The organism is Pseudomonas orientalis, assembly GCF_002934065.1.
GTDB classification, from domain to species: Bacteria; Pseudomonadota; Gammaproteobacteria; order Pseudomonadales; family Pseudomonadaceae; genus Aquipseudomonas; species Aquipseudomonas orientalis_A.
Genome location: NZ_CP018049.1, coordinates 180,172 through 237,842, shown reverse-complemented (window position 1 = coordinate 237,842; position 57,671 = coordinate 180,172). Strand labels below are relative to the sequence as shown.

General features: G+C 57.7%; 40 protein-coding genes and 1 tRNA gene (1 of these 41 running past the window's edge). 5 read left to right on the top strand and 36 right to left on the bottom strand.

Translation table 11 applies throughout. From position 1 onward, the window contains the following. Nucleotides 1–1,269 carry the 5' portion of an NADP-dependent succinate-semialdehyde dehydrogenase gene (gabD, locus tag BOP93_RS00945; RefSeq protein WP_104501238.1) on the bottom strand. Its footprint begins 174 nt before the window's first position, so 1,269 of the gene's 1,443 nt are visible here — the first part of the coding sequence; its start codon is at nt 1,267–1,269; the stop codon falls past the left edge of the window. A gap of 370 nt (nt 1,270–1,639) precedes the next feature. Here gabD and BOP93_RS00940 point away from each other — a divergent pair. Together BOP93_RS00940 and BOP93_RS00935 are read left to right on the top strand one after the other, a co-directional pair. Then, nucleotides 1,640–1,716 (top strand) — tRNA-Arg (locus tag BOP93_RS00940). A gap of 361 nt (nt 1,717–2,077) precedes the next feature. Continuing rightward, nucleotides 2,078–3,364: a colicin-like pore-forming protein gene (locus BOP93_RS00935; RefSeq protein ID WP_237140389.1), complete on the top strand. Its 1,287-nt coding sequence runs from the start codon at nt 2,078–2,080 to the stop codon at nt 3,362–3,364. A gap of 18 nt (nt 3,365–3,382) precedes the next feature. Here BOP93_RS00935 and BOP93_RS00930 read toward each other — a convergent pair whose 3' ends face one another. From BOP93_RS00930 to BOP93_RS00890, 9 genes are all read right to left on the bottom strand, one after another. After that, the gene (locus BOP93_RS00930; protein ID WP_106427355.1) at nt 3,383–3,721 is read right to left on the bottom strand and encodes a colicin E1 family microcin immunity protein; all 339 of its coding nucleotides are present in this window, start codon (nt 3,719–3,721) and stop codon (nt 3,383–3,385) included. Nucleotides 3,722–3,877: 156 nt separating this feature from the next. Then, nucleotides 3,878–4,429 carry a hypothetical protein gene (locus BOP93_RS00925; RefSeq protein WP_104501237.1) on the bottom strand — a complete coding sequence of 184 codons (552 nt, stop codon included), beginning with the start codon at nt 4,427–4,429 and terminating at the stop codon, nt 3,878–3,880. After that, nucleotides 4,426–4,998, bottom strand: coding sequence for an RNA polymerase sigma factor (locus tag BOP93_RS00920; RefSeq protein ID WP_065893850.1), 573 nt, complete (start codon nt 4,996–4,998; stop codon nt 4,426–4,428). The genes BOP93_RS00925 and BOP93_RS00920 overlap by 4 nt, the downstream gene beginning before the upstream one ends. A 154-nt stretch (nt 4,999–5,152) precedes the next feature. Continuing rightward, the gene (locus tag BOP93_RS00915; RefSeq protein WP_104501236.1) at nt 5,153–6,772 is read right to left on the bottom strand and encodes a vWA domain-containing protein; all 1,620 of its coding nucleotides are present in this window, start codon (nt 6,770–6,772) and stop codon (nt 5,153–5,155) included. Nucleotides 6,773–6,983: 211 nt separating this feature from the next. Continuing rightward, on the bottom strand, nt 6,984–7,634 hold the full coding sequence (locus BOP93_RS00910; RefSeq protein ID WP_065949945.1) for a DUF799 domain-containing protein: 651 nt from the start codon (nt 7,632–7,634) through the stop codon (nt 6,984–6,986). After that, entirely contained in the window at nt 7,631–7,993 is a 363-nt protein-coding gene (locus BOP93_RS00905; RefSeq protein WP_057010471.1) for a DUF4810 domain-containing protein, read from the bottom strand. The genes BOP93_RS00910 and BOP93_RS00905 overlap by 4 nt, the downstream gene beginning before the upstream one ends. Before the next feature lie 29 nt (nt 7,994–8,022). Continuing rightward, nucleotides 8,023–8,703: a CsgG/HfaB family protein gene (locus tag BOP93_RS00900; protein WP_005783620.1), complete on the bottom strand. Its 681-nt coding sequence runs from the start codon at nt 8,701–8,703 to the stop codon at nt 8,023–8,025. Nucleotides 8,704–9,161: 458 nt separating this feature from the next. Beyond that, the gene (locus tag BOP93_RS00895) at nt 9,162–11,750 is read right to left on the bottom strand and encodes an autotransporter outer membrane beta-barrel domain-containing protein (RefSeq protein ID WP_104501235.1); all 2,589 of its coding nucleotides are present in this window, start codon (nt 11,748–11,750) and stop codon (nt 9,162–9,164) included. Nucleotides 11,751–12,166: 416 nt separating this feature from the next. Further along, nucleotides 12,167–12,859, bottom strand: coding sequence for a hypothetical protein (locus BOP93_RS00890; RefSeq protein ID WP_104501234.1), 693 nt, complete (start codon nt 12,857–12,859; stop codon nt 12,167–12,169). A gap of 256 nt (nt 12,860–13,115) precedes the next feature. Here BOP93_RS00890 and BOP93_RS00885 point away from each other — a divergent pair, with 256 nt between their 5' ends. Then, complete coding sequence (locus tag BOP93_RS00885) at nt 13,116–13,373, top strand: hypothetical protein (protein WP_057725484.1); 258 nt, start codon at nt 13,116–13,118, stop codon at nt 13,371–13,373. A 77-nt stretch (nt 13,374–13,450) separates the two neighbouring features. Here BOP93_RS00885 and BOP93_RS00880 read toward each other — a convergent pair whose 3' ends face one another. The 15 genes from BOP93_RS00880 to BOP93_RS27665 form a co-directional block, all read right to left on the bottom strand. Continuing rightward, nucleotides 13,451–13,894, bottom strand: coding sequence for a hypothetical protein (locus BOP93_RS00880; protein WP_104501233.1), 444 nt, complete (start codon nt 13,892–13,894; stop codon nt 13,451–13,453). A 239-nt stretch (nt 13,895–14,133) separates the two neighbouring features. Next, entirely contained in the window at nt 14,134–14,613 is a 480-nt protein-coding gene (locus BOP93_RS00875) for an SMI1/KNR4 family protein (RefSeq protein WP_104501232.1), read from the bottom strand. A gap of 154 nt (nt 14,614–14,767) precedes the next feature. Continuing rightward, complete coding sequence (locus tag BOP93_RS00870) at nt 14,768–15,391, bottom strand: hypothetical protein (RefSeq protein ID WP_104501231.1); 624 nt, start codon at nt 15,389–15,391, stop codon at nt 14,768–14,770. Between the two features lie 191 nt (nt 15,392–15,582). Then, nucleotides 15,583–15,888: a hypothetical protein gene (locus tag BOP93_RS00865; RefSeq protein WP_104501230.1), complete on the bottom strand. Its 306-nt coding sequence runs from the start codon at nt 15,886–15,888 to the stop codon at nt 15,583–15,585. Then, nucleotides 15,885–16,355, bottom strand: a complete 471-nt coding sequence (locus BOP93_RS27240; RefSeq protein ID WP_128876260.1) for a DNA/RNA non-specific endonuclease — start codon at nt 16,353–16,355, stop codon at nt 15,885–15,887. Before BOP93_RS27240 ends, BOP93_RS00865 begins: the two co-directional genes overlap by 4 nt. A 171-nt stretch (nt 16,356–16,526) precedes the next feature. Further along, complete coding sequence (locus tag BOP93_RS27235) at nt 16,527–16,928, bottom strand: DUF6911 family protein (RefSeq protein ID WP_157943438.1); 402 nt, start codon at nt 16,926–16,928, stop codon at nt 16,527–16,529. 35 nt (nt 16,929–16,963) lie between these two features. Then, entirely contained in the window at nt 16,964–17,170 is a 207-nt protein-coding gene (locus tag BOP93_RS27560) for a cytidine deaminase-like fold-containing protein (RefSeq protein ID WP_164665295.1), read from the bottom strand. Between the two features lie 35 nt (nt 17,171–17,205). Continuing rightward, nucleotides 17,206–17,895 carry a transposase gene (locus BOP93_RS00860; RefSeq protein ID WP_104501229.1) on the bottom strand — a complete coding sequence of 230 codons (690 nt, stop codon included), beginning with the start codon at nt 17,893–17,895 and terminating at the stop codon, nt 17,206–17,208. Between the two features lie 155 nt (nt 17,896–18,050). After that, on the bottom strand, nt 18,051–18,443 hold the full coding sequence (locus BOP93_RS00855) for an SMI1/KNR4 family protein (protein ID WP_205885783.1): 393 nt from the start codon (nt 18,441–18,443) through the stop codon (nt 18,051–18,053). A 9-nt stretch (nt 18,444–18,452) separates the two neighbouring features. Continuing rightward, nucleotides 18,453–26,774, bottom strand: a complete 8,322-nt coding sequence (locus BOP93_RS00850) for a DUF637 domain-containing protein (RefSeq protein WP_237140388.1) — start codon at nt 26,772–26,774, stop codon at nt 18,453–18,455. 356 nt (nt 26,775–27,130) lie between these two features. Continuing rightward, nucleotides 27,131–27,676, bottom strand: coding sequence for a hypothetical protein (locus tag BOP93_RS27230; protein WP_157943437.1), 546 nt, complete (start codon nt 27,674–27,676; stop codon nt 27,131–27,133). 214 nt (nt 27,677–27,890) lie between these two features. Beyond that, nucleotides 27,891–28,094 (bottom strand): hypothetical protein, encoded by a 204-nt coding sequence (locus BOP93_RS00845; protein ID WP_104501227.1) that lies wholly within the window; start codon nt 28,092–28,094, stop codon nt 27,891–27,893. Between the two features lie 190 nt (nt 28,095–28,284). Beyond that, nucleotides 28,285–28,560 carry a hypothetical protein gene (locus tag BOP93_RS00840; protein ID WP_104501226.1) on the bottom strand — a complete coding sequence of 92 codons (276 nt, stop codon included), beginning with the start codon at nt 28,558–28,560 and terminating at the stop codon, nt 28,285–28,287. A 137-nt stretch (nt 28,561–28,697) separates the two neighbouring features. Continuing rightward, nucleotides 28,698–29,087, bottom strand: coding sequence for a hypothetical protein (locus BOP93_RS00835; protein WP_104501225.1), 390 nt, complete (start codon nt 29,085–29,087; stop codon nt 28,698–28,700). Between the two features lie 2 nt (nt 29,088–29,089). Continuing rightward, nucleotides 29,090–31,354: a VENN motif pre-toxin domain-containing protein gene (locus tag BOP93_RS27665; RefSeq protein ID WP_346330226.1), complete on the bottom strand. Its 2,265-nt coding sequence runs from the start codon at nt 31,352–31,354 to the stop codon at nt 29,090–29,092. Nucleotides 31,355–31,480: 126 nt separating this feature from the next. On the opposite strand from BOP93_RS27665, the gene BOP93_RS00825 reads away from it, so the two are divergent. Then, nucleotides 31,481–32,674, top strand: coding sequence for an IS4 family transposase (locus BOP93_RS00825; RefSeq protein ID WP_104501223.1), 1,194 nt, complete (start codon nt 31,481–31,483; stop codon nt 32,672–32,674). 151 nt (nt 32,675–32,825) lie between these two features. Here BOP93_RS00825 and BOP93_RS00820 read toward each other — a convergent pair whose 3' ends face one another. The 4 genes from BOP93_RS00820 to BOP93_RS00805 form a co-directional block, all read right to left on the bottom strand. Continuing rightward, nucleotides 32,826–33,356 (bottom strand): SMI1/KNR4 family protein, encoded by a 531-nt coding sequence (locus tag BOP93_RS00820; RefSeq protein ID WP_083227316.1) that lies wholly within the window; start codon nt 33,354–33,356, stop codon nt 32,826–32,828. 110 nt (nt 33,357–33,466) lie between these two features. Then, entirely contained in the window at nt 33,467–33,745 is a 279-nt protein-coding gene (locus BOP93_RS00815; protein WP_157943436.1) for a hypothetical protein, read from the bottom strand. A 72-nt stretch (nt 33,746–33,817) separates the two neighbouring features. Beyond that, nucleotides 33,818–34,684, bottom strand: coding sequence for a hypothetical protein (locus BOP93_RS00810; protein WP_237140387.1), 867 nt, complete (start codon nt 34,682–34,684; stop codon nt 33,818–33,820). Nucleotides 34,685–34,702: 18 nt separating this feature from the next. After that, nucleotides 34,703–36,466 (bottom strand): VENN motif pre-toxin domain-containing protein, encoded by a 1,764-nt coding sequence (locus BOP93_RS00805; protein ID WP_104501220.1) that lies wholly within the window; start codon nt 36,464–36,466, stop codon nt 34,703–34,705. A gap of 332 nt (nt 36,467–36,798) precedes the next feature. On the opposite strand from BOP93_RS00805, the gene BOP93_RS00800 reads away from it, so the two are divergent. After that, nucleotides 36,799–37,347: an RNA 2'-phosphotransferase gene (locus tag BOP93_RS00800; protein WP_104505229.1), complete on the top strand. Its 549-nt coding sequence runs from the start codon at nt 36,799–36,801 to the stop codon at nt 37,345–37,347. Here the strand turns inward: BOP93_RS00800 and BOP93_RS00795 are convergent. The 7 genes from BOP93_RS00795 to pgaA all read right to left on the bottom strand — a co-directional run bounded on the left by BOP93_RS00795 (nt 37,338) and on the right by pgaA (nt 56,785). Next, entirely contained in the window at nt 37,338–37,766 is a 429-nt protein-coding gene (locus tag BOP93_RS00795; protein WP_104501219.1) for a hypothetical protein, read from the bottom strand. The genes BOP93_RS00800 and BOP93_RS00795 overlap by 10 nt on opposite strands. Continuing rightward, nucleotides 37,766–48,244, bottom strand: a complete 10,479-nt coding sequence (locus BOP93_RS27725) for a hemagglutinin repeat-containing protein (protein ID WP_237140386.1) — start codon at nt 48,242–48,244, stop codon at nt 37,766–37,768. Before BOP93_RS27725 ends, BOP93_RS00795 begins: the two co-directional genes overlap by 1 nt. A gap of 31 nt (nt 48,245–48,275) precedes the next feature. Continuing rightward, nucleotides 48,276–49,985 carry a ShlB/FhaC/HecB family hemolysin secretion/activation protein gene (locus tag BOP93_RS00765; protein ID WP_104501218.1) on the bottom strand — a complete coding sequence of 570 codons (1,710 nt, stop codon included), beginning with the start codon at nt 49,983–49,985 and terminating at the stop codon, nt 48,276–48,278. Nucleotides 49,986–50,466: 481 nt separating this feature from the next. Then, entirely contained in the window at nt 50,467–50,949 is a 483-nt protein-coding gene (gene pgaD / locus BOP93_RS00760; protein WP_104501217.1) for a poly-beta-1,6-N-acetyl-D-glucosamine biosynthesis protein PgaD, read from the bottom strand. A gap of 2 nt (nt 50,950–50,951) precedes the next feature. Further along, nucleotides 50,952–52,292, bottom strand: coding sequence for a poly-beta-1,6-N-acetyl-D-glucosamine synthase (pgaC, locus tag BOP93_RS00755; protein WP_065936161.1), 1,341 nt, complete (start codon nt 52,290–52,292; stop codon nt 50,952–50,954). A gap of 2 nt (nt 52,293–52,294) precedes the next feature. Then, nucleotides 52,295–54,292, bottom strand: a complete 1,998-nt coding sequence (gene pgaB / locus BOP93_RS00750; protein ID WP_104501216.1) for a poly-beta-1,6-N-acetyl-D-glucosamine N-deacetylase PgaB — start codon at nt 54,290–54,292, stop codon at nt 52,295–52,297. Nucleotides 54,293–54,304: 12 nt separating this feature from the next. Continuing rightward, the gene (gene pgaA / locus BOP93_RS00745) at nt 54,305–56,785 is read right to left on the bottom strand and encodes a poly-beta-1,6 N-acetyl-D-glucosamine export porin PgaA (protein ID WP_104501215.1); all 2,481 of its coding nucleotides are present in this window, start codon (nt 56,783–56,785) and stop codon (nt 54,305–54,307) included. Nucleotides 56,786–57,671 lie beyond the last annotated feature (886 nt).

The window sequence follows — 57,671 nt, the reverse complement described above, 5'->3', positions numbered from 1 at the left end:
ACGGCCCAGGTCGCGGGCGTAGAAATACGAGGCCAGGCCGAATTCGGTGTCGTTGGACATCGCGATCACTTCGGCTTCGTCTTTGAAACGGAACAGCGGCGCCAGTGGACCGAAGGTTTCTTCCTTGGCCACGGCGGCGTTTTTCGGCACGTCGGTAAGGATGGTCGGCTCGAAGAAGTTGCCTTCCATCGCCTTGCCACCGGCCAGCAGCTTGGCGCCTTTGCTCAGGGCATCGGCAATGTGCTCTTTGACCTTGGCCACGGCTTTTTCGTCGATCAGCGGACCGGTGGTGGTGCCTTCTTCCAGACCGTTGCCGATCTTGAGCTTGGCCACGGCCACTTTGAGTTTTTCGGCAAACGCGTCGTACACCGAATCCTGAATATACAGACGGTTGGCGCACACGCAGGTCTGGCCGTTGTTGCGGTACTTGGAAATGATCGCGCCCTCGACGGCCTTATCCAGGTCAGCGTCGTCGAACACGATGAACGGCGCGTTGCCGCCCAATTCCAGGGAGACCTTCTTGATGTCCTTGGCGCATTCAGCCATCAACTGGCGACCGATCTCGGTGGAGCCGGTGAAGGACAATTTCCGCACGATCGGGTTGCTGGTCAGCTCGCCGCCGATGTCGCCGGCGCTGCCGGTGACCACGCTGAGCACGCCTTTGGGAATACCGGCACGGTGCGCCAGCTCAACCAGGGCCAGGGCCGAAAACGGCGTTTGCGAGGCCGGCTTGATCACCATGGTGCAACCAGCGGCCAGGGCCGGGCCGGCTTTGCGGGTGATCATGGCGGCGGGGAAGTTCCACGGGGTGATGGCTGCGGTCACGCCGATCGGCTGCTTGATCACGATCAAGCGCTTGTCGGGCTGGTGGCCGGGAATCACGTCACCGTAGATGCGCTTGGCTTCTTCGGCGAACCACTCGATAAAGGAGGCGGCGTAGACAATTTCACCCTTGGCTTCGGCCAGCGGCTTGCCTTGTTCAAGGGTCATCAGGCGGCCGAGGTCGTCCTGGTTTTCGATCAGCAGTTCGAACCAACGACGCAGCTTGTTGGCGCGCTCCTTGGCGGTGAGTGCACGCCAGGCCGGCAGGGCCTTGTCGGCCGCTTCGATGGCACGGCGGGTTTCCGCGGCGCCCATCTTCGGCACGGTACCGAGAATCTCGCCCGTGGCGGGGTTGTTGACCTTGATCGTCTGACCGTTGTCCGCATCGACCCAATCGCCATCGATGAAGGCTTGCTGGCGGAACAACTGGGTATCTTTGAGCTGCATGTCGGCTTTCCTTAACAGCACCGCGCGCACGCGGAGCGAATTAGAGTTATTGAAAGGCGCCTGGTGGGCTGCCGTCAGGGAAATCAGCCTCGGTGCGCACCCTCTATAAAGCGCGCACGGGAGACAGAGCGTTTGAAATCTCAAACGAATCCTAGGATCAATGGGGGGAAGGGGCAATAGGCTGTTCGAAAAAAAGAACGTAAACGGGGCTTTTGCCAGATTTTTCTGATCAGCGTAACTGGCCCAGATTTCATTGCATCGTTCAGTGGCGCACAGCGCAGGGCCTCTATACGGCAGATTCCTACACTCAAACGCCCAAAGACCAGCATGGACGCCCAAGGTCGACATGGGTATGATGTCGCCCGCACAAGCATCCGTAGCTCAGCTGGATAGAGTACTGCCCTCCGAAGGCAGGGGTCGTGGGTTCGAATCCCGCCGGGTGCACCAGATATGAAATGAAAAAGCCCCAGGTCAAGAGATCTGGGGCTTTTTTTGTTCTTCAGCTTTTGATCGTTCCCTTGCTCCGCGTGGGAATGCATCCGGTGACGCTCCGCGTCACCGTTGCACAAGTGCCGGACTTTTCGCTGAGAGCAGGACGCGGAGCGTCCCGGGCGGCATTCCCACGCGGAGCGTGGGAACGATCAGGTCGCTCCAGAAATATGCACAAATGCATATTTTCTCTTGGCATCAACACTGCGTTTATGTACAGTATCGATGTGCTGGCTTCTGCCTCACGCCGTTTGCCCTCCCCCTGCAATCGTCAGCAAGGTGGGCATTCTCAAGGAAGCTAAATATCAAGGAGATATTCATGACTGACATTACTCTACCGCCAATTATCGTAACGCCTGAGCCGCCACTGCCCCTTCCTCCTGGGCCGCTGCCAGGGGGAGGTTTTATTGCCAAGCCCTTGCCGTGGGATGGGAAAATCGTTGATTTTTCAGACATCGATGCGCTCATGCGAAAGATGAACTTCAGTCATCCTGACAGTACGATGACGAAGGTGGCGCTGGCGGTCAGGGCGCAAAAGCAGATTGCAGATTCTTACGCTGCCAACTTGCCTAACCTGCTGGCCGAGATCGACTCGGAGGTTGCCGCAGCCGTTGGGGCGGATGTTCTTCCGGTACTGGAAAAATCCAGGAAAGAAAAAGCCGTTGTTGATGCTCTAATCAACGCCTCACAGGCTGACCTTACTGCCAGTCTTGCGGCGGCTAACGCTTACTTCGGTAGGGATCCTTTACTGAAAGACATACCGCACAATGCGGTAGATTTCGTCAATCTTGAATATAAAGATCGGCTGGGCTTCAAACACGCGTATCAGGCACTTGCCGATTCCTATAGCGCGGCCTACAAAAGCAGATACCTGTCTGAAAAGATTCGATTGTTGACTGAAAAATCTAACGCTTTGACGGGTTTGATCGCTACCGCTCAAGCGGAGGAAGATGCACGTCTTGCGGCGCAGGCGGAGGCCGAACGCCTGGCTGCCGAGGCCGCAGCAAAAGCTGAAGCAGAGCGTCTTGCCGAAGAGCAGGCAAAGGCCGATGCGGAAATCAAAGATGCCATTAAATTCACTGCTGATTTTTACAAGGAGATCGGAGAGAAATTTGGCCAGCAAATGTCAACGCTCTCAGCAGAATTGGCCGACAGTGCGAAGGGCAAAAAGCTTCGCAGCGCACAAGAGGCACTGAATGCCTTTGAGCAATACAAGGGCGCGCTGGATAAGAAATTCAGTGCGGCTGACCGCGCGGCCATCGTCAATGCCCTGGACTCGCTTGATAGCGCGGAGTTGGGAAAAAACCTGAACAGGTTTGCCAAAGGCTTTGGTTATGTAGGCAAAGCCATTGATGCCTATGACTTGCATAATGAAGTAAGTAAAAGCTACGCAACAGGTGATTGGAATAACACGGCACTGAAAGTGGAAACACTGTTTGCAGGTGCTGCGGCAACAGGTTTGATTGCTTTTGCGTTCGGCGTGACTGTTTCGTCACCCGTGGGGATTGTGGCGTTTGCGCTGATCATGGCATTTGTCAGTGCATTTATTGACGATAAACGTGTTAAGCAATTTAACGATGCGCTCGACGCAGTGCTTCCTTTCTAAAAACACGAAGTGGCCTTTTTAGGCCACTTTTTTTAGTGCTGAATAGAATAGGTACCCAAGCACGGCAGGAATGGCAAAAACGATGCACACCATATAAAAAATCACATACAGCCCGTTTTTCCCAGGCGACTCCGTCAGTAAGCCGGTCGTCCAGAATTCACGACGTGTGAATCGAAGCGCTGTCTGCTCGATTATAAATCGAGAGAACGGAAACAAGAAAATACTGCCTGCTCCTAAAATCATAACAGTGAAGCTAATATCCTCCACAAAAGTGTTCGCTCCAAAAATGTCGGTAAAGAAGAGAACAAATATGAAAATGGATATCATAAAATTCTCAATTAAATATTTTTTACTCATATCAACTCGTACTTTAAATTCACTTTAAACTTCTGGCTGCCCTGCTCAATTAAATGATAGCAAATAGCATCCATGGCATTGGGCTATTGCGTAATAGGTTCAGTGCAAGATGAGTGAAAAGGGGCGATGGTATCCCGCGATACCATCGCCACGGGGTCAGTGAGGCTGCAATGCCTTGAGGCGCTCCTCAAGATTTTGCGCAGGAAAGCGTTTTTGCAACTCGGCCAGTTTCGCCGTCGCGGCACCCTCATCGCCTGCCGCGCGCAGGCGCAACACTTCCTGCAAGCCCTGCTCCAGCGGGTCAGGCACTGCGCGCTTGGCCAGCTTGCCTTGGGGCAAGGCGTCACTGTTCATTTCGGCGCTGAACGACTCGGCACGCGGCGGTGCGCTCATGGGCGCAGGCGCGGAAAACGTGGCCGGGGCAGCGAGGCGGGTGTTTTGTACCGGGGCAAGCTCGGGGGTGCGCGTCATCACGCCTGCCAGCAACGCCACACCGGCCACGCTGGCGATCGCCATCTGCCAACGCGGTTGCTGGCACAGACGCAGCCAGCGTTGCCACAGGCTGGGCTTGGGGGCAGGCGCTTCGCGGCGGGCGGCGTTGAGAATGAATGTGTCCAGGAATGCGGGCGGTTCGCCGGCGCTGTTCTGGCGATAGTGCTGGATCAGCGCTTCGTCGCGCGGATCGTTCGGGTCTCGGGGGGCAGTCATACAGTTACCTCGTCGGCCAGCAGGCGCCGCAATTTCTGCAGGGCATAGCGCAAGCGGCTTTTAACGGTTTCCAGCGGGGCACCGGTGAGGGTGGCGATTTGCGGGACTTCGAGGTCGCCGTGCAGGCGCAGCAGGAAGACTTCGCGCTGGTCTTCGGGCAAGGCTTGCACGGCGGCGTCGAGGCGCGCTTGGTCGCGGTTCAGGCTCAGTTGCTGTTCGGGGCCGGCGCTGTCGTCGGGCTGGGCGTGCAGCAACTCGTCGTAGCTGTCGTGCAGCGGGTTGTGCAGGCCGTGTTTGCGCCAGTGGTCGATCAGGCGGTTGCGGGCGATCTGGAACAACCAGGTGCGAAAACTCGCCCGGCCTTGTGGCTGGGTGGTGCTGCGGATCAGGCTGAGCCAGGTGTCCTGGTAGATTTCTTCGGCCAGTTCGGGTTTGTTGCACAGGGATACGAGGAAGCGGTACAGGCCCTGGCGGTGCCGGGCGTACAAGGCTTCGAACGCAGCAGCGTCGCCGGTGCGGTAGCGGGCCAGCAGCGATTCGTCGCTGGGTGGATCGTCTGGAACGGCCATGTAGTGGGCAGACTCCTTTTTATAAGCCGAAGCGGGTTCAAGTGTGGGAGGGGGCTTGCTCCCGATGGCGGTGGGTCAGTCAGCACATTTGGTAATGATAGGCCGCTATCGGGGGCAAGCCCCCTCCCACATTTGATCTTCATTGTGCTCGGGATCAGGGTTTTAGGCTTTGGGCCAGTTCGACCAGTTGCACGAATTCGTTGCGCAGGCCGAACGGGTCGTCGCCTCGGGCCGAGCGGGCCAGGGCGGCGATGTCCTGCAAGCTCATGTTGCCAGTGTAGCCATCGCCCTTGAGCTGTTGGGCGAAAGCGGCCACGGCGGCGCTGAAGCGTAGGTCGCTGCTGGGCTTGGTAGTCGTTTTGTCGACGGCCCGTTCGATCAACTGGCTGTCACCGTCCGCAGCCGGTTTGTAGCGCACGCGCACCGTCGCCAGTTCGGCCGAGGTGTTTTCAGCCGCAGGTGCTCTGGCATAGCGCAACGGCTCCAGCCAGCCCTTCTCGCCCTTCGGCACGATTTCATACAACGCGGTCACCGTGTGCCCTGCGCCGATTTCGCCGGCATCGACCTTGTCGTTGTTGAAATCCTCACGCTTCAGGGCGCGGTTTTCATAGCCGAGCAGGCGGTATTCGCTGACCTGTGCCGGGTTGAATTCCACCTGCAATTTCACATCCCGCGCCACCACCGCCAGGGTCGAGCTGAGCTGGTCCACCAGCACCTTGCGCGCCTCACGCAAGTTGTCGATGTAGGCGTAGTTGCCGTCACCGGCGTCGGCCAGTTGTTCCATCAGGTGTTCGTTGTAGTTGTCCACGCCAAAGCCGAGGGTGGTCAGCGATACGCCGCTTTTGCGCTGGTCCGCCGCCATTTGCTTGAGGCTGTCGAAGTCGCTGATGCCCACGTTGAAGTCACCGTCGGTGGCCAGCAGGATGCGGTTGATGCCCTGGTCGATAAAGCCTTCGCGGGCCATCTGGTAGGCCAGCTCGATGCCGGACGCGCCAGCGGTGGCGCCACCGGCGGTGAGTTGGTCGATGGCGTTGCGGATCGTGGTTTTGTCACGCCCGGAGGTGGGTTTGAGCACCACGCGGGATTCACCGGCGTATGCCACCAGTGACACGCGGTCCTGATCACGCAGTTGATCCACCAATAATTTCAGCGTGCTTTTGACCAGCGGCAGCCCTTCGCGACGGTTCATGGAGCCGGACACATCCACCAGAAATACCAGGTTGGCCGGGGCCAGTTCTGCCACAGTTTTGTCGGAGGCCTTGATACCGATGCGCAAGAGTTGCGTGCGTGGGTTCCACGGCGTGGCGGCGACTTCAGTGGTGACGCCAAAGGGTGAGCCATCGGTAGGCAGCGCATAGTCGTAAGGGAAGTAGTTGACCATTTCCTCCAGTCGCACCGCGCCTTCGGGCGGCAGGCGGCCCTGGTTGAGGAAGCGTCTTACGTTGGCGTAGCTGCCGGTGTCGACATCCACGCTGAAGGTGGAGACCGGTGCTTCGGCGACGCGATGCACCGGGTTGTCGGGCAGGTTGGCGTATTGCTCGCGCGGTTCGCTGCGCTCATCCCGGGTCGCCGTCTCCCTCATCATCATCGGTGCCGGCATGGCCATGCGTTTGACCCACGCGCCCTGGGCCGGGGCGCGTTGAAGCGCTGCGACGGGTTCCGCCGGTTTCGCCAGGTCAGGGGACGACGACAGCCCGCATCCGGCCAGCGCCACCAGCAGGGTAACGGTGAAGCCTTGGGCAGCAGGACGCAGGGAGAGCAGAGCGTAGGACATGGGCTGGGCCTCGTGAATGAATGAGCCGTTCACAAGGTCAGACGCGAGGTGGGTGGGGTTCGGGTTAAACCCCAATTGACCTCACAGCAAAAAACAATGTGGGAGGGGGCTTGCTCCCGATGGCGGTGGGTCAGCCACTGCAGTAGTGACTGATGTACCGTCATCGGGGGCAAGCCCCCTCCCACAGTTGATCTTCAGTGTTTGAAGAACGTCAGTCCGTGCCGTATTTCGGGTTACGCGGGCCGTACAGGATGCCGGTGCGTTGCCCTGCCGACAGCAGGCGCGCACTGGTGATACCGGCAATCGGGTGCGCCGCGTCGGTGGAACTGTTGATCACCTGCTTGACCGCCGCCGTGATCAGCATGCCCACCAGGCCGCCACCGTTGTTGTTGCCTTCCTCGCTGGACGCACGCGCTGCGCCGGTCCACAGGGTGGTGCCGGTGCGCAGGTCCACCAGCTTGGCCGAGGCCGTCACTGAGGTGTCGCTGGAGATCAGCATGTACTTGGTGCCGTATTCACTGACCGTGATGTACAACGCCGCGTCCGCACCAAAGATGTCATGCAGCTTGGCCGGCAGTACCGCCTGGATGTCGTTGGCGGTGGTCAGGCCGTTCTGGCGGAAGGTTTCGTCCACCAGGGCAATCGGCAACACGTAGTAGCCGGCTTCGGCCAACGGGTAGGTGACTTGCGACACCAGGCTGTAGGACGCCTGCACTTCCGGCGATTCATTGATCGGAGGCAGTACCAGGATCGACTTGGGCCGCGCCTGTTTGTACGCCGAGTAGTCGACTGTCTTGGGCGCCGCGCAACCGCCGAGCAACGCCAGGGCCAGCAAGGCGCCGGTGAGTTTTAACAGGCTCATTTGGTGGCGACTCCGGTCTTGGCGTTTTTCAGCAGAAAGTCCATGTACGCAGCGGACTCGGGGAACAGGGCCTTCTCGGTGCGAAACTCCTGCACCATCTGATCATCCTTGCCCATGTTCATGTACAGCATGCCCAGGTGCGCGTGGTAACCCGGCGGCGCCTTGCGGCCACTGGCGTTGATCTTCTGCAGATCGCGTTCCAGTGCTTCCACCTGCGCTTCCTTGGGCTCGCCCTTGAAGTATTCGTAAACCTGCGGCTGGTAGCTCTCCCATTGATACAGGGGCTGGGGCGCCGTCTGGCACCCGGCTACCGTCGCGATTGCTGTCAGCATCAGCGCCAACTTCACTGCCTTGCTCATCCGTGTACTGCTCCTTGTGGTGTGGCTGATCAGTTACGCGGGTTCCAGGCGCCGGCGTTGATGCCGTCGACCAGGCGGTTGATCGCTTCGCGCATGGCCAGGTCGAGCACCTTGCCATTGAGGGTGGAGTCGTAGCTGGCGGTGCCGCCGAAGCCGATCACTTCACGGTTGGACAGCGCGTACTCACCGGCGCCCTGGGTGGAATACACCACTTCGGAGGTGTTGATGTTGACGATGTTCAACGCGACTTTGGCGTAGGCCACTTGGGTTTTGCCACGGCCGAGAATGCCGAACAGCTGGCGGTCGCCGGTTTCCTTGCGGCCGAACTCGGTCACATCGCCGGTCACCACGTAGTCAGCGCCCTTGAGCTTCTGCACGGTGCCTTTGATCTTGGCTTCCTGGGAGATTTCGCCCATGTTGTCGCGGTCCAGCACGCTGAAGCGGTTGGTCTGCTGCAAGTGGGTGATGAGGATGGTCTTGGCCTGGCCGCCGAGACGGTCGACGCCATCGGAGAAGATGCCGCGCATGTAGCTGGAGCGGTTATCGAACTTGCCCACGGCAATCGGCACACGCACGCCGGAATAGGCGACGTGGGCGCTGGCGACTTGCTCCACCGGCATCGCGCGGTTGCTCTCGGTGGCACAACCGGCCACGGTCAACAGCGCCGCGGCGGTGAGGCCCGACAGCAGGATTTTGGACAGTGTCTTCACAGGGTGCTCCTTGGGTGAGGAAATCAGCGTTGCCGGGTTTTCCAAGGAGAGAGGCAGCCTGGACACTATGCTGGCCTGAATTCTTCCCTGAAAGACTGTGATGCAACGGCTGCGGCATTTTACGGGGTTAAAAGCGGTTCTCAAGGTGTTTCGGCCCGAGTAGTGAAATCCAACACAAGCCTTTGGAACATGGAGATCCAATGTAGTCAGTCAACCCATCACTGACTGGTCTACCGCTATCGGGGGCAAGCCCCCTCCCACACTGATATCAGAGGCAACACGCTCTACGTAAGCAGGTTGAGACAGTGCAAGCTGCCCCAGCCTCGCTGCTGCGGATTCACGCAAACCCAATGTGGGAGGGGGCTTGCCCCCGATGGCGGCGAGCCAGCCAACACATCATTGACTGACCCTCCGCAATCGGGAGCAAGCCCCCTCCCACAGTTGTTTTGCGATGTGGCTTAGAAGGCGTAGCGAGCCTTGAGCATTACGCCGTCGGCGTCAAAACCACTGCGCGCCTGGCGGGTGTAGCTGGCGCCGACGGTGAAGTCCGACACCTGGTAGTTCACGCCCACGCTGGCCTCGTAGCTGTCACGCGCCACCGATGCGCCGGTCACGGTAAACGCCGAACCACCGGCGACGAAGCTGGAGGTTTGCGCCACGCGATCGCCCATCAGGTCGTGGTAGGCCATCAAGGTCGCTTCCGGTTGCAGGCTGCCCGCGCCCATCGGCAAGTTGCCCGCCAAACGCACACCGGCACCCAGCTCGCCCACTTCATAACGTTGCGAAGACGTGCTCAAGGCCGCCGACGAACCTTTCTCGGTGTAGCCATCCATGCGCACGTTGGCATAGCGCGCAGCCACACGCGGCTCGATCACCACCGCCTGGGACGGCTTGAAGCTGTAGCCGCCGATCACGCTGGCCGACAACACATTGCTGTCGTAACTGCCCTTGGCCGTGGTGCCCGCGACGTGGCGCTTGCTGTCATTGTCGTTATGGCCGTAGCTGAGGCTGCCATCCACAAACCAGTTTTGCAGCGCCCAGTTGCCGTACAGCGACAGCGCGTGGCCCTCGACGTCGGTCTTGTTGCCCCGGTCCGAATGGATGTTGGAATTGAGGTAGCTGTAGGCCACGCCCAAAGTGGTGGTGTCGTTCACACGACCGTCCACGCCCACCGCCATGCCGCTGCTGTTGGCCGAGTAACCGTTGTTGCCGCCACGGCCGTCCTGGTCCATGTTGCTGCTCAGGCCCTGCACCCACACGCCGCCGACCTGGTGACTTTCACGCTGGTCGGTGAGGCGATTGAAGATCGCGCCGTTGACCACGGTTTGCCCCGACAGCGCCACGTCGAGGGCGCCACGGTTGACGTCCGGCGTGAGTTGATCGGCGAGCTGCGCCAGTTGCTGCGCAGTCCCGGCGTTGGCCAGGCTCTGGAACACCGGATCGTTCTGGTTGAGCCCGCCGAGCACATCGTTTTTCAGCACATTGACGGCGGTCGCGGCTGACGCACCCGCGCTGACACCCGCCAGCTCCTGCTGAACTTGCTGGTCGCTTTTCACCGCCACCACGGCCTTGACCGTCTGCGCGTCGGCCGAGTAGCTGAGCACGTCGAGCAACGACGAGGCGCTGGCGACCGCTACGCCGTTGTTCTGCACGTTGGTGGCTTGCAGCAAGGTGTATTGCGTGCCGGCTTTAGGCGCCGCGAAGTCGCCCGGGTTGGCGCTGACCGTCAGCTTGGAAGCTTGAGCCAGATTGGCCGTGCCGTTGACGGTGAGGTACGGCGTGGTCGGCACCACGCTGTCGGCCAGGTGCATATCGATGCCCGCACCGCTGGCCACATTGAGGTCGCCGGTGATAGCAGTGCCGGGCGCCGAGAGGTTCAGCGAACCCGAATTGACCGACACCGGCGCGATGATACGGCTACCGCTGAAACCTGCCTGACCGCCGATGTTGACGGCGCTGAGGTTGAGCAGGTCGCCGGTGATTTTGCCGCCGGTCCAGTTCAGGCTGGCGAGGTTGTTGGCGTCGACGGCGATGCCGCTGTTGCTGCGGATTTCGCCGGCTTGCTGGTTGATTTCAAACGCCGCGACCTGCCTGGCCGCATCCACCTGGATCGCCGTGCCGTCCGCCGCGATGAGCCCACGGTTGACGATACCGCGTGCGCCCGTGGCACTGTTCTGCGCAAAGCTGGCGCCGGACAGATCGAAGGCATTAGCCGACGCGCCCTTGGCTTCAATGGTGCCGGTGTTGAGAATGTAATCGACGGTGCCGGAGTAAAAAAACAACCCCTTCGCCTCGTTGCCATTGGCGGAAATCAGGCCGCTGTTTTCAATACGCAGGGGGTTGGTGTCGGTTTCCACTTCCATGCCCCAGGCGCCTTCACCGGTGGCGATAATCGAGCCCGAGTTCAGCAGCTTGCCGCCGATGGTGGTCGGCGTGTCGCCGCTGACGTCAAGGATCAAGCCAATCGCATCCGGACCGGCCATGTCGATCACACCGGTGTTGGAAACGTCGCCCGCAATGGTGGTGCCGTGCAGGTAAATGCCTTCGCCACCGCCCAGGTAGCCGGGAAAAGGCTCGGCGCTCACCGGCGGCGTGGAACGGATGGTGCCGGAGTTGATAACGCTGCCGCCAATGGTCGTGGCACCGATTTCAAGCCCTTCGTAGGCGCCATGGTTCATCAGGATATTGCCCGCCTGAACCACATCCCCGGTGATGGTGCCGGGAGTCAGATTGGAAGGGCCAGACCAGAACATCGGATCGATGGCGATCGCACGAATGGTTTTGCCCTGTGAGTCCAGCGTGATGTCTGCGCGGTTGATCAGCGAGCCTTGAATGTTGGTGTTCACAAAGCCGAGACCGGCGGGATCAGTGGTGTTGGAATCGACCACCCGGGAAAACTTGCCGGTAATGGTGACCGGCTCGTTAAACGTCTCATTGGCCCAAATATTCTTGCCCTGACCCAGGTCGAACTCGACTGCCAGCACCTGCGTGCTGATTGCCCCGACCATGATTGCCAACAGACTTTTCTGGAACTGCTTGCGCTTCATTTCAAACTCCATGAACTACAGTCAAAGCCGCCAATACGCCCGGCAGCAGTAGGTGTGCTGTGCGAAAGGATCAATCGATCCGAATGAGGCTCTCCCGGCGTCCCTGGGAATCGCAGGCGCGAGCCGGTGCACCGCAGGCGGTGGCAGACAGGAGGCCGTAATAGGGAGAGGTTCACATCAATCCTTAATGTCATTTGAAAACGCTGCAGTCCATGCAGCCCGACCGGTTGCGGGTGGGCGGGGTAAAGACATCGAGATAAACAAAATGTTCAAAGTCATTCAACACGCCCCAATCCTGTAGGAGCGAGCTTGCTCGCGAAGACCTCCAACGATAACGCGAGCAACCAGAAACACACGGTGACTGAGCGTTCACCATCACACCCGCGCCACCCAACCGCGTTACCTCACCATCAGACTTACTTGAGCTCCTTCACCAGATACTGCGCAGAAATCTGCGTAATCCCGGTCAACGCCCGACGCAATGCCTCCGGGTCTGTGCGATAGGTGAGCGGCGTGTAGCCATAAACGTTCTGGCCATTGAATGGCGTCACCGTTTCAAAGGTGCGCCAGATCATTTCATCGCCGCGATTCATCTGCGCCACCACGCTGAGGGTGGGGTAAATCACGCTGCTGAAACCCTGGGTCAGGCGAAAGCCCCACTCGGACACGGTCAACTGGATCTGCGCATCGGCCGGTTCATCGTCGCCGACCACCTTGAGCGTCGAAGTCTTGCCCAGCGCATCGACAAAGCCCTGCTTGAGCAACACGCCTACATCGAGTTTTTCCGCCTCCATCACCGTCAGAATAGCCATCGGCGTCGGCATCTCGGCCAACTGCCCAAGCTTCATGCCGGCGGCAAACCCGGCGCCGCTCAACGCTGCAGTGCCGACCTTGGACGCCCCGCTGGCCATGCCGGCACCCGCGCCCAGTCCGGCACCCAGGGCGGCGCCCCAAGCCTGCTCGCGGCCGAAGTACACCATGTTCTTTTCCCACTTCACGGGCAGGACTTTGACGGTCTTGATCTGCGCGCGGTTTTCGGGAGTGAGGGGGTGGCTGACGCAACCGCCCAGGATGAGGGTGGTGAGGAGGATCAGGAGGAGGTTTTTCACATTGGTCCTTTAATGTTTGGGGTGGGGCTTGCGGATTGGCGTATTAGTGATGCGTTCGCTCGTCGGCAGTATGTCGGCAATGAGTGGGAAGACATTAGGGGTCGTGGTGGCACTCTTCGACGGGGCGGCATTTTGATGCCTTGCGTGGGTTTGGTGGTGCGGCTTATAGTCCGGCGGTCGCTCAAAAGGCGACCGGGTTTGGCGACCCGAAGAACGAGCCCTCAATAATCCAGAGAGCTTAATGATGAATCGATACATGCCCCTAACCGGCCACGACTGCACCATCCCAGCGCTGATCATCGACACCCAGGCACCTCTCGACGTCCTCCACGACGCCGCCGTGCACCGCATTCGGGCCGTCACCCAACTGCTGGAAAACCTGGCCTTTCGCGAACAACTCAGCAGCGATGCCGTAGTGCTTTCAGACTTCGCCCACTTGCTGGCCATTCCGCTGCGCGATGGGTGCGATTTGCTGGATGTCATCAGTCGCAGGCTTAATGCCGATCCGTCCTGAGTGAAAATCGGGCGGCCTTTGTGTCGCCCGCTTTGTGCGTGAGCAATCCAACCAAATAAACCGGTCCACTTTTTCCGTCATTTCACGCAGCAAACTTGATCATCAGAAAGATAATAAAGCCCCTCCAGTGTTCCGCAAATGGAAGGAAGACCAAAAATCGGTTCTGAGGCATAAGAAATAGGCAGCTCGGATCTAATCAAACCGGCGAACTCCGAACTTTCCCACGCGGCAGTTACTATACCGCTCCAAAAATTTACGGCCTCTCCCGTTTCAGACAATACAACAGGCTTTAAGTATTCAATTGCAACATTGGAGTCCCAATACAAATAACCGCAATACACAGTGCCATTTTCACCAAAAAAATCAGCTCGAACGATAATCTGAAAGTCTGAGCACGTTTCCTGTTCGACGAGGGGGCGTACAGTTAATTCGACCTCCACGGTGTCGTCCATCGGAAAGAACCAAACGCTATAACTACTAAGATCATCAATCGTCAGCTCACATACTTGTTTATCCGACATAACTCGCCGCGCCCCATGCAATTAAGCACAACAAAATAAGACAGATTTATTTGATACACTTTCCCAGCTAAAATTTAAATAAATCTGTGCCATTTTCTCTCCACCCCCTTATAGCGCCTATAACAAAAGTGGACAAATTTATTTAACATACCTTTCAATTCTAACTTAAATAAATCTGCCCCCTTTTCCCTTCAGCTCGAATTTAAACAAACCCGCCCACTTTTCCTGCTTATCTATTATTAAGATAACCTTTCAAATAATTTTTCTAAAAACTCTAAAAATGAGGAAGCAACAAATGATAATTCTGAATCACTATTTGGTGCAGCTTCATGATGCCACATCACCACGCCTGGATCGTCAGGAAACCGACTTTCACGATAGTCAAAACAGAGCGCGTCTCCATTCCCTAACACTGAGAAGATAATTAAATCTTGAACAAAGCCTTCTGGCGGATAACGGTACTTCATCTCCATTGTCTCAAATGTTCCTTCGATTTCACCGAAAGGCAAAAACATGCCAGCGCTGCTCATAACATCTTCGCCGAGTAGGCGATTATAAAACTTGAAAACAGGCTTATTTAAAATAAACGCGCCATTGAACCCTATTAAAATTTCTTTATATTTTTTTGGAAAAACTATCCCCGCCATTTTTTCAAAAGCGTCGATATCAGCAAAATCACCTTGGCCAAAATAAGAGTTAAAACTTACGCCTGCGATCATTTTATTCCCCTTTACTCATCGATCCCCACCCGACGTGACGTTCACCACTGAAAAACCTCGGAAACCAGTTGCAACTTACAGAGTAAGGGGGATAGATATTATCTAATAGGTCTTGTACTGCCATAACAGATCTAAGTACATTTCCCCCACTCTTTTATTTTCGACAAACAAAGAACTTATCTTCACTGAGATACCCAATACCGCCTAAGCACCAAAATTCAAAATATGAACGAAAGTCAAAATCCAGATTTATTAAAGGCTGCCCCATATACCAAGCCAAATAATAATCAGCGGCAACTCCGTAAAGGGCCTCAAACAGTGCATACTCTTGCTCTGTTTTTAGCAACCTGCAATCCCTGACCTGATCCCCCACCAGTTCAAGTATCCAATTGCTGGGAATGTCTAATTTATCATAATCGTTAAATTGATCTTTGCTTCCATACAACAATTTTGCACGTTGGCATATCCCGTACAACTCGTCGTCTCCAAGAGACTTACAGAAACTTGCCTGAGCTTGCAACCAGAGTTTTGCCTTTTGCATCAATTCAAAGTCGCTAGATTCAATCGTCGGGCATAGATATAACTTATCTTCAAGCGTACCAGCTTGGATCACCTCATTCACGCGCGATACCAAATTGTCAGCTTGAGGAAAATAGCTTAACGCTTCAGTAATTTCAGCTAGAGAAGAATGCACTTTGAACAGCGCTAAAAAGTGCGACTTATCAAAATAGGCTTTTCCCTCACAAAAAACGCACCAGTCCTTTAAAAGGGTAGACATCACTTTGCTCTTGGTAAATCTGGTAAAAGGGAAGGACCGATTATCCAACCAATGAAAAATAGGGCGAACTTATTAAATTTGTTTTTTCTATCTTTACAAATTCAAATAAACCCACCCCTTTTATATAACCCTCCTTGACACAAATCAAATGGACAATCAATCACACTCAAAAATTAATTTCACACTTTTACTCACGGATAAACGAAATTCGTCTTTACTTGCCCACCAACATCGTAACTCATCACAAAAGAACTCCAGTTCTCACCCCGCGATGCTGCGCTAGCCTTCAACTCCTTAATTAATCGATACAAAACAGCACCATTGAAATCAGTTTGCGGCTGCTCATTTACCACGCCATTTTTCTCAATGGAGATTTCTTCAACCATGTATCCATCGCACACCTCAGTCTCATACCTGAAGGCATCATAATCTTCAACAATTCCTGACTGAAGCAATTCAAATATACCTTTAACAATTTCTATATCTTTGGTAATCATTCTTTATGCTCCGGTATTCTGCGAGCTTCATTTTCAAATCGAACAGTTTGACGCTTTCCATCGATTATATAAGTAACATCCAACGTATCTGGGCGCAACGATCGAGGATCTTCGCGATTAAATTTTATAGTTGTCGGTCCTACTACTTTATTTGGATCGTTCAAAGCGCTCTTGATTTTGTGTTCGTAAAATACCTTATACGCTGAGCTATTGAAATTCTGATCTTGGGCGAACAAGTTGTAACCATCGCATGTCCCACCCTGACTACACGCTTGTGCGTGTCCGCCTACATCAGTTTCTCTACCGGTCTTCCCAGCAGCAGTTTGCCTCGCGTCTCGTGGAACCTTGATATCAACCGGGGTGAACGTGAGCTCTTCGACTAGACCTCTACTGTCGGTTACAAAAGTAGTGCCGTTGTCCAGCTCATAACGCTGGTTGGGCATACGTGCTTCTGGATTGTTGAGCATTTCGTACTCAGGCGATCCTTTGACTGGCTTACTGCTGTCGACTTTGATTGTTTCAGCCGTTGGTGTGTCTTGACGATTCTAACAAAAGGGGACAGATTTATTTAATGCACCTTTAAACTCTAATTTAAATAAATCTGCCCCCTTTACTCTTTTATTACATTTCTATTATTTCTATGCACTCAGGACGAACGAACTCACATCACCAAAATTCAAAAACTCTTGAAAACAAGAAGTAACGACACCTATATCTCTAGTTATGAAACTCGCCGGGTAATAGTCGCCCAAAATCTCAACTGAACTTGTCCCCATCGACGTATTATTAAGAGTACGCACGACGTGCTCACCATCTTCAAGGTATTGATTTAGCATCAAAAGATAATTTCCAGAATCAGCGTAAAGATTGATTTCATACGGTCCATATTCAGGCGTCGGTGAAATAGACAACGAAGCGACACCGTCAAATTTTCTATACTTGCTTATAATGGACTTCACATCTTCCAGGGACGGTTGGCGAACAAGAGGGTTTTGCAATCTACCGTGCTCAGGATTAAGTGTATACCCTCCAATTATCATCTATTTTTCTCCTTAATGGACTTCATGCCTGACTCTCAGTAATAGTTTTTCGGAAGTCCCGTTTTATCATCTATAGCTTTCACGGTGAGCGATTTCAACTCAGCTTTTTCTGCGGCAGCAGCAATGTCACCTTTGCAGAAACCGCATACATCTTTTCCTGCGACCGTCATGGACATGTCCGCCCCCGCAGTTTTACCAGAGCTATGAAAAATAGGGGTCAGACCACGAAAAATACGGGTCACGAAAATAGGGGTCAGACCACTACTCTTCTATTCTTTTAACTCACACTTTTCGGGCGTCCTGACGCACCCGGTGAAACTCTTTTACCTAATATCTCCGCGATCTCGGACGCAAACTTCTGATCGCCCAAAACGTAATTACCGTTTGTAGAAGATCGAATTTGTTCTATCAATCCAGATGAAAGCCGATCCTTGAATACAGATCGGTAAGCTTCGGCTCGTTGCGCGGTGCCGCTACCTAACTCTCGATAAACCGCATGCGGACTTATAAAGTCTGATAGCTCGCCCTGTGCGTTTGCCCTATAGCTGGTCCAGCGATAGTCGCCCGGATGAGCAACCATGCCCGCTCTGACCGGATTCATTTCGATATATCGATAGCAAGCTAAAACATAGTTTTCTTGTTGAACCAAACAGGAGCGGAAACGGCCTTCCCACAATGTGCCCGTTCGTTGATATGTTCGATTGACATATTGAACATAGCGCTGCCCCAGCCCCTGCATAAGTAGGCCAGCCCCTGCGCAGCAGGTGGGAGTCAACAACAAATGAACGTGATTTGTCATCAAGCACAATGCGTGAATTTTACAGCCATACAATTGAGCAAGCACGGCTAATGTATCAATGTAAAAAATGTAGTCTTCATCTGAATAAAAACACGCAGACCGATTGTTTCCCCGCTGTATTATATGCAACGGGATACCCGGCAGTAAAACCCTAGGATGGCGAGCCATATAACCTCCTAACTGGATAAGAGTTTACAGCTTAGCCGCCCATCAACAGGTCAACCAAATAGAATAATCAAAAGGGGACAGATTTATTTAATAGGTTTTTTACTGCCACCTAAAATAAATTCGTACCATTTTCAGCCCCCTTTTCTGTTCCAAATTCATTCCAACAAATTATAAACAAACAAATAAAATGTATCACATAACTTTTTAACACTCATATCTGCAGAGTCTATTTCCACTACAACCCATTTATCATTTTTATCAAAACCGACACATCGTCCCTGCATATCATCGCCAAAGATCATGACACCTTCAAATTGCGCCGCAGTCTCCTCATCAAAAATATCACTTGCCTCTATAAGGCCGTTGTAGAGCATGAATCCGACTGTTTCAATTTCCCCACTTCCGAACTCCTGCAAAAACTCTAAGTAATCATCAGGAGCATTTTTCTGCCCTGCCCTTATTGCATTAAGACTCGCATCATCTACAGCAGCCAAGCCATCGAGCAAATGCTCTTCTTTCTTACTCTTTAAAAAAGCTTTAATATCCATCTTCACCCCCTACTTTTTGTCGGAAAAAATCTCTCTGGCCACACCTCCGGCACGGTGTATTCCACCCTGATGCTGATCCGGAAATCTGGCAGGATGCATATTCCACCATTCGTTAGGTCCGCCAAAGCTATTTTCAATAATATGATGTGCGTCAAACGGCTGTCCGGCTTTTCGCGAAATTGTCACCCCGTTTTTTGCGACAACATCCTCCGTGTAGCGCGGCCACACTTGCCCAGTATTTACCTCCCATTGATTTATCAGATCATTTTTTACCTTGTTAAATTCCTTCCTATTGATGTCAGATAACTCTGGAGAAAGCTTGGAGAATTCCTGCTGACGCAGCGTGTTTGCTAAATTTGCTCTCTGCTCATCTGTAACTTTGAAACCCGTTTGCGCCTCGAGATCTTTCAAATAACGCCGAGCCTGACTCGAAAGATCCGTAAATCCTTGTGCCGCTGTATTATCAGGACGTAAAGGATTATCACCGTTAAGCTGGGTTGGCTTTAGATTTGGCGGTTCAATATTGCCCGCGGTCCTACTTACCCAACGCCCACCAATCCACTCAACTGCCTTGCCGCCCACGCCCGCGGTAATTGCCCCCGTGGCTGCATCAAACACAATTCCGCCAAGCTTATCCGGGGTTGCAAAAATCAGCTCGTCGCCGGCCCGCTCGAGGCTCTGTGCTGGTATGGGGCTATTGATCCAATTGACGCCATCCTTACCAGCCTGAAGTAGATTTGCCGGGATGTCTGTCAGATGAGTGATCGTGTCATAGACCCTACCTGGCCAATCTACAGCCCTATCAACAAACCCAGACCCCATCTCGCCAGCGATATATCCCAACTCGTGAGCGGGTTCATAGCCAGTCCAGACCAGCTCGCTTCTATCGATTCCATTCCAATAAGAATCCAAGGCATCCTTGTACTCTCCAGGCGTCATTCCTTCTTGATAGTTGGCTAAATCCACCTGACGAATTTGATCAGCTCGCTCCATATCTCGAGCTTTATCAAGACTGTCCATCGCTTGCGTGATACTTCGCTTACAACCGGCGACGTCTCCTCCACGTGCATTACATCCTTCACGCGCTTTGTCCGCCGCTTCTATCTCCCCATGCAATAGCCAGTTGTACTGAGTAGCGTTGCCCGCCACCCATGCTCCGGTCTGCAAACTCTCACCGTCAGCATCACTGTCCATCGACGCTGCAAGCACACCAATCAACTGCGAGCTCATCACCAGCAAGCTCTTTCTCTTATCCTCCGGCATGCTGGCGTACTGTTTGGCGAGGCTGTCTACCAGGGCTTCGTTCACACCTGCTGCCAACGCACCAGTACGGAAATCGCCGCCAGCAGCTTCAGCTGCCAGCCCGCCCATCAACGCATGCAGCCCAATCTTGGTGATACCGCCGTCGGCGAACCGATTCTTGGAGACATCACCAATCATGTTGAAGCCATAGGCAGCAAATGCATTGGCAAGGCTGCTTTGCAATGCATCCCCGAAGCTGGCTTCTCCTCCCAGCGCTTTAGTCAGGATGGCCGATGTGCCGTTTTGCAGAACCTGATTCGCAGTAAATTGACCAACACCTTGCCAGGTACTCAATGGGCTCGCAGATGTCACTGCGCCCGAGTTAGGCAGCGCAGTAGTAGTGCCTGTCTGCGTGCTGGTCCAGTCGTCGTAGAACCCTGCGGTCAGCCCCGCGGTAACACCCGAGACAACATAGCCCCGCATCGCATCGCTGGAGGTTACGTCCTTGACCACTGCGCCTAAATTGCCACGATTATTGATCGTGCTGATCGCACCATTACTCGCCATACCGGCAAGCACAACGCTGCCCGCAGCATTGGCCCAGCCTGCGGCAGATGTGGCAGTGGCAGCAGCCGTCGCACCAGCCATCGACGTGCCCGTCCCAGCAGCTGCAATTGCGCCGCTTGCTGCCCCCATCGTGAAGTAGGTAACAATGATCGCTATGACAATTTGCGCGCCGGCGCCCAGACCGGAATTACTGTATTTGAAGCTGTCGTGCAGCTCTTTGACCTCGCGCCAGTCAACATCGCCACGCTGCTCCATTTGCTTGATCCAGGCGAGGCTCGGGTCCGCCTGGACCATCGCGTCGATGGTCTGGCTTACCGTGTTCTGGTTAACCTGCCTTACATCAATCTTCAAGCCGTCCACGGCCTTGATCGCCAGCTCGCCCTGCGCCACCAACTCACTCTGACGCAATGTCTCGTCGGTATTCCCCTTACCCTTGGCGCTTGTCCACGCCAGGTCACCCTTGCTCTTCTCGTGGCTCTCTTGATGCAGGTCCTTGACCGCCTCGAACGTCACCGCACCGCCACTGGTGATGGCCAGGTCCTTACCACTCTCAAGCTTGGCCCGCTGATACAGCTGATCACCGCCACTGACCAGCGACAGATCACCACCAGTCTTGATCTCAGTCCCCACATTCGTAACGCGGGTCACCTCATCGCGCTTGGTCTTCTTCGCGCCCCAGCCACCCTTCTCCTTCATGTCGTAAAGGCTGTAGGTGCTGTTCTGCGCCGCCAGCAGGTTCAACTTATCCCCGCTATACAGATAAGCCTCATTCCCCGCACTGATCCTGCTCGCCACAATCGTGGTATCACGCCCGGCCTGGCTGACAAAATCCCCACCCGCCGTCAGTACACTCGCCACCTGGGTGGTCTGGTCGTCCGAGGTCTTGATGCGTTTTTTGCCGTGCTTTTCCTTGCCTTCGACGTTGTGCATGTCGCTGACCGAGGCGACGTTGAGGTCGCGGCCGGCGGCGATGTTGAGGTCTTTGCCGGCGGTGGCGGTGCTGCCGATGATGTTGACGTCTTGCCCGGCCTGCAGGTTGAGGTTGCCGCCCGCCGTGACGCTGGCGGCGAGGTTTTTGACGTCGGTGGTGATGCTGGATTTCTCGCCGTCGTCGCGGGTCTCGTGTTTGACGCGGGTGTCGCTGGCGGCGATGAGGTTGAGGTCGCGGCCGGCGGTAAGGTTGGCGTCGTTGCCCGCTGTCAGCGCGCCTCGGTTGGTGAGGTCGCGGCCGGCGTCGATGGCGAGGTTTTCGCGGGCGACGATGGTGCCGGCGCTGGTGTCGGTGAGGGTGCGCATGCCGACGCCGTCACGCACCTGGATGGCGGTGGTGTCGTTGGTGACGTCGCCTTTGAGGGCCGTGAGGCTGACTTGTTTGCCGCGAATTTCGCCGGCCATGGCGTTGCGGATGCTGTCCTGGGCCAGCAGGCTCAGGTTGTTGCCGGCCTCGACCAGGCCGCCGGTGTAGATACTGCCGCTGCTGATGGCGGTAAGGTTGTTGCTGGCGCGCAGGGTGCCGACGTTGATCAGGTCGCCGCCGGTGACGAGGTTGAGGTCACGGCCCTGGATCAGGCTGTTGCCGCGCACGTTGCGCGAGTCGGCCTGGGCCAGGTACAGCACCGGCACGAGCACGGTCTGGCCGTCGATGACGCGGTTTTCCATCCACACGATGTCGTGGGTCAGGGCGCCGACTTGCTGGCCGGTGAGGGCCACGCCGAGGCTAAGGCGCAGGGCGTCTTTGCTGGCCAGCGCGTTGTCCATCAGGTAGCGGAACTGGTCGGCGTCGCTGTACAGGCCACCGGCGAGGAAGCGTTGGCCGGTTTGCGCGAGGACGGCGTCGCGGATCAGGCGGGTTTCGTACTGGCCGTCACCGAGGCGGCGCCAGGCGTTGTCGGCGTTGAAGCCGAGTTTGCCGAGCATGTAGTCGGAGCTGAAGAAACCGGACACCGAGGTGAATTCAGGGTTGGTCTCGATCAGGTAATGGCTGGTGGGGTCGGCGTTTTTGACGAACAGGCCGTACTCGCCCTTGGGCAGTTGGAAGGTGGGCGAGGTGGTGGGATCGACCGGGGCGAAGGCGGTGCCGGTGTAGTCCACCGGTACGAAGCCGCCGCCGGGGGCCACGCCTACGACGGGCAAGACGCTGCCGGGGGCCTGGGCGCTCGGGTCGTTGGCGTGTTTGCTCAGGTTGATGTTGATGCCGCCGACGGGGATGCCGGTCTGGTCGTCGCCGAGGGTGCCGGTCAACTGGGCCAGGGTGTTGTTGTGCAGCGTGCCGTTTTGCAGGGTGCGGGCGACGTTGAGGTTGACCGTGCCGCCCGCCTGCAGCGTGGCGTCGTAGCCGGGGCCGCCGTTGCTGGTCCAGGTGGTGACGTCGCTTGAGTGGACGAAAGGCCGGCTATTGGGCGAACGGTTTTTCAGTTCTTCGAAGCGCGCCTTATCGAAATTCCCCGCTGCCGTGGCCGCATTGAACGCGGGAACGTCGACATAGCGCATGCGCTCAAACAAATCGTCGGGAACGTGCCCCGGCGTGTTGACGACAATCTTGCGCTGCCCCGTGCGCGTGGCGGCGCCCTGGTTGAGCAGGTCACCGGCGGTGATGCTCAGGTCGCCATTGGCTGCCATCAGGCTGTAGCGGTTCTGTACATTGTCGCCTTGCAGCAGCATGTCTTTGCCGGCCACCAGGCGCGCCGATACTGAATCCTTGGTCGCCGCCTCAAGGTACGTTTCGTAGATGGTGATCTCGCCACGTTCCCAGTCGTCTTTCTCGCCGCAGTGTTGCGAACAAACCCAATACAGGCTGCCGGTGGTGAGCGTCTGCCCGAGTTCGAATTCGTCCTTGGCGTTTTCGATAAAGCCTGCATTGATGCCGATGGAGCCTTCGCTTTCCACGGTGCCGGAGCGGTTGCTGAACAGCACGGCACGCCCGCCATCCCGCGCGGCGAAGCTCAAGTTACCTTTGCTGTAGACGTCGCCATAGCTGTTGCTGAAGCCATTGCTGCGCAAGGTCATGTCGCCGCCGCTGAACAGCAGCGAATCGGCGGCATTGGTGATGCCGTTGACCGCCGTGAGGTTCACCGCGCCCTGGGCACCGAGGGTGCCACGGTTGTTGATTTGCGCGGCGGCGATATCCAGTTGCTGGCGGGCGGTGAGGAAGCCGAGGTTGTCCAGGGTGCCGCCCAGGGTCAGGCGGGTATTGGTGGCGGCCAGGCGGCCGCCGTTCTGGCTGAGGTTGTTGGCGGCGACCGTGAGTGTTTGCAGGGCCGAGACGCGGCCGCTGTTACTCATATCGCCGGTGGTGATGCTGATGTCACCGTCGCTGAGCAGTTCGCCGCCGTTGTCCAGGCTGGCCACGTTGACAATCAAGCCCTTGGCGCTGGCCATGCGGTCGCCGGCCTTGAGGGCCAGCGCCTGGTCACTCTTGTAGGTGAGCACGTCGTTGAGTTGCACGCGGCCCAAGCCGTCGACGTTGCCGAACGCCCAGTCGGCGCTGCCCGTGCCCTGGATATTGCCCTGGCTGCCGGAGAGGCTGGCGGTGTTGAGGTGGAACAGGCCGGTGCCGGCGTGTTGCAGCATGCCGTTCTGGTTGTTGAGGCTGGCGGCGTCGAGGCTGAAGGCCTGGCTGCCGAATTCGAGGGTGCCGTTCTGGTTGTTCAACGCACCGCTGAGGTTGACGCTGCTGCTGGCGCCGCCCAGCGCACGCAGTTGCCCGCTGGCGCTGTTATCCAGGTTGCCGCCGGTGAGGGTCAGGCCCTGGTTGGCCTCGATCAGGCCGCCCTGGTTGGTGAGGGTGTCGCGTGAGGTCAGGCTGATCTGATTGCCGCTGACCTGGCCCCCGGCGCTGTTGTCGAAGGTCGCGCCGCTGACGGTCACGTGTTCTTTGCCGAACAGTTTGCCGCCACGGTTGGCCAGGGCTTCGACGGTCAGTTGCAGGTTGCCGACCAGGCTTGCCATCAGGCCGCCGCTGCCGTTATCGACGCTGTTGGCGGTGACGCTCAGGCTGTCGCCCTGCACGGTGCCGCCCTGGTTGTGCAGGCGGGTGGTGGTGAGCACGGTGGGGGCGCCGCTGCTGAGGATCAGGCCCTTGCGGTTGCTCAGGTCCTGGCCGCTGTAGGTCACGCCTTCAGCGCCGGCCAGCAGTTGGCCGTTGTCGTTGTTCAACTGCTGCGCGACGATGTCCAGGCGCTTGCCGCGCAGGGTGCCGCCGTCGTTGTTGAGGGAGGTGAGTTGCTTGACCAGCACGCTGCGTTCGCCCGCGTCGATCTGGCCGCCGACGTTGGTGAGCAGGTCGCTGACCTTGAGCACAACGTCGCCGCCATCGCTGACCAGCGCGCCTTTGTTGCTGTTGTTGAAGGTCTGCGCGGTGACGTCGACGGTCTGGCCCAGCAGGATGCCGGCGCTGTTGTCGAAGCGCTCGCCCTGCAGTTGCAGCAGGCCCTCGCTCTGGATGCGGCCCTGGGCATTGAGCAACTGGCCCGGGCCCTTGAGCAGCAGGCTTACGCCCTGGGCGCCACCGGCGAGCAGGCCGGCATTGCCGTTGTCGAGGCCGGAAGCGCGTACGTCGAGGCGGTCGCCCAACACGCGCCCGGCGCGGTTGTCGATATCGCCACCAGCCACGTCGAGCAGCAGTTGCTTGCCGACGATCACGCCGCCCTGGTTATCCAGGTTGGCGGCGTGCAGGTCGATATCGCCCTGCCCGGCCTGCAAGCGGCCCTGGGCGTTGTTGAGCTGTTGCGCAGCGGTCAGCGTGAGCTTGCCGGTGTCGGCGCTCAGTACGCCGCCTGCGTTGCTGCTGAGGGTGCCGGCTGTAACGTTTAGATCGGTGCTGGCCTGGGCGAAACCCTGGTTGTTGTTGAAGGTGTTGGCGACGGTCAGGTTGAGCGCGCCGCCGTCGGCCTGGATCAGGCCCTTGAGGCTGTTGTCGAGGTCGCTGGCATTGACGGTCGCGGTTTTGGCTACCAGTACGCCGTTCTGGTTGTTCAGGTTGCCGGCGTTGACGCTCAGGTCGTTGGCGATGACTTGCCCGCCGCTGTTGTTCAGGTCGGCGCTGGTCAGCGCGAGGCTGCCGCCGGCCATTTCGATACGGCCCTGGCGGTTGTCCAGAGACGCGCTGTTGAACGTGGCGGCCTGGCCTTCGCCGAAGCGGATCAGGCCACCGAGGTTGACGATGGCCGGTGAGCTGATCACCAGGCTCTGCTCGCCGAACAGACGCGCGGTGGCGCCCTGGTTGGTGAGCTTGGCGCTGCTGACCTCAATGTTCTTGGCCTGGATGATCGCGCCCTGGTTGGTCAGCGCTTGCGCGGCAGCAATTGCCAGGCCTCGGCTGGCCAGCAGGTTGCCGCTGGTGGTGACGGTCTGCGCGTTCACCACCAGGTCGCCGGTGGTGTTGCGGGTGTTATCGGCGGCGACGCCGGCTTCGATGATGCCGGGGTTGTTCACGCTGGCCGCGTTGATCTCGATGCGCTGGCCGGCAGCAATGCTCTTGCGGTTGACCAGGTCCTGGGCGCTGCTCAGTCGCACGTTGCCGTTGGCGTAGACCTTGTCGGTGAGGTCGACGGTCTGTGCGCTGACCTTGACGTTACCGGTGGCCGCCGCCTGCGCCATGCTCAGGCGGCCGTTGGCGTCGAGCTGGATATCGCCACCACTGGCGGCGAGCGTACCGTCGAGCTTCACGCCCACACCGGCCTCGGTGCCCACCAGCTTGATCGCGCCGGCGTACATGCCGCCCAGGGCCGACGAGTCGATCGCCAGTTCGGGTTTGGCGCTGCCGTCATCGGCGCGCACGGTGGTTTTCAGGCTTTGCGCATCGACGTCGTTGCGCCCGGCGATGACGTTGAGTTCGCGGGCGTTGATCTGAGCGTTGATCTTGGCCGAGCGGGTGATGATGTCGAAGCGCTCGACGTTGCTGGCGTTCAAGCCTTCGCCGTCGATGGTCACGGCGCCGCCATCGACCTGGTAGCTTTTCAACTGGCCGGTCGGGTCGATGACCGGCTTACCCGTGGTCAGGGTCACGTTGGGCGTATTGATAAACCCGCAACCGCTGCACGTCACACCGTACGGGTTGGCCACAATGACCTTGGCCGACTGCCCCGCCACTTCGGTATAACCGCGCAACTGACTCGCGCTGCCGCCGTTGACTTCGTTGAGGATGACGTTGGCCGCGCCGCCCTTGAGGTTGGGGTTACCGACAATGATCCCGCCCAGTTGGGTGTTGACCATAGGGCCGTTGCCATTGTTCAGGATCACGCCGTTGGGGCCGACGTTGTAGTCCTTGAACTGGTTATGAGACAGACCCGCGCCGTTCGGCGTGGCGATATTCACCACCGGCACGCCATTACCCGCCGCGCCCACCGTGGTACCCGGCGCACTGACCACAATGCCCTCGGCCTGGGCCAGCAGCGGCTGCCAGAACAGCGCGTTGGCGAGGATCAACGCCAGCCCACGCTTGGGCAGGCCGAAGAACGAGTTTCGCGGCTTCAGGGCAGCAGAAGGTTGGCGGGCCAGGAAGGCGAATTGTCGAACATCCATTTTCGTAGTCTCGTTGCAGCGGGCATTAAGGACATGCGGCAGTAACCGGCGCTGGGTGCTCGCTCATTACTGTCGACATGCGATCGTCAGGCGGGCGGGAAATAGAACGTCAGTTCTTATTTCCATATCGAGAAAATGCCATTACTTAGCCATCAGATCGCCGAATAAGTTAGTACAAGGAAAGGGGGAAAAGTTCGCGAGTAAGGTGTGAATTGGATCCCACTTATCGGAATTTAGGGGTGGGGTTGGTTTGAATAGCGTTGGCGCAGCGGGCGAGTGAGATTGACTCAGTTGCTGCCACGTCAGTGGAGGCCTACCTGAGCTCGGGAGAAGCGGCTGAAGCTCAGGGAGGATATCTATTGTTTTGCGCAACTAGTCGATGGGACTTCTGCGACAGGGCCGGGCGTCTCTAAACCGGAGAGCAGTCGAATCACCCCACCGCATCTCCAGTCATGCCGGTCCAGATACGCCTCATAATCCTTACCTGCCTCAGGAGTAAATACTTGAGGAGCTGGCACACACCTGAATTGGTCGGTGACCATTTTCATCACGACCACAGAAGGGGCGCCTGCGGGGATAACAAACTCTGAGTACGACTCGCCATAGCTCAGATGATCGCTCCTCCATGACGCCGGCATTCCTATACTTCGTATGGTGTGTTTGCCCAGGGTGGAGTTGAACTTATCTGCAAGGGTATCGCCATAGGCATAAATAGGTTCTTTGCTCGAAGCGCAGCCTTGTCCTGGATTGATTGCGGCGGGCAAACCGTTGTTTCCGAAAAGACGGATCCTTGCGGAGGTTGCCTGATCGTAGGGCTGCTCTTGTATAGGCTGTTTCTGATTAGTAGAACCACAGCCGCTGAGCAACAACGTAGAAAAAATGGCAAGTAGTCGGATGTTCAAAAATAACTCCTTGGGTTAGGTATTACGCTGTGTTTGGAAAGTTTTTGTATGCCTAATTTGGCTGATGGCGCCTAATATATTGCTTCTGTCGTTATCATAAGCTACTCCTCTCTACCAGCTAAAGGCAGAGCCGATACAGCACAAGCTTGGCTAAACAACTCGAGGCCTTCTAGAGTTACTGAAGGCAAATTAAAGGCCAGACTCATCAAACTTACTAAACTATCCACTCCACCTCAAAATCAACTAGCTGAGCCTGAAGCCCTGCCTCATGCTCGAACCAGTAGTCAGCCCCTTCAATATCACTTTTCTTCAAGTAAAGATAATACCCGCCAGTGTCGCCATCACGATCGTCCACAACAACAATTTTCCAGCCAGAGCATCCGCTAGTGACAATGACACCCTTCCGAACGATAGACATATTCACATCCTAGTCCGCATAGGTAAACATGACTATTAGAAATATATTTTCCAGGCACAGGGTCTTTAACTTAAAAATGCACATGCAAAACACCCGGAGCATGTGTTCCTGATAGATTCTGAGTCGATAAGGAACTCCTTGACGCCATCAGCGCTGTCAGCCACCAAGTATTCAGATAACATCCAGAAACCTACAACTTACAAGAGACATTCAAACCGCAAGCGGAGATAAAATCGTGCATCGGCACATTAAGGGCGTCACCCTCTCCAGAAGAAAGAATATTTTGCAATGTAACGATGTCATTTTCAAAATCCAATGAAACATCAAAGCAATTAAATTCAAACTTCCTGAGCAAAACGCTCTTGGAATGATTCCGCTCGTCAAAGGCATCTTTTAAAATAGAGCGAACGCTGTCATCCAACTCTTGGACGACAAATCGTTCTATTAGTGTTTCGCCGCTGCTCATAACTGTTCCTAACTAGTACAGGGATACAGCCTGAATCACACTATCCCGAACATCTATTTTGATTGTAGATATTGTAGCGGGCTCTGCGTGATGAGGTGCGCCAGCAAGCTCCCCAGCAGTCGTCGTTGCTTTTGCACCTACAAGTAATCTAGCCAGTCACCGGACTTAACATTCTGTCTCTTCTTAAGTAAGTCCTCGTACCGAGCTTTATTTTTTTCAACATCACCCTCAATATCTATAGAAATAAAACCACGCCCCCTCTCCTCTACAGATAAAGCTGTTGGCTTAATCTTCATCGGCGAAAGCTCTATCAAGACCCCTGAAACCTTAGACTTATGAAATATAAAGCTCTTCCCTCCGGCCAAGGGAAGGATTTCATCCATCACAGAAAACATTATTTCAGGGTTAGAAATTTCAATTTTTTCACCATCTTCATAACTTTCTGAATAGTTCTCTGGAATGAGGAAAAGTTTATAATCAATAACAACCAGCCAGCCCTCCAGCCCAACAATATCGCCAATATTCATTATCACTCCCCTATCACAATGGCATTAACGCCTGTTGACATTGCGCCATCTAACAACCCTTGCTGAACACCTCTTGGCCCGACATACGGGTCTCGTGTCATATAGTAACTTACGCCATCAACAGATTTAACACCATCAACAATAATGAAGTGTTTTCCTTGGCCAGCGGGCACCTGAACGATAACACTCGTTCCTTCTTGCAGTGCTTTGTTTAACTGCTCAGGTAGCATTGAAGTGTTTACAGTATTTTTAACCCCCGCCTTAGATATCACATCTGATAATTCCAGAGTGTTAACGCCGGTCGGCCTGACCCCGTTTACAAAGCTTCCAATTGCATTGTCAAGGCTAATTGCCGCACCCGTTTTGTCAGTAATTGTCATTGCTGCGCAGGCTGGTCCGCATACAGGGGCGTCACCTTGTAAAACAACAGAGCCCTTTGGTTCATATGGGATCGTTTTAGGCGCAACAGTAATACCGCCTGCGCCATCAACAGAAGCACCTGCTGTCCCTTTTGGACCAAGAGCGCCACCTGTTACAGTTTCAACATTCCGCGCCGCCGCAGCAGCATCCGCAGTAGCAGCTACCTCCTTCGCCCCAAGACTGCCAAAGCCTCCCACACCTAACGCCCCACCGCCAGCCATCGCGGCACCAAAAGGCACCTCTGCTGCTGCTATGGTCAGTTCGGTACAAGCTACTGGGTTCATCCCGCAGGCATTTAACAGGGCTGGACCAAGCAACATGCCTCCTGCCACTGTTCCGATTACAACAGCACCACCCGCCAACGTATAAGCAAGGCTTTCACGGCGCTCGGCATACATTTGCGCCGAGCACGCCTCTGCGCTCAGTCCTGCACAGTTTTGCTCCTTGTAGTGCTCGTTTTCAGCGTTGATGCGCTCTTCGGCTTTTTGTTCAAGCGTCTTACCCTCAGCTAATGCACTGGCAATATCAGCCACTGAGTTGTTCTCAACCGCATTGTTGCCAGCCTTTGCACCGGCAAGTGCACCGCTCAGGTCACCTCCTGCAAGCCCGCCTGCCAAGCCCGACGCCAATGTCGAAAGCGCCGATACGGTCTGTTTCTGCTTCTCGCTCAAATTCTCGGTTTTAATGCCCGGATACAAATGCGCCGCAATCAACTCCCCCGTGCCAGCTCCTGCGGCGCCGGCTACTGCCGAGTTCCCTTGGGCCTGTGCAACTACAGCACCCAATACCACGTGGGCCATGATTCGGGCGGTATCGTTGTCCTGCGCTGACTGCTTGATGATGTTCGCCAGATAGGGCGCCGACGCGCCTGCGAGGGCGGAGCCGATGTCCCTGCCTGCCAGTCCTTGCAAAGCTGCCGTCACCGCTTGAGCGGCACGTTGATAATCGCCCCCCGTTTCGTACGGCTGCATCACCGTACGGGTCACCTGTGCGGCGATCTCTTTATCCGTCGGCTGGGTATTGCCCTCACGGATAAGTTTGTCTCGCGCAGCCGCTATCGCTTCGGGATCTTTTTGAGCATTGGCCGCGTTAATGGCACCTTGAGTGCGTGTGATATCCGCCGCTTGAGTGCCAATATCCGCAATCAACTGCACCTGCCGCAGCCGTTTCTGCTCTTTCTCCTTATCGAAGATGGGGCTGATGGCGCCGTTGGCGTGTTCAACATCGTGGCCCAGCGTTGCCACGTCCTGCTGCTGTTTGGCAGGGTCGCGGATGTTGAGGGTGCCGTTGGAAATGGCCGAGGACGTGGTGCCGCTGTCGCTGTCGCCGTGGTTGAATCCGACCAAGCTGCCGGTGGGCATATTGCTGATGAACGCGTTGGTGCCATCGCTGCCACTGCTGACGCTGGCGCTCTGCAACTGGCTTGTGTAGTCAGCCTTGTTCTTTAAAACGCTCCAGCCCAGCGTACCGGTGTTCAGGCGGTTTTTGTCCGGCGTAGCCGTGCTGGCGATCACGCTGCCATCGAGTTGGGTATGGTTGCCCACGTCAATCTGGTAGCCGCCCTTGCCGCCGAACAGGCCGGTTTGCTCCTGCACACTCTGGTATTTGGAGTCGATCTTGCTTTTGCTGATGCTCAGGTTTGCACTGCCACCGGTGCCGATGATGGCGAAGCTGACGCCCCCACTCACATCCGTTTGCTTGGACTTGTAGTTATCGGTGTCCTGCAGGCTTTGCAGCGTGAGGTCGCGACCCACGGTGGCGGTGATTTTGTCTGCGCTGACTTGCGCGCCTTTGAGGGCAGTGTCTCGTCCACTGATCAGGCTGACCTGTTTGCCGGCGTCCAACAAAATAGGGGGCTGAGCCTGAGGGATCCCCGATTTTTCTTACGAAAAATCAAGAAGTTGGAGTTATTGAAGAAGCCTGCATGAGTCGGCAACTTGGTTTGCACCACACAAAAACAAGATCCCAAACCCATGCAGGCCATCCGATTTTTACACAGAGCGCTCGCTCAAGCACTGCCTTCAATCCACTCTCGTCGCCTGACAACACTGATGAGTTGTGTCAGTTCGTTACTGCAAGGCCGCCGCCTGACGCTGACAGCGCTCGGACGTTTTATGCCAGGTCAGGCATTCCCAAAACATGCAATCAAGCGGGTTGATCGGTTACTGGGCAATCAACACCTCAGAGCAGAGCGCCCGCTGTTTTACTGGGTGATCCTGCGGGCGTTGCTGGGGTCGATGAAGCATCCATTAATTCTGGTCGACTGGTCCCGAATTAATGCTCCCGGCAACGCGTTTTTGTTGAGAGCCGCGATACCGCTGGCGGGGCGCTCATTTCCTATTTATGAAAGTGTTCATGAACACGAAGGTTGCCCCCAATATCAAAGCCGCCTGCTCAAAACACTGGCTGAACTACTGCCTGATGGGTGTGTTCCAGTGATGGTTACCGATGCAGGTTTCCGGCGCCCATGGATGAAAGCAGTGGCCGCACGGGGCTGGTACTACGTGGCTCGCATACGAAATCGTGAGCTTTATCGGCGTGAAGAAAGTGAGTGGCTTCCCGTGAAGAATTTGTACGCGTTGGCCACCTCTTCCCCCAAGTCGCTTGGTCGTGTCGAGATGACGCGCAGTGCTCCTCATTTGATCGATTTGTACTGTGTGCGACACTTAGCCAAGGGCCGCAAGCATCAACGAGTGACCGGTTCAATCGCCAAAAGTAAGCTCAGCCGACAGTCAGCCAGGCGTGAACGGGAGCCTTGGTTGCTTGCCAGCAATCTGAAGCAAGACGAATGGAATCCAGCAAAAGTCGTAGCGATTTATAAGCGCCGTATGCAGATCGAAGAAGGCTTTCGAGACGTAAAAAGTGAGCACTTGGGATTGGGCCTTAATCTGCATCGAAGCCATTGTCCAAAGCGCATTGAGGTGCTGTTGTTGATTGCTGCTTTGGCCAACTACCTGCTCTTTTTAACAGGGCTGCAGGCACGAGAAAGCGGTTTGGAACGACGCTACCAAAGCAACAGCATCAAAGAAAAGCGAGTGCTCTCATTGTGGCGACTAGGCTTGGAATACTGGCGAAGCTGCACAGACTTTGGAGGCCGAGGACACTTGGAAATATTGGAACGGGCTCTGCATGATGAGGTGCGCCATCAAGCGCAGAGCTTAGGGTAAATTTGTGGGGATTCCTCAGGGGCTGAGCACTATTCTTCTACAAAAAATAAATCATATTTTTAAAGAGCAACTTCACTGAACTCTAAAAAACGCAAACCGTGGTCTGCCCCCTATTTTCTTCTCCCTCTACCCCTACTCCCTCCTTATAAACCTAATCAGCAATCCTAAAGAAATGATTATCTAGATCATCAGGGGGAAACTGACTGGGCAAAATTTTTGACGAAATATCTCTGCTAAGCAACTTTAAAAGAAACTCAACACAGCCAAAATTGTAGACCTCCTCCGCCCCCTGATCCGAGCTATGAATTGCAACTTTCCATGACTCTGGTTCTCCATTGACTAACCAAACAAGAGTTTCTCCATTATCCGTTACCGCCCAAGGAAGAAAAGAACCTTCCGCAGGGTAAGCTGGTCTCGGATAGTCCGACAAAAACTCCTGCCTCATTACAGCGTATGTATCTATAAAGTATTTGATTTTTTCAAAATTCAAGTTTGGATTTTTTGAAAACGGGTCTAGAATCCATAAAAAATCGTCTACTGCCCCACATCCGTAAATTGATATTAACTGCTTGAAATCATTCGGAAATCGTGGATTTCCCTCAGATTCAAAGTTCGCCCAAGCCGCGTTATCGAAGATTCGCTGAGAGGGTGGCGAAAGAAGACTAATCAGCTTATTTATCATCCGTACTTAAACCCTGGGACGGCGAGCCATATAAACCCTAATTGGATAAGAACTTACAGCTTAGCCGTCGATCACTAGGCCGACGAAATTCAATAACTACAAAAAACAAATCATGCTTTTAAAAGAGCGACTGTACTAAACTCTAAAAACGCAAAACCGTGGCCTACCCTATTTTTCCAAAAAATAAACCAGATTTTCAAAGAGCAACTCCGCTGAACTCTAAAAACGCAAAACGTGGTCTGCCCCATATTTGCCTGCATCCCGCGGACACCACCTTCGTAGCTTTGCGCCTTATCGATGGCCCGACTACCACTCACAGCGACGGAATTGGTTATTTCCAGCGCAGTGCCCGCTGCTTTTGCACCAAGTAAACTGCTATTCAACCACATCAACATCTCCGAAAAACGTTGTCTGTTCCCTATCATTTATCAGGGTCAGTTTCCGATTTTTCTATCTATCCTTTAGCTGAAGAAATTTCTATAGGCCGTCTCAACCCTTACAGAAACTTCATCGGGTTTGAAAGTCAGATTCTCCAATGCAGCCACTTCAACAGATAACAACGGATTCTCAACTGCAGGTGACTTCAACCCGAACTGTTGGCGAACCTTAAAAATTGCGAAAACCTCCAAAGGCAGCAAATCAAAAGGTGGGTTTTTGAACTCAGGGTCCCAAGCCCCGCCCTTATCTTCGGCGTTAGCTAAGTGATATTGGCATACCGCGTCCAGTACACCGGCAAGCCTTTGCTCATCTGCCCAACTGTCTATCACTTTCTTGTAAATGCCGAGATCCATAGACTCAATCAGGGGAGGTGCACTCCCACCCGAATAGACGGAATAGAGCCACAGCATGAAAGGTTCGAATCGACGCTCTTTGAGATAGCCGGGATCAACAGCTCCATCAACAGTCAACATCCCGACAAGCACATCGGCGACCGACTCCGCTAGATCATGCCTATCCGCAGCAATGAAACCTGCAAGTAAGCAACCTGCATTGCTCAACTGATTGGTCAGATTCGGGGCGTTTCTAATGCCTTGAAGAAAGCTCGTATTAGAAAAGGTCTTAGCTCTGAGCATTAGCACCCAATAGCGGTAAATCATCGCGCGGGATACTTCCTCCCAGCCAGAAATATTACCGGTACAAATAGAAACCTCTCCCTGTATACCGTGACAAACTGCAAGTATCCCCAATGAATCAGATACATTGCCCAACCCCTCCAAGGAGTCACAGGCAAGATCCTCTTCAAGGTACTCAAGCTCTTGAGCCACCATCCCATCCGACTGAGACAGCCAGTGCCGATGCTGCTCTAGGATTCCTTCTATTTTTTTCATTCTGGTACGCCCCATCAGTCAATTACGCGCCCAAGGTGAGACCCGCAATACTTCACCCTGTAGGTCAACGCCGATCAAATTACCACTCACATTTTCAGGGGCACGCCTGAACTCCCTAAGCATCTGCCTAGCCTGCTGCTGCTCTGCCACGCTGATGCTCTTGTAACGACCTTGTCGACTAGCTGCCTGACCCAGAACATCCTCGATGAACGTTGTCATGTTCTGCTGTCGTACAGAAAGATCTCCCACATTCCCCGTTCGCGAAGTTTTTACTTCAGTGAACGCGAGGCGGCCATCCGGTGTACGGCTGACAATGTCGATGCCGTTACCACTGCGGTTCTGCACAGCGAAGATGTCAGTGTGGTTGTTGTCACGCAAGAAGACCTTGGAGATATCTTCACCTAGGTCACCAACCTGCTGATTGGTTAGCTTCGAAAGATCTTTACCTCGGGTGGCTGAAAACAGATCAAGTGTCGTACCCGAAGTAACGGCTCCACCTGTCTGACCTAGCCCTTTTGCATCAAGAGCGCCACCTTTTGCAGCCTCAACATTCCGCGCCGCCGCCGCAGCATCCGCAGTAGCTGCTACCTCCTTCCCAAGACTACCAAATCCACCAACTCCCAGAGCCCCACCACCAGCCATCGCGGCACCAAAAGGCACCTCTGCTGCTGCTATGGTCAGTTCGGTACAAGCTACTGGGTTCATCCCACAGGCATTTAACAGGGCTGGACCAAGCAACATGCCTCCTGCCACTGTTCCGATTACAACAGCACCACCCGCCAACGTATAAGCAAGGCTTTCACGGCGCTCGGCATACATTTGCGCCGAGCACGCCTCTGCGCTCAGTCCTGCACAGTTTTGCTCCTTGTAGTGCTCGTTTTCAGCGTTGATGCGCTCTTCGGCTTTTTGTTCAAGCGTCTTACCCTCAGTTAATGCAATGGCAATATCAGCCACTGAGTTGTTCTCAACCGCATTGTTGCCAGCCTTTGCACCGGCAAGTGCACCGCTCAGGTCACCTCCTGCAAGCCCGCCTGCCAAGCCCGACGCCAATGTCGAAAGCGCCGATACGGTCTGTTTCTGCTTCTCGCTCAAATTCTCGGTTTTAATACCCGGATACAACTGCGCCGCAATCAACTCCCCCGTACCAGCTCCTGCGGCACCGGCAACCGCCGAGTTCCCTTGGGCTTGTGCAACTACAGCACCCAATACCACGTGGGCCATGATTCGGGCGGTATCGTTGTCCTGCGCTGACTGCTTGATGATGTTCGCCAGATAAGGCGCCGACGCGCCTGCGAGGGCGGAGCCGATGTCCCCGCCTGCCAGTCCTTGCAAAGCTGCCGTCACCGCTTGAGCGGCACGTTGATAATCGCCCCCCGTTTCGTACGGCTGCATCACCGTACGGGTCACCTGTGCGGCGATCTCTTTATCCGTCGGCTGGGTATTGCCCTCACGGATAAGTTTGTCTCGCGCAGCCGCTATCGCTTCGGGATCTTTTTGAGCATTGGCCGCGTTAATGGCACCTTGAGTGCGTGTGATATCCGCCGCTTGAGTGCCAATATCCGCAATCAACTGCACCTGCCGCAGCCGTTTCTGCTCTTTCTCCTTATCGAAGATGGGGCTGATGGCGCCGTTGGCGTGTTCAACATCGTGGCTCAGCGTTGCCACGTCCTGCTGCTGTTTGGCAGGGTCGCGGATGTTGAGGGTGCCGTTGGAAATGGCCGAGGACGTGGTGCCGCTGTCGCTGTCGCCATGATTGAACGCGATCAAGGTGCCGATGGGCATGTTGCTGATAAAAGGGTTGGTGTCATCGCTGCCACTGCTAACGCTGTTTTATAGGCGTCGCCGGCTGTGATCTGTTCCTTCGCCGGCTGATCAATGCCTTTGTCGACAGCTCCTTGCAATGATCCTTAACGTCGCCACAAACTGACTAATGTTTGAAGAAAACGAGCGCCAACCGCAGGAAGAGCTAAAGCTCAAATTGAAGCTGTGGTGCAAATGAACGAAGACGAACGCTGCTCTGTGCAGCGTTCTACTCTATGCTATTTCTGAAACATCAGACGAATCAGACGAAACAGTTTTTTACCTTTTACCCGGTCCGGAGTCAAACAGTAACCATGAACAGCAAACAGCTTAATGATGTTAGCAAGTTTCTCAGCTATGTATTGCGACATGAACCACAGACCATTGGACTTCAGCTAGATGCGGAAGGCTGGGCAGAAATTGATTTTTTAATTGCAGGCGCTGCAAGTAAGGGCCATATTCTAGATCGAGAATTTATCCTAGCAGTTGTCAGTAGCAGCGACAAAAAGCGTTTTGCTATTTCTAATGATGAACAATACATTCGCGCCGTGCAGGGGCATTCAACTGGTAGCGTAAACATTACGCATATTGAAAGAGAGCCGCCCGGTATTTTGTACCACGGAACAGCAACGCGTTTTCTAGAGTCAATTCGGCGAGAAGGATTAGTTGCAGGCTCTCGCCACCATGTACATTTATCACAAGACATGGCCACAGCCTTAGCTGTCGGACAGCGATATGGAACGCCTGCGGTGCTAAAAATCCAAGCCCTGCGGATGCACCAACAGGGCTTCAAGTTTTTTCAGGCTGAGAATGAAGTATGGCTAACAGGCCATGTCCCCATTTCTTTTATAAATCAGGAGTAGCCATTCCCTTTCACTTGCTCAGCTTTATAGCGGGAAGACTCTTCTTTGGCAGCACTAAACCATTCAGAGAAATCAGAATAAGCCAAGTTATCCCAAGGAGATAACTTTGGCCTTGAATAATCAAAAATTCGCACGCTTGGCTTGCCTTCCGCACCTTCCCCATCAAAACAAGCAAGAATAACCCAGCCATCGTTATACAGTCCCGACTCGTCCTGAATAATTGCAAAAGGAACTAGCGCCGCCCCCGGAAACTTCAAGAGCATAGAACTATAATAAAAAAGAGATGTCGCCATATCTTGATATAGAAGCCGCCATGGCTCTATTTCTAGAATTCCACCAGATAAAACCACATTTAGATATTCAGCAGGAAATTTAAAATCATTAGGTAAAATTGGAAGATCATACAAAAAAGGCTTCATTATTTACCTCCTCCAGAAATACGTGGCGGTTCTGTTGAGCCGTGAGGATTGGAGGTAGAAAACCCTCCTGACTGTTTGTTTATACGACCAATGATGGCCTCTCCCCATGTGTTAAAGTTCTGCCATCCTCTAGCCTCCTGAATAGCTGGCGTCAATGGGTCATCAAATCCACGAACCCTCGCTTTAACATCGATTCCCGCTTCTCTGGCTGCGGCAATTCGAGTGTTATCCATGCTGGTCAGCTTGCCATCAGGCATTTTAACTACGTCAACTGGATCACCTTTCCAACCCTTAGTCCGCATGCTCTGGACCAAATCATCGTATGTGTAATTTGTACCCGTTACTCGGTCAGTTTTATTGAATGAAACGCTGTTTTGCGAGAACCGAATATCATCAGCCGCATGAAGTGTGGCACCGCCTGCACCTTTTGCACTTCCACCTTTCGCAAGCTTACCCAACGCCAAAGCTGCAGCAAATCTTAGAACATCTTCCTTCGATGCACCATTATCCACGAGCTCCAAAACGCCAGAGACGTCCACCGGCGCTATGATCGAATCGACCACACCGCTCTTAAGGGCTAGCTCATTGATTTTTTCGTCGCTTAATCCCTGCCTTCTCCACTCCGCAATTTGCCCACTATTTTTAATCGCATCCAGATAGGGATTGCTGATCATACCCAGCGGAGTCCAATCAATCCCCGACAGGGAATAAATGTCGCCATAGCCCTCAGAATCGGAACTCAACTGTCCTTTTTTGGCGCCTTCCATCATGGCGATGGAGTAGTCCGTCACGAGGACACCGAGCTCTTCTTGGCTCAACTTGCCGGCGTTATAGAGCCCGACGAGAGTTTCCCCTGCCTGTTTTTCCTGCTGTCGGTATTCATTTCGAATGCCGCGCTCACATTCACCATTGCCAGCACAACCAGTAAACCGTTTTTGCAGCTCATCAATGCTTCCGATTCCAGCGGCTTTAAGCTTTTCATAAAGAGCCAGACTCGTCTTATCCAACCGCTCGACACCGTACGTGTTCGAGAGGAAGTTGTTCTGAACAGCATTCGTCCCGCCCTGAGCCCCGGTCACTGCACCACTCAGGTCACCTCCCGCAATCCCACCCGCCAGCCCTGCCGCCAAACCAGACAACGCTGAAACCGTATCTTTCTGCTCCTGCGTTAGATCCGCCGTTTTCGTGCCTGGGTAGAGTTGGTGGGCGATGAGTTCGCCCGTCGCTGCCCCGGCACCGCCTGCCAGCGCCGAGTTGCCTTGGGCCTGTGCCACCACCGCACCCAGTACCGCATGCGCCATGGTATTCAGCGCAGCGTTGTCCCCTGTGGTTTTCTTGATCACTTGTGCCAGGTAAGGAGACGACGCCCCCGCAATAGCGGAGCCAATATCGCCCCCCACCAGCCCTTGCAATGCTGCTGTTACCGCCTGTGCTACACGCGGGTAATTACCGCCGACCCCGTAGTCGGCCATGATTCGTTTATAAGCGTCAGTGGCAATCAGTTTTTTCTTGTAGGCGTCGACATCCTCTTTTTTGGCGTCTTTTCCAGGCTCCTTGATGCCACGCTTATCAAGTTCAGCACGCGCTTCTTTATCGGCATCGATCTGACCTTGAGTCCGAACGATGTCTACCGTCTGAGTACCAATATCCGCAATCAACTGCACCTGCCGCAGCCGTTTCTGCTCTTTCTCCTTATCGAAGATGGGGCTGATGGCGCCGTTGGCGTGCTCAACATCGTGGCTCAGCGTTGCCACGTCCTGCTGCTGTTTGGCAGGGTCGCGGATGTTGAGGGTGCCGTTGGAAATAGCCGAGGACGTGGTGCCGCTGTCGCTGTCGCCATGGTTGAATCCGACCAAGCTGCCGGTGGGCATATTGCTGATGAACGCGTTGGTGCCATCGCTGCCACTGCTGACGCTGGCGCTCTGCAACTGGCTTGTGTAGTCAGCCTTGTTCTTTAAAACGCTCCAGCCCAGCGTACCGGTGTTCAGGCGGTTTTTGTCCGGCGTAGCCGTGCTGGCGATCACGCTGCCATCGAGTTGGGTATGGTTGCCCACGTCAATCTGGTAGCCGCCCTTGCCGCCGAACAGGCCGGTTTGCTCTTGCACACTCTGGTATTTGGAGTCGATCTTGCTTTTGCTGATGCTCAGGTTTGCGCTGGCGCCGCTGCCGATGATGGCGAAACTGACGCCTCCACTGACATCCGTTTGCTTGGACTTGTAGTTATCGGTGTCCTGCAGGCTTTGCAGCGTGAGGTCGCGACCCACGGTGGCGGTGATTTTGTCTGCGCTGACTTGCGCGCCTTTGAGGGCAGTGTCTCGTCCACTGATCAGGCTGACCTGTTTGCCGGCGTCCAGCGTTGTTTCCGTCCAGGTGGTGCCGGTGCCCTTCTCGTTGCCGGTGCCCTTGTTCGCATTGGCGAAGATGCTCAGGCCACTTTCTCCGGAACCCACGCCCAGACTGATGCCAATCGCTCCACCGCTGCTGCTGTTTTTGCCATCGAGCTTTTGATTGTTGGCCGCAGCCTCCAGGCGAATATCGCGCTCCGCAGCCAGCGTCATTTCATTGCTGGCCTGGAGCTTGCTGCCTTGAACGCGGATATTACCCGCGTCACCCGGCGTGCCATTCCCCTGCGCCACGATGGTGAGGTTATTGCCCGCCGTCAGGTTGCTGCCCTGGCTGAGGGTTTGTTCCTGCGTCTGTTTGGAGTCGGACTTCTGCGACCCCAGGGAGATGCTGATACCTACAAACTGCCCAGCGTTGGCGCCGGTCATGCCGCCATCCTGCTGCGCCGCTTGCCACGCCTGTACCCCCGTCAAACCCGCCTTCACACCTTGCAGTGCCGAGAGGCGGCCGTCGTCCTCGCTTTTGGCTTGCTTGGCAGTTCGGTAAGCGGAGTCCACCGCGCTACCCACGGTGCCGGAGAGTGCCAGGGTCAAACCACTGGTTTTGCTTTTGGCCGTCTGCTCGCTACGGTTGTTGTTCTCGGAAGCCAGGATGCTGACATTTTGCCCAACCAGGCTGATGTCTTTACCGGCAACCACGTCAGAGCCTTTGATGGTGAGGTCTTTGCCCGCCCGGATATCCACGCTGCCCAGCACGCTGCCGATGTTGCTGGCCCGGGTGGTTTCGGTGCTGCTGGTGAGGGTGTTTTTATTGCTGCTTGAACCCAACGTAACGCCGATGCCGCCGCTGCTCATCAAGCCCGATTTTTTGGTCGAGGACGAATGGCTTTGCTCAAAGGTTTCCGTCGCGCCGTCGATCACCACATTACGCCCGGCAATCAGGCTGGTGGCGTTCGTGGACACCACGTCACTGGCGCTTGTGCCGATGTCTCGACCGGCACGCACGACCACCGTGTCGGCGCTGATGGAGGAACCCCGTTGGGTAATCTGGTTACTGCTGTCGATGCGCGTCTTCTGGCTGCTGGAGAGCAAGCCGTTGCTGGTCTTGGTCTTGCGGTAGTAGCTGTAGTCGCTGTCTTGGGCGGCGTTCAGCGTCAGATCATTGCCCGCATAGAGATAGGCTTCCTTGCCCGCGCTCGCGCGGCTGGCGCTGACGGCGAGGTCGTTGCCTGCACTAAGGGAGAGATTGTCGCCGGCCACCAATGAGGTGCCTACCTGCTGAACGTGATCCTCTTTGCTGGTCACCTTCTTGGAATTAAACGCCGAATGCTGTTCATTCGCCGCCGAAGCCAGGTTCACATTGCCCTTGGCCACCAACGCCAGATCACGCGTGGCATTCAACTGGCTGCCGATGGCGCTGATGTCCCGTGCCGCCACAATCTGGAAGTCCCGCCCGGCTTCTACCACCGTGCCGTACTGGGTCACGTTGCTGCTGCGTGAGTAGGTGCTGACGATATTGGCGTTACGTTGTTCGGCGGTGACGAGGTTCACGTCACGCCCGGCCTGGATGCGGGTGTCGGTGCCGCTCTTGAGTACACCGCCGGTGCTGTTGACGTCGCGACCGGCTTGCAGGGTCAGGCTGTTGGCGGCTTCGATGCGCGCGGCGTTGTCGACGAAGTCGGTGCGTTCGGTGCGATAGCCGCTGCTGCTCTGGTGGCTGGTGACGGTGCGTTCGTTGAGCACATCGCCATTTACCGCGCGCACGCTGACGTCGCGCCCGCTGATGATGCCGCCGGCGCGGTTGGTGAGGCTGTTGCCGGCCAGCAGGTCGAGACGGTTGCCCGCTGCAATGAGGCCACTGTTGACCATGTTGCGCCCGGCGCTGGCGGCGAGGTTCTGGGTGGCGCGAAGGGTGCCGACGTTGTTGAGGTCTGTGCCGCTGACCAGGCTCAGGTCGCTGCCGGTGATCAACGCGCCGTTGGGCGCCAGGCGGTTGTTGGCCTGGGCCAGGTAGAGCACCGGCACCAGCACTTGCTGGCCGGCGACGGTGGCGTTTTCCATCCACACGATGTCGTGGGTCAGGGCCGCGACTTGTTCGGCGGTGAGGCTTACACCCACAGACAAATTGAGCGCCTGACGGCTGCCGATGGCGTTGTCCATCAGGTACTTGAACATCGCCGTGTCGCTGGTTTGGCCGTCGATGAAGCGCTGGCCGGTGCGGGCAATGACCGCTTGCTGGATCAGGCGCTGTTCATAGAGGCCGTCGCCCAGGCGCTTTTGCGCCTGGTCGGGGTCGTAGCCGAGCTTGGACAGCATGTAATCGGAACTGAGGAACTGGCCGAGATTGGTCAGCTGCGGGTTGGTTTCGATCAGGTATTTCTGTGGGTTGGAGACGAACTGGCTGTCCGGCAGGCCTTGCACGCGGTGGAGGGTGACACCGTCGGCCGAGGTGCCGGCGGCGGGTACGACCGGCCCGGAAGCCGGGGCTCGGTCTACGCTGCCGCCGCCCAGGGTCCAGCCTTGCGGGCCGGTACTGGCCGGCGCGCTGGCGCTTTGGCCGCTGAGGCGGAACAGGCCGCCCTGGCCGCTGGGCAAGGTAAAGCCGGGCAAGCTCAGCGGGTTGATCTGCTGCTGGGCCAGGTCCGGAGGCAATTGCGCGTTGAGGGTGACGCGGGTCGAGTAACCGTTGGCGGCGCTGGCGCCGGTCGCGCCGGTGGTGGTTTTTGCACCCGCCCCGATGTAGGTGTAACCCGGGCGCACCACGCTGTTATCGATACCGGCCTGCGCCTTGACGTCCACCGCGCCGCCAGCCTGAATCACGGCAGCGTAACGCTGATCATCGCTGGCGATTTTGGTGACTTTGCCGAACTGGGTGCGCTCGATTTCCATCATGCCGATGAAGTTGGCCACCGTGGCCTCAAGGCCGCCGAGGTCATTGGGGTTGTAACCGGCGCTTTTGTACCAGTATTTGTTGGTGAGTGCGGCGGCTGCATCGAACCAGCGTCCAGGGTGCTTGGTGCGCTCTGACGTGAAAAGACGATAGGTCTCGGTCTCGCCGGTTTCGATGCCGGTGTTGACCAGGTTGTTCAGGCGCGCGGTGAAGTTACCGCCGGCTGCGATCGAGCTGCTGCTGTTGAGCAGGTCGCCACCCGCCAGGGTCATGTTGCGCCCGGCGGTGATACTCGAACCGGCACTGGCGGCGGTCACTTCCAGCTTGTCGCGGGTCAGCAACTCCCACACGTAGTTGCGCGGAGTGCCGCCTGCTTTGCAGTCACCGGCGTTGACGTACTTGATGCACGCGCCCTCGGTGGCCGAGGCGGTGTAGACACCCGCGTCGTTGACGGTGAGTACCGCACGTTCGTTTTTGATCGTGGCGGCGGTGAGGGTCAGGTCACCATCACTCTGCATGCTCGATGAGCTGTTGATAATGCTGTCGGCCAGGCCGCCCTTGCCGTCGCGATCGACACTCAGGTTGCCCATGCTGTAGAGGTCGCCGTAGCTGTTGTTCAGCGACGCCACGCGCAGGCTCATGTCGGCGCCGCTGAAGATCAGGCCGTGGTCGTTGAGCAATGCGCCGGTGTTGACCGTGAGCGTTTGCCCGCTGCCGAGCGTGGCGTAGTTGTTGAGCGCGCCCGCGTTGATCAGCAGGTCGGTGGCCGAGGTCAGGCGGCCGCGGTTGTTCAGGGTGCCGCCGAGGGTGGCGCGGGTCACCCCACCGCCGGCGATGCTGGCGGTGTCACTCAAGTTGGCCTGGGCGGCGGTCAGGTTCAGTTTGCCCAGGCTGCTGATGCGCCCGCTGCTGTTCAGCGCGCCGCTCAGGCTCAGGTCAAGGTCGCCGTCGCTGGCGATAAGGCCGTTGGTGGACCAGTTGCCACCGCTGCCGATAAAGCGCCGGGCGCCGAGCAATTGACCGGTCGCGGTCTGTTCGAGGCTGTTGACGTTGACGGTCAGTTGCCCGGCCTGGATCACGCTGCTGTTGGTCCAGGTGTCCTGGGCGATGGTCAGGTCGCCACGGGTGACCAGGCTGCCGCCTACATCGTTGAGATTGCGCGGCGCGATGCCGAAGGTGCCGGTGCCCACATGCAGCACATTGCCGCCGAGGTTCTGCAGGCTGTCGGCGTCCAGGGTCAGGTTGGTGTTGGCCGTTTCCAACACGCCGTTGCGGTTGTCGAACAGCCCGCCAATGGCGAACTCGGTGGTGCCGCTGTTACCCAGTGCGCGCAGGCGACCGGTCTGGTTGTCCAGGCTGGCGGCACGGACCTTGAGGGTGGATTCGCTTTCGATGATGCCCAGGCGGTTATTCAACGCGCCGCTGAGGTCCAGGTCGATCTGTTGGCCGGCGATCTGGCCATCGTTGTCGCCGCTGTTATCGAAATCATGCCCGACCACGCGCATCAGGCCTTTGGCATAGAGCCCGCCGTTGCGGTTGTCGAAGTTGCCGGTGGTGACCAACGCGCTGCCGCCCTGCGCGGCGATGCGCCCGCCGTAGTTGTCTACGCTGCCGGCTTGCAGGTTGAGGCTTTGCCCCTGCATCACGCCGCCCTGGCGGTTGTTATTGAGGTCGTAACCGTTGCGCAGCACGCCGACCACTTGGGTTTGCAGTGCGGCCTTGAGGCTGGCGAGGGTGCCGCCACGGTTGTCGAAGCTGGCCGCGTTGACATGCAAGTCACCGGCCTGGGCAATCAGTTTGCCGCTCTGGTTATCCAGCGTGTCGGCCACGTTGGCGGTCATGCCGCCCTGGCTTTGCACGGTGCCTTTGCCATTGTCCAGGCGGTTGGCGCTGAGCAGCAGGTCGGCGTTCTGGCTGTAGATCAAGCCGTCGTTGCCGTTCTGCACCAGGCCGCCGGCGGTCAGGCTCAAGCGTTCGTTGGCGGCCAGGGTGCCACGATTGCGGTTGTCCAGGCCGCCGGTCAGCAGGGTCAACAAGCCTTGGCTGGCGATCTGGCCACCCTGGTTGTTGATCTGCGCCACGCGGCTGATCAGCAGTGGGCCGCCGCTGGCCAGTTTGCCGTTGGTGTTGGTCAGGGTGGCGAGCAGGTCGAGGGTGGTGGCGGTGCCGCCACTGATACTGCCGGCGCTGTTGTCCAGGTTTTGCGTGTTCAGGCTCAAGGCCGCGCCGCTGTCGATCACGCCGCCCTGGACGTTGTTCAGCAAGCCGCCGACGGTAAGCGTCTGCCCGGCGGCGCTGGAAAGTACGCCTTTGTTGCTGTTGTCCAGTTCGCCCGCGTTGACGGTCAAGGCTTTCTGGCTGACCAATGCGCCGCCTGCGCTGTTGAGCAGGCTGGCGGTCAGCGTGGCATTGAGGTCGCCGTATCGGCTCGACAAGGTGCCGCCGTTGCGGTTATCCAGGTTCGCACCGCTGACCGTCAAACCCTGCCAGCCGGACATCAGGCCATTCTGGTTGATCAGGTTTTCGGCATTGAGCACCAGCAGGTTATTGCTGATCAGCTTGCCGTTGCTGTTATTCAACGTGCGACCTTTGAGGTTCAGGGTTTGCGCGCTGGAGAGTTCGCCGCCCTGGTTGCTGAGGTCACGCAGGTGGTTGATGCTCAGGTTGCCGGCGGTAGTGATCAGGCCACCGGTGTTGTTCAGGTCGCCGGTGGCGGTGCCGAAGTCCAGGGCAATCGCGCTGCCCAGCAGCGAGCCGTTCTGGTTGGCCAGGCTCGCGGTATTGATGCTCAGAAGGTTGGCTGCGTTGATCAGGCCCTGGGCCTGGTTGGCCAATGGGCCGCTCACGTTGAGCAGGGTGTCGCCACGGCTGGTGAGGGTGCCGCCGCTGTTGTCCAGGCTGGCGGCGCTTGCGTCAACCGCAGCCGCAGCAATCATACCCTTGACGTTAGCCAGGGCCTGGCCGATACGCAGGCTCAGGGCGGCGTTGCTCAGCAGTTTGCCGCTGCTGTTATCGAGGTTGTCGGCGGTGAGTGTGAAGGCCTGGCTGCTGGAGATTTCGCCGCCCTGGTTATGCACATCCTTGAGGTTGTTGAGCATCAGCAACGGCGCGTTGATCAGCCCGCTCTGGTTGTTGAACTGACCACGGTTGAGGTCCAGGGTCAGGGCCTGCGCGCTGGTGATCTGCCCGCCTTGCTGGTTGTTCAGGTCGGCGGTGCTGATGTGCGCGGCCTGGCGCGCGCTCAGGGTGCCTTGTTGGCTGTTGTCGACCCTTGCGCTGGTCAGGGTCAGGGCGCCGTCCGTCACCAGGCGCCCGCCCTGGTTGTCCACCGCGTCACGGGCGGTGATGCTCAGCGGGCCGGCGCTGGAGAGCGCGCCACCACGGTTGACCAGGGTGCCCGTGGTCACGGTGAGCAGCCCTTCGCTGCTGATCAGGCCCTGGTTGCGGTTGAGCAATTGATCGACGTTCAGGTTCAGGCCAGTGCCGGCCACTACCAGGCCGCCATCGCTGTTATCCAGTTGCGTGCCGTTCACCGCCACGCCCGCACGGCTGGAGAGCTCGCCGTTGCGGTTGTCGATGTTGGCGACGTCGATCTGCACGCCGCCGGTGCTGGCGACCAGGCCTTTCTGGCGGTTGTCCAGGCGATTGCCGGTGAGGTGAAGAACGCCCTGGCTGGTGACGCGCCCGTTCTGGTTGTCGAGCGTGCCGGCGTTGAGGCTCAACGCCTTGCCCGCCGTGACCAGGCCCGCGACGTTGTCCAGGGTGGTCATCGTCAGGTTGGCAGTGTCCAGGCTGGAGATTTCGCCGCCGGTATTTTGCACCGTGCCCAGCGTGGCAGTCAGCGGTCCGTTACTGGCGATCAAGCCGCCCTGGCCGTTCTGCAGCGCGCCGGCGTCGATAGCCAGCGCGGTGTTGCTGAGGACTCGTCCGTTGTTGCGGTTATCGAGGGTCGCCGCCGTCACGCGGGCGCCTTGCCGGGCGCTGAGGGTGCCGCCCTGGTTGTTCAAGGCCTGGGAATCGACGCTCAAGCTGCGGCTGGCGATCACGCTGGCGCCGTTGTTGTTGACGGCCTGGCCGCGCAGGCTGACGTCGCCTGTGGTGTTGCGGCTGTTATCGGCGTTGACGCCGGCTTCGATGATGTCTGCGTTGGTCAGCGTGCCGCCGCTGGACAGCGCAATGCGGTCACGTGCGGCCAGGCTTTTGCGACTGTTGAGATCGCCCTGGGTTTGCACCTCCAGGGCGGTACCGGCATAAATCGGTCCCTGGGCGTCAAGGCTGGCGGCTTTGACATTGATTGCGCCGCTGGCGGCGGTCTGCGCCATGCTCAAGCGCCCATTGGCATCGAGCTGGATATCCCCACCACTGGCCGCCAAGGTGCCGTCGAGCTTCACGCCCACACCGGCCTCGGTGCCCACCAGTTTGATCGCGCCGGCGTACATGCCGCCCAGGGCCGACGAGTCGATCGCCAGCTCGGGCTTGGCGCTGCCGTCATCGGCGCGGGCGGTGGTTTTCAGGCTTTGTGCATCGACGTCGTTGCGCCCGGCGATGACGTTGAGTTCGCGGGCGTTGATCTGAGCGTTGATTTTGGCGGAGCGGGTGATGATGTCGAAGCGGTCGACGTTGCTGGCGTTCAGGCCTTCGCCATCGATGGTCACGGCGCCGCCATCGACCTGGTAGCTTTTCAGCTGGCCGGTTGGGTCGATGATCGGCTTACCGGTGGTGAGGGTGACGTTGGGGGTGTTGATAAAGCCGCAACCGGCGCAGGTCACGCCGTACGGGTTGGCCACGATGACCTTGGCCGACTGCCCCGCCACTTCGGTGTAGCCGCGCAACTGGCTGGCGCTGCCGCCGTTGACTTCGTTAAGAATGACGCTGGCCGCGCCGCCCTTGAGGTTGGGGTTGCCGACAATGATCCCGCCCAGTTGGGTGTTTTGCAGCGCGCCGTTGGCGTTGTTGAGAATCACGCCGTTGGGGCCGACGTTGTACTGCTGGAACTGGTTATGGGACAAGCCTGCGCCGTTGGGCGTGGCGATGTTCACCACCGGCACGCCATTGCCCGCCGCGCCCACCGTGGTACCCGGCGCACTGACCACAATGCCCTCGGCCTGGGCCAGCAGCGGTTGCCAGAACAGCGCGTTGGCGAGGATCAGCGCCAGCCCGCGCTTGGGCAAACCGAAGAACGCGTTTCGCGGCTTCAGGGCGGCAGAAGGTTGGCGGGCCAGGAAGGCAAATTGTCGAACGTCCATTTTCAGTTTCTCGCTGCGGCGCAACGTTGAATTACAGGAACAAATCCAGGCGGAAGTAGATCGGCGCTTCGCGCTCGGTGACGACTCCGGGTCTTTCCAGCGAGTGGGCAAAGGTCACGCTGGTGCTGACGTTCTTGCCACGGGCGAACAGCTCCAGGGAGTTGCTGGACACGCGGCCATGAACGTTGTCGTTGTAGCGGTCGTTGCGGATCACGCCCTGGTCGTAGCCGACGCTGGCGCCGTATTCGAAGAAGGCCGGACGCATCCAGTCGAGGGTCACCGGGCGCGCCCAGCGCACTTCGTTGCGCCAGTAGCCGCCGCTGTCGCCGGTCAGCAACTGGTCCTTGAAACCGCGCACCGAAGCCGAGCCGCCGAGGCTCATGCGCTGGGGCGAGAACAGCGGGTCTTCACTGCGTTGGCCGGTGGCCAGGCTGCTGAAGCTGAACGACTCGCCCCACAGGCTGAACGGTTGCAGGTAGCTGACGGTGGCGGTGTATTTGCGGTAGCGCGAGTTCGGCTGGCGGCGGCCAAAGGCGTCGCGCTCGTCCTGCGACTGGGCGTCGAGCAGGCCGATGCCGTTTTGCATGCCCAGGTCCAGGTTGACGAAGGCCGTGCCGATACGCCGCCCATGGTTGACGCCCAGTTGCAGTTCGCTGAGGCGGTTGCTGCTGGGCGCGGTGCGCACGTCGAGGATGTAATTGTTGGTGCGCAGGTGCGCCAGGCCGACGTTGACCGAGGTCTTGCTCACGTCATCGCGGTGGATCACTCGCTCGGCGCGCAGTTGGTGGTTCTGGTTGTCGCCGTCCTGCTTGTATTTGAAGTCGTCGGTCACGCCGAAGGTGCGGTAGTCGCTCTCGCTGTAGGTGTAGCTGAAGTTCCACCAGCCCCACGGCACGTTGTAATAGAGCATGGTGTTTTTCGAGGTTTTCTGGTGGTCGCTGATGGCGTCATGGCCGCCGCGCAGAATCAACTGGTCGCCCAGACCCAGCGGGCTGTCCCATTCAAGGCCGGCGCCCCATTGCTGTTCGCCGGTGCTTTTCTGACCATCGTTATTGCGCGACAGGCTGGCACGCCAGGGCTTTTGCGCGGTGTTCTTGACCACCACGTCGCTGCCGCCGACTTGCTTGCCGGGGGTCAGTTCCATTTGCGCCTGTTTGGACGGCAGGCGGTTGAGCTGGTCCACCAGTTGCTCGATTTCACGCAGGTTCAGCGCTTCGCCGACCTTGCCGGGAAAGGCCATGGCCAGTTCGCGCTCGGTCACGGTGCTGCCTTCGGCGCTGCGCAAGGCTTCGAGCTTGCCTTCCACCACCAGCACTTGCAGGTGGCCGGTGGAGAGGTCCTGCTGCGGCAGGTAGGCGCGGCTGGTGACGCGGCCTTTGCCGAGGTAGTAGTCGGTGATGGCCTTGAGCAGATCGTTGAGCTGGGACACGCCCAGGCATTGGCCGACGTAGGGCTTGAGCAGGCGCTCGCGCTCGGAGGCCGGCAGGCTGTCGGCGCCTTTGAGTTCGATGTCTTTGATCGGGAAGCAACGGGTGTCGGCGGGCGCGGTGGGCGCCTCGGGTTTGGCCGCTTTGCCGGGCAGATCCTTGAGTTCTTCAAGGCGCCGCTGTTGCTCTTCGAGCAGGCGGTTCTGCCGATCGCGGATCAGGTCCTGGTCCCCGGGCGTGGGGGCAGCGAATGCAGTGTTCAAGCTCAGGCAGGTGAGCAGGAGGGTGCATAGTAGAAACCGAGTCCGTGGCATTGGCATGTTCGATCCGTCGAAAATCAAGGGCCGGGAAGCTAACATCGAACGTCCGGCCGTCCTAGATGCGGAGGCTGTCGGGTGTTCGAGCGTGTTTCCGATTAACCTAATGATTAGTAACAAAAAATAATTATCGAACAGTGACCGGCCTGATTACTGAGACGTTTAATCCGACCGGCGGCACTGTTTCGAGGGCTATTCGACTGCCACACAGTGATCGCCATTATTTAGCCATCAGGTTTCGTCGAGTTAGGGTTAGTGCCGGGGATCGGAGGAAAGTTCGCGGCGGTTTTGTGATTTGGGTCCCATTTATCGGAAATCCAATCAGATTTTTTGAACCCGTGCGCACCCACAGCACTGGCGATCAATGTGGGAGGGGGCTTGCCCCCGATGGCGGTGTGTCAGCTAAACATTGGTTGGCTGATTCACCGCTATCGGGGGCAAGCCCCCTCCCACATTGGTATTTGCAGGGCTGAAGAGATCAGCCAAGACCTTTGTCTTTTTCCGAGCCGGGCACCAGGGCCAGGCCGGGGCGTTCGACGTCGCGGGACACGTGGGATTTGATTTCACCCACGCCGCCCTCTTCGTCGTTGTGAATCACCAGCACGCCGGGGCGGCGCAGTTGTTCCAGGTCGCCCTCGCCCAGGTTGAAGCTTTCACTCAAGTGCTGGTCGCTCAGGGCATTCGCCTGCGCGCGACGCTGGGCGAACTTGCGGCCTTTGCGTTGCTGGTAGCGCGCCCAGGCAATCAGGATCACGGCGTTGAACAGCGCGATCCACAGGTAGATTTGCAAGGTGTTGAGCGCGGCGAAGATCGGTGCTTCCAGGCGCGGGCCGCCGTGGGTTTCGAGCATGGCGTTCATGCCCCGGGCCAGCAGCCAGACCAGGCCGGCCCAGGCCAGCAGGGTAAGCAACACATCGATAATCCACATCGCCAGGTTCTGGCGGGTTCTGACCAGTTTCATCGTCACGCCTCCTCTTGGGCAGGTTTGATACCACGGTCCGGGCTGACCCAGCGGGCGCGTTTCTGGTGCTGGTTGAACAACACCTTGGGAAAGCTGACCAGGGTGGTGAACAGGCTCACCAGCCAGAACACCATCGGGTACCACACGGTCCAGAACAGGGTTTTCCACAGGTCTTTTTCGTAGCGCCGGTCAATCAGGATGCTCACCGCGAACTGCAGCAGGCACACCATCGCCAGCACCAACCCGGTAAACGCCGGCGGCACCAGGGAGTCGACGGTAATCGCCGGCGGTAACACCATGAACTTGCCCAGGCCCCAGAACACCACCGAGAGCAGGAAGGTGAACGCCCAGCCGGTGGACAGGCAGTATTCGAACAGCAGCGGCCACAGGTAGCGATGGCGCCATTGCCAGATGCCACGGATATTCTTGAACAGCACTTCAGCGCCGCCCTGGGCCCAGCGCAGGCGCTGCTTCCAAAGCCCGCCAACGGTTTCGGGCATGAGAATCCAGCACAGCGCACGCGGTTCGTAGAAGATCGCCCAGTGATCGAGTTGCAGCTTCCAGCTGACATCGATGTCCTCGGTGATCATGTCGGTGCTCCAGTAATCGATGCGGTCCAGCGCCTTCTTACGGAACGCCACCACCACACCCGACACCGTGAAGATCCGCCCGAATACGCGCTGGGTGCGCTTGATCAGGCCGATGATCGAAGAGAACTCGCCCACTTGTACCCGCCCGATCAGGGTCGACCTTGTGCGCACACGCGGGTTGCCGGTGACGGCGCCGAGGCGCGGGTTGTCGAGCATCGGCGCGACCATATAGGCCGCCGCGTTTTTGTCGAGCAACGCATCGCCATCGATGCACACCAGGTACTCGCTGCGCGCCGCCACCGCGCCCATGCGTAGGGCCACGGCCTTGCCCTGGTTCTGCGCCAGGTGCAGCACGCGCAGGCGCGGGTGTTGCAGCGCCAGCGCATCGAGTACTGCGGCGGTGTTGTCGCTGGAGCCGTCGTTGACCGCGATCACTTCGATGTTCGTGTACACCTGGGCCAGGGCGGCCGCCATGGTGTCGGCGACGTTATCGCCCTCGTTGTAGCAAGGGACGATGATCGAGATCAGCGGGTTGCCGGCCAGGGTCGGCGCCGGCGTGTCTTCCTCCCACGGCCAGTGGCGTTCCCAGTGCAGCCAGAAGTACAGGCCGCCGGCGATCCACAGCGCGGACATGAACAGCGGGTAGAAAAACACGAAGTCCATCAGGAACTGCCCGGTGACCAGGAAGATCAGGCCCAGGGGCACGCCCAATACCAGTGCCAGCACGAATATAGCCAGGATTCTGTCGAACATGATCAAGGGTTCCACTGGTTGGAAAGGGCCGGACGTACAGTCTTCAGGTCCGGGGAATTTTCCAGGAAGTTGTCCGGGTAATAGCCAAAGCTCTTGACCCCCTGGCGTTTGAGCACGCCCATCCATTGCGCCAGTTGCTCAGCGCTGATATCCGGTGCGGCTTTGGTGCGCCAATCTTTGGCTTGCAGCTCGAAAACGGTTTTTTCCATGGCGCCCGGGCGGGCCTTGACTGTCGCCACCAGTTTTTCCAGCCAGGCATTGGAGGTCTTCACTTCCTGGCCTTCCATCAACGGCATGGCCATCGGCGCGGTCCAGTCATAGGCCTGCAGGAAGTCATCGAGGTTCTGCGCGAACCAGGCCTCGCTGTCCGGGTTGAGCATCGGTTCGGCGAAGATATTGCGCGCGGTCTGCACCTGCGGCCCGGCAATGGCGCGGACCTTGGTGGTCAGCTCCTGGGTGAAGTCGATCAGGTAGCGGCTCTTGAAGCGGGTCCAGCGTTGCAGCGTGGCGGGATCGGCGCGCAAGGCGGCGATAGTGTCCGGCAGACCATTGGCCGCGTACGCCTTGAGCGCGGCGGGGCTGGCGTCTTCGAAGTCCGAGAGGACGGCGTCGTCGTGGTACAGCACACCGTCGATGGCGCTGTTGCGGGCCAGGTCTTCGTAGATCTCGCCGATGATTTTGCGCACCTGCGGGTCGAACGGCGACAGGCGTTTGTACTGGTCAGGGTCAGGCCCCAGCCTGGCTGTTTGCGGGTCCCAACGGGTCACGCGTGGCAGCTTGGGGTCGAGGGCGAAACTGAGCACGGGCATCCAGGCATACACGGCGGCGTGGGCACGGGTGTGCAACTGCCAGGCGACGCGGTTGAACAGGTCGGCGCGCACCGGCAAGTGACGGTTGGGGAAATAGAGCGAGTGCACCAGGCCGTCACCCTTGGGGTCGGCGAAGGCTTGCAGGAAAACGGTGCCGGCGCCCATGTCCACCACGCGCTGCACCAGTACGTCGAGGTTGCGCGCCTGCTGGGCCGGGTCCGGGTCGTAGACATTGTCGAGGTCCACATGCAATACGCGCATCGGTGCCGGGGTCTGTGCGGCGACGATGCTGTTGGCGAAATGCTCGCCGTCCGGGTCGGACGCCACCAGGAAACGCGGGCTGTTCATCAGATCACTGGCGCTGTCGAGGCCGTCTTCCAGGGTCAGGGCCATCTGGTAGCCCTGCTCGCTGACGACGGCCAGGGAGGTGCCTTTGGCCGCGCCGTATGGCCACACCCATACCCGTGGCGCCTTGCCGGTGACTGTGCGGATTTTTTGCGTGATGGCCGCGACGTCCGCACGCATCCGCGCCTGGAATTGCGCGTCGGTTTCATAGCGTTTGGTCGCCGGGTCGTAGCGCAGCGAGGTCGCCGCCGGCTCGAGGTTGCCCTGGGGGTTGGCCAGAATCCCGGTGTGGCTGGCGTCGGTGTGCGCGGCGATTTCCACCAGGCCCGACTGGGACACTTCACGGATCTGCTGCCAGGTGAGGAATTCTCCACGCGGGCGCGGTGAGCCGGCGAAGTCCACCGGTTTGTTCAGCGGCGTGTCGATCCAGTAGCCCACTGGCGCCAGCAACGCTGGCCATTGGTAGGCGCGCAGAATCGGCATCACGCGGGTGTAAAAGCTTGCATAACCGTCGTCGAAGCTGAGCATGATGGCTTTGGGCGGCAGCGCCGGGCCACCGTTGCGCGCGGCCAGGATCTGGTCGACGCTGACGGCCTGGTAGCCGTTCTCGCGCAGCCAGGCCAGTTGCTCGATCAAGCGTTCGGTACGCACCGCCACCACCGCCTGATCCGGGTCGCGATCATTGACGTCATGGTAGGCAATGCCCAGGAAATGGTTTTTCGGCCACGGCGCTTCGTTGAGCGCGGTTGGCCGCTGCGCGGGTGGGGTATAGGGCGCGGGTTGCTGGGCGCACGCGGCGGCCAGCATTAGACCCAGGACCAACAAGCAACGGCTGAGGACGGTCATGGTCAGGCTCTTCTAGAAACGGTAAGTGAGGTCGACGAGCAGGCGCAGATCGCGTTCGCGGTCGCCGTCATAAGGTCGGCTGATCAGGCTGAGGTTGGCGCCCATTTCCAGTACGTCGTTCCAGCGAAAGCGCTGGCCGTAGCCGACAAGGCCGATGCCGCCGGTGGAATAGTCGCGCTGGCTATAGGTGCCCGCGCCGATCTGGAACTGCTGGCTCCACTGGGTCTCGTAGCGGTGATAGAGCACGTGGTTGACGTTGATCACGGGCAACACCGTGAAGTCCGACTTCGGGTTGAAGTACGCGGTGTCTTCCTTGCTGTTGCGGCTCGCGGCGACTTCCAGGCCCAGATCGACTTGCACATGGGGCGAGCTGTAGAGGCCCTCGCGGCCGCTGAGCAGCGCTTCGACGCGATCATTGCCGTCACTGAAGTGCGACGGGCTGAGGGTGAGTTTCCACTCGCGGCTTTCATTGGCGCGCCAACGGATGAAACCGCTGCCGCCGTTGGCCGTGACGCCGTCGTTCAAGGCGCGCAGCGGCGTGGTGCTGAGCAGGTAGCCGACGCTGCCGCCGTACTGCCAGTGGTCGTTGATGTCGCGGGCAATCGACACTGCCGCGCCTTGTTTGGAGCCGTCGCCGTAGGAGTGATTGGACACCTCGGCTTCGATCGTCATGTCGCGGGTGCGCCGCTCCACGCCGACGCGCTGCCAACGGTGCTGGCCGGTGCCTTCGCTGAAGTCGGCGGTGGCGTAGCCGGCCCCGGCGAACAGACGCCAGTCTTCGTCGATGGGCGGCGTGTAGATCACGCTTTCAATGCCCCAGTCGCGACTGCCGGAGACTGCACCGGTGTCGTCGTTATTGCCGCCGCCGTAGCTTTTGCCGGTGTAGGCCTCGACGCGCAGTTCGGCCATGTCATGCACGTCGCGCAGGCGGCTGAGGCGTTGCACCTGGCGGTTGTCAGGGTTGCGCGCGACTACGTCGTCGGTGAGGGCGTCCATCTGGCGCCACTCCTGCAGGTCCATGGCGGTATAGGCCTGGGACACTTCCAGGCCGATGTCGCGGGGCGCCTGGGCTTCGGTTTCCTTGAGGGTACCTTCGGCGCGGCGCGGCCAGTCACGGGCGCGGTACATGTCGGCCTGGGCGATGCGCAGGCCGACATTGCCTGGCGCCTTGGCCACCAGCGCTTCCAGGTTGGCTTCGCTGCCCGGCAGGTCGCCGCCGAAGGTGCCGGCCTGGGCGGAGAGTTGCTGCGCGTCCATCCAGTTGTCGTTGGGGTTGCCAATCGGCAAGCCCTTGAGTTCGACGCGCGGTTTCTGTTCTTTGGCCAGGGTGTCAGCGACCTGGCGGGCATCCTCGACCTTGTCACTTTCCAGCAGGGCGTAGAACAACGCGGTGCTGTCGTCGACGCGGTAACTGGCGTCGGCATCCGGCGCACTCAACACCTGGCGATACAAGGGTTCGGCTTTTTCCGGCTGGCGCTGGTCGAGGTACGAGGCGGCCACCCAACGCAACGCGTAAGTGGGCAATTGCACACCTTCAGCGTTGAAAGTCTGGTATTCGCGGATCACCTCGGCGGTGCGTGCCCTGGCCTTCAGTGCGCCCAGGCGGTCGATGCGCCAGCGCACCACGTCGTCATGGGCGCTGGCGTCCGGGGTCCAGCGTGCGATCAGTCGATCGTAGTCACCAAGGGCGCGGTCGGCGACCACGTAGCGTTCTTTTTCGGTACGCGTGGCGAACTCGGCGATGCGCACGCGCTCGGCGGCCAGGTCGCCTTCCAGGCGGCGCTGGGTTACCGCGTCCACCAGGCCCGGACGCCTGGCCGACAGGCGCAGGGCAGCTTCCGGCAGGCGCGCCTTTTGCAGCGCGACGATGTATTCACGCGCTACGTCGGGCTTGTCGCCGGCACGGATAAAGGCCTGGTCGAACTCGAACAGTGCGTCGTAGTTCAGGCCGGCGCGGGTCAGCGCATAGCCCAGGGCCATGCGGCGGTTGGGGTCATTCGGTTGCGCCGCCACCAGCGCGCGCAGGCGTTGCACCGCCTCATTGGCCTTGCCGCCATCGGCCTGGGTGAGCGCCAGGCCCAGTTGCAGGTCGATATTATTCGGTTCGCGCAGCAGCGCCTGGCGATAGACCGCCTCGGCCTGGGCCCACTGCTTTTGATTGCGATAGGTGCGCGCCACCGTGGCCAGTGCCTGGGTGGTCAGGTTGCGATGCTTGCCCTGTGCCTCATACACCTTCACCACTTCCGCGTCCTGCCCGGCCCAACCGGCAATCACCAGGTGATCGCTGACCTGGCCTGGCGTCTGGCGCTCGGCGGACAATTGGCGCAGTTGGGTCAGTGCCGGCGTGAAGTGACCGTTGCGCGCCTGGATGATCAGGGCGTCATAGGCAGGGTCGGCCACGGCATAGGCAGGCATCAGCAATTGGCTGCACAGGCCTGCTGCGATGAGCAGCCGCAACCGGCCTGAAGCGCTGAGTGGAGGGATTGGCAACATGTCGTCGGCTTCCTTACAAGGAAAGCCGCAACGATGGGTGATCCTGAGCGATGTGCATCAGGGTGTCGGCGTCTCGGGACCCGACCTAGCTTTCCTGGGGCAACTATCTCTTAGCCAGGCAGGGGCAAGGGCAATTCAGAACAATTGTTCAGAATTGGCTGACACAGATTCTTTGCCAGTCACAAAACAAAATGTGGCAGGGGGCTTGCCCCCGATAGCGGTGGGTCAGCCACAGATAAGCTGACTGATACACCGCCATCGGGGGCAAGCCCCCTCCCACATTGTTAACTGCATTTCAGGGTTATTGCGCGCCGCCCATTGCACCGGCTTTGGACATCACGAAGCTGCTGAGCTGCTCGTCGGCCACACCGCTGACCGGCTCACAGGGACCTTTGCCAGGCACAAAACAAAATGTGGGAGGGGGCAAGCCCCCTCCCACATTGTTAACTGCATTTCAGGGTTATTGCGCGCCGCCCATGGCACCGGCTTTGGACATCACGAAGCTGCTGAGCTGCTCGTCGGCCACACCGCTGACCGGCTGACAGGGACTTTTGCCAGGCACAAAACAAACTGTGGGAGGGGGCTTGCCCCCGATTACGGTGGGTCAGCCACAGATAAGTTGACTGACACTCCGCCTTCGGGGGCAAGCCCCCTCCCACATTGTTAACTGCATTTCAGGGTTATTGCGCGCCGCCCATGGCACCGGCTTTGGACATCACGAAGCTGATGAACTGCTCGTCGGCCACACCGCTGACCGGCTGACAGGGACCTTTGCCAGGCACAAAACAAAATGTGGGAGGGGGCTTGCCCCCGATAGCGGTGGGTCAGCCACAGATAAGTTGACTGACCCACTGCCATCAGGAGCAAGCCCCCTCCCACATTGTTA

Coding starts and splice junctions, on each gene's coding strand:
- BOP93_RS00855 (WP_205885783.1), bottom strand. CDS start 18,443: ATGGATATTAAAGCTTTTTTAAAGAGTAAGAAAGAAGAGCATTTGCTC.
- BOP93_RS00920 (WP_065893850.1), bottom strand. CDS start 4,998: ATGGCCGTTCCAGACGATCCACCCAGCGACGAATCGCTGCTGGCCCGC.
- BOP93_RS00880 (WP_104501233.1), bottom strand. CDS start 13,894: ATGTCGGATAAACAAGTATGTGAGCTGACGATTGATGATCTTAGTAGT.
- BOP93_RS00765 (WP_104501218.1), bottom strand. CDS start 49,985: ATGCCACGGACTCGGTTTCTACTATGCACCCTCCTGCTCACCTGCCTG.
- BOP93_RS00865 (WP_104501230.1), bottom strand. CDS start 15,888: ATGATTACCAAAGATATAGAAATTGTTAAAGGTATATTTGAATTGCTT.
- BOP93_RS00810 (WP_237140387.1), bottom strand. CDS start 34,684: ATGAAAAAAATAGAAGGAATCCTAGAGCAGCATCGGCACTGGCTGTCT.
- BOP93_RS27240 (WP_128876260.1), bottom strand. CDS start 16,355: ATGCTCAACAATCCAGAAGCACGTATGCCCAACCAGCGTTATGAGCTG.
- pgaB (WP_104501216.1), bottom strand. CDS start 54,292: ATGACCGTCCTCAGCCGTTGCTTGTTGGTCCTGGGTCTAATGCTGGCC.
- BOP93_RS00910 (WP_065949945.1), bottom strand. CDS start 7,634: ATGAGCCTGTTAAAACTCACCGGCGCCTTGCTGGCCCTGGCGTTGCTC.
- BOP93_RS00925 (WP_104501237.1), bottom strand. CDS start 4,429: ATGACTGCCCCCCGAGACCCGAACGATCCGCGCGACGAAGCGCTGATC.
- BOP93_RS00825 (WP_104501223.1), top strand. CDS start 31,481: ATGCAGGCCATCCGATTTTTACACAGAGCGCTCGCTCAAGCACTGCCT.
- BOP93_RS00800 (WP_104505229.1), top strand. CDS start 36,799: ATGAACAGCAAACAGCTTAATGATGTTAGCAAGTTTCTCAGCTATGTA.
- BOP93_RS00840 (WP_104501226.1), bottom strand. CDS start 28,560: ATGAGCAGCGGCGAAACACTAATAGAACGATTTGTCGTCCAAGAGTTG.
- BOP93_RS00815 (WP_157943436.1), bottom strand. CDS start 33,745: ATGTGGTTGAATAGCAGTTTACTTGGTGCAAAAGCAGCGGGCACTGCG.
- BOP93_RS00875 (WP_104501232.1), bottom strand. CDS start 14,613: ATGATCGCAGGCGTAAGTTTTAACTCTTATTTTGGCCAAGGTGATTTT.
- BOP93_RS00845 (WP_104501227.1), bottom strand. CDS start 28,094: ATGTCTATCGTTCGGAAGGGTGTCATTGTCACTAGCGGATGCTCTGGC.
- BOP93_RS00860 (WP_104501229.1), bottom strand. CDS start 17,895: ATGGCTCGCCATCCTAGGGTTTTACTGCCGGGTATCCCGTTGCATATA.
- BOP93_RS00795 (WP_104501219.1), bottom strand. CDS start 37,766: ATGAAGCCTTTTTTGTATGATCTTCCAATTTTACCTAATGATTTTAAA.
- pgaD (WP_104501217.1), bottom strand. CDS start 50,949: ATGAAACTGGTCAGAACCCGCCAGAACCTGGCGATGTGGATTATCGAT.
- pgaC (WP_065936161.1), bottom strand. CDS start 52,292: ATGTTCGACAGAATCCTGGCTATATTCGTGCTGGCACTGGTATTGGGC.
- BOP93_RS27235 (WP_157943438.1), bottom strand. CDS start 16,928: ATGATAATTGGAGGGTATACACTTAATCCTGAGCACGGTAGATTGCAA.
- BOP93_RS00820 (WP_083227316.1), bottom strand. CDS start 33,356: ATGATAAATAAGCTGATTAGTCTTCTTTCGCCACCCTCTCAGCGAATC.
- BOP93_RS00930 (WP_106427355.1), bottom strand. CDS start 3,721: ATGAGTAAAAAATATTTAATTGAGAATTTTATGATATCCATTTTCATA.
- BOP93_RS27725 (WP_237140386.1), bottom strand. CDS start 48,244: ATGGACGTTCGACAATTTGCCTTCCTGGCCCGCCAACCTTCTGCCGCC.
- BOP93_RS00850 (WP_237140388.1), bottom strand. CDS start 26,774: ATGGATGTTCGACAATTCGCCTTCCTGGCCCGCCAACCTTCTGCTGCC.
- BOP93_RS00905 (WP_057010471.1), bottom strand. CDS start 7,993: ATGAGCAAGGCAGTGAAGTTGGCGCTGATGCTGACAGCAATCGCGACG.
- BOP93_RS00835 (WP_104501225.1), bottom strand. CDS start 29,087: ATGAATATTGGCGATATTGTTGGGCTGGAGGGCTGGCTGGTTGTTATT.
- BOP93_RS00885 (WP_057725484.1), top strand. CDS start 13,116: ATGCCCCTAACCGGCCACGACTGCACCATCCCAGCGCTGATCATCGAC.
- BOP93_RS00915 (WP_104501236.1), bottom strand. CDS start 6,772: ATGTCCTACGCTCTGCTCTCCCTGCGTCCTGCTGCCCAAGGCTTCACC.
- BOP93_RS00870 (WP_104501231.1), bottom strand. CDS start 15,391: ATGTCTACCCTTTTAAAGGACTGGTGCGTTTTTTGTGAGGGAAAAGCC.
- pgaA (WP_104501215.1), bottom strand. CDS start 56,785: ATGTTGCCAATCCCTCCACTCAGCGCTTCAGGCCGGTTGCGGCTGCTC.
- BOP93_RS00895 (WP_104501235.1), bottom strand. CDS start 11,750: ATGAAGCGCAAGCAGTTCCAGAAAAGTCTGTTGGCAATCATGGTCGGG.
- BOP93_RS00935 (WP_237140389.1), top strand. CDS start 2,078: ATGACTGACATTACTCTACCGCCAATTATCGTAACGCCTGAGCCGCCA.
- BOP93_RS00805 (WP_104501220.1), bottom strand. CDS start 36,466: ATGCCCATCGGCACCTTGATCGCGTTCAATCATGGCGACAGCGACAGC.